Source organism: Virgibacillus sp. JSM 102003, assembly GCF_041949995.1.
GTDB lineage: Bacteria > Bacillota > Bacilli > Bacillales > Amphibacillaceae > Lentibacillus.
In genome coordinates this window covers 1-42,082 of the sequence record NZ_JBHFQH010000024.1, presented here as the reverse complement: position 1 = coordinate 42,082, position 42,082 = coordinate 1, and the positions used below count along the sequence as shown (strand labels likewise).

At 37.5% G+C, this 42,082-nt stretch carries 41 protein-coding genes and 1 rRNA gene; 17 read left to right on the top strand and 25 right to left on the bottom strand.

Annotation, left to right across the window (positions count from 1 at the left end):
* Together ACE1TG_RS18890 and ACE1TG_RS18885 are read right to left on the bottom strand one after the other, a co-directional pair.
* Positions 1-229 (bottom strand): 16S ribosomal RNA (locus ACE1TG_RS18890); the annotation flags it as partial.
* Between the two features lie 493 nt (positions 230-722).
* On the bottom strand, positions 723-1,592 hold the full coding sequence (locus tag ACE1TG_RS18885) for a nucleotidyltransferase-like protein (RefSeq protein WP_375053963.1): 870 nt from the start codon (positions 1,590-1,592) through the stop codon (positions 723-725).
* A 126-nt stretch (positions 1,593-1,718) separates the two neighbouring features.
* Between ACE1TG_RS18885 and ACE1TG_RS18880 the strand changes: the two genes are divergently transcribed.
* Positions 1,719-2,111 carry a YgzB family protein gene (locus ACE1TG_RS18880; protein WP_375053962.1) on the top strand — a complete coding sequence of 131 codons (393 nt, stop codon included), beginning with the start codon at positions 1,719-1,721 and terminating at the stop codon, positions 2,109-2,111.
* A 181-nt stretch (positions 2,112-2,292) separates the two neighbouring features.
* Here the strand turns inward: ACE1TG_RS18880 and perR are convergent, their stop codons facing one another.
* From perR to ACE1TG_RS18850, 6 genes are all read right to left on the bottom strand, one after another.
* Positions 2,293-2,742, bottom strand: a complete 450-nt coding sequence (perR, locus tag ACE1TG_RS18875; protein WP_375053964.1) for a peroxide-responsive transcriptional repressor PerR — start codon at positions 2,740-2,742, stop codon at positions 2,293-2,295.
* Positions 2,743-2,925: 183 nt separating this feature from the next.
* Positions 2,926-3,483 (bottom strand): cob(I)yrinic acid a,c-diamide adenosyltransferase, encoded by a 558-nt coding sequence (locus ACE1TG_RS18870; RefSeq protein WP_375053961.1) that lies wholly within the window; start codon positions 3,481-3,483, stop codon positions 2,926-2,928.
* Between the two features lies 1 nt (position 3,484).
* A complete protein-coding gene (locus ACE1TG_RS18865) occupies positions 3,485-4,432 on the bottom strand; it encodes a D-2-hydroxyacid dehydrogenase (RefSeq protein WP_375053960.1) in 948 nt (315 codons plus the stop codon).
* 31 nt (positions 4,433-4,463) lie between these two features.
* Positions 4,464-5,153 carry a sugar transferase gene (locus tag ACE1TG_RS18860; protein ID WP_375053959.1) on the bottom strand — a complete coding sequence of 230 codons (690 nt, stop codon included), beginning with the start codon at positions 5,151-5,153 and terminating at the stop codon, positions 4,464-4,466.
* Between the two features lie 176 nt (positions 5,154-5,329).
* Positions 5,330-5,797: a thioredoxin-dependent thiol peroxidase gene (gene bcp, locus ACE1TG_RS18855; RefSeq protein WP_375053958.1), complete on the bottom strand. Its 468-nt coding sequence runs from the start codon at positions 5,795-5,797 to the stop codon at positions 5,330-5,332.
* A 51-nt stretch (positions 5,798-5,848) separates the two neighbouring features.
* Positions 5,849-6,286, bottom strand: a complete 438-nt coding sequence (locus tag ACE1TG_RS18850; protein WP_375053957.1) for a potassium channel family protein — start codon at positions 6,284-6,286, stop codon at positions 5,849-5,851.
* A 112-nt stretch (positions 6,287-6,398) separates the two neighbouring features.
* Between ACE1TG_RS18850 and ACE1TG_RS18845 the strand changes: the two genes are divergently transcribed.
* The 5 genes from ACE1TG_RS18845 (at position 6,399) to ACE1TG_RS18825 (ending at position 12,168) form a co-directional block, all read left to right on the top strand.
* The gene (locus tag ACE1TG_RS18845; RefSeq protein ID WP_375053956.1) at positions 6,399-7,097 is read left to right on the top strand and encodes a response regulator transcription factor; all 699 of its coding nucleotides are present in this window, start codon (positions 6,399-6,401) and stop codon (positions 7,095-7,097) included.
* The gene (locus ACE1TG_RS18840; RefSeq protein ID WP_375053955.1) at positions 7,097-8,095 is read left to right on the top strand and encodes a sensor histidine kinase; all 999 of its coding nucleotides are present in this window, start codon (positions 7,097-7,099) and stop codon (positions 8,093-8,095) included. Before ACE1TG_RS18845 ends, ACE1TG_RS18840 begins: the two co-directional genes overlap by 1 nt.
* Before the next feature lie 94 nt (positions 8,096-8,189).
* Positions 8,190-8,966, top strand: coding sequence for an ABC transporter ATP-binding protein (locus ACE1TG_RS18835; protein WP_375053954.1), 777 nt, complete (start codon positions 8,190-8,192; stop codon positions 8,964-8,966).
* Entirely contained in the window at positions 8,941-10,857 is a 1,917-nt protein-coding gene (locus tag ACE1TG_RS18830) for an FtsX-like permease family protein (protein WP_375053953.1), read from the top strand. Before ACE1TG_RS18835 ends, ACE1TG_RS18830 begins: the two co-directional genes overlap by 26 nt.
* 18 nt (positions 10,858-10,875) lie before the next feature.
* Positions 10,876-12,168: a glutamate-1-semialdehyde 2,1-aminomutase gene (locus ACE1TG_RS18825; protein WP_375053952.1), complete on the top strand. Its 1,293-nt coding sequence runs from the start codon at positions 10,876-10,878 to the stop codon at positions 12,166-12,168.
* Between the two features lie 224 nt (positions 12,169-12,392).
* Here the strand turns inward: ACE1TG_RS18825 and ACE1TG_RS18820 are convergent, their stop codons facing one another.
* The 3 genes from ACE1TG_RS18820 to ACE1TG_RS18810 all read right to left on the bottom strand — a co-directional run bounded on the left by ACE1TG_RS18820 (position 12,393) and on the right by ACE1TG_RS18810 (position 15,181).
* Positions 12,393-14,159, bottom strand: coding sequence for an ABC transporter ATP-binding protein (locus ACE1TG_RS18820; protein WP_375053951.1), 1,767 nt, complete (start codon positions 14,157-14,159; stop codon positions 12,393-12,395).
* Between the two features lie 127 nt (positions 14,160-14,286).
* Positions 14,287-14,814, bottom strand: a complete 528-nt coding sequence (gene ntdP / locus ACE1TG_RS18815) for a nucleoside tri-diphosphate phosphatase (RefSeq protein WP_375053950.1) — start codon at positions 14,812-14,814, stop codon at positions 14,287-14,289.
* A 190-nt stretch (positions 14,815-15,004) separates the two neighbouring features.
* Positions 15,005-15,181 carry a gamma-type small acid-soluble spore protein gene (locus tag ACE1TG_RS18810; RefSeq protein ID WP_209479695.1) on the bottom strand — a complete coding sequence of 59 codons (177 nt, stop codon included), beginning with the start codon at positions 15,179-15,181 and terminating at the stop codon, positions 15,005-15,007.
* Positions 15,182-15,345: 164 nt separating this feature from the next.
* On the opposite strand from ACE1TG_RS18810, the gene ACE1TG_RS18805 reads away from it, so the two are divergent.
* The gene (locus tag ACE1TG_RS18805) at positions 15,346-15,516 is read left to right on the top strand and encodes a hypothetical protein (RefSeq protein ID WP_375053949.1); all 171 of its coding nucleotides are present in this window, start codon (positions 15,346-15,348) and stop codon (positions 15,514-15,516) included.
* A 131-nt stretch (positions 15,517-15,647) separates the two neighbouring features.
* Here ACE1TG_RS18805 and mutY read toward each other — a convergent pair whose 3' ends face one another.
* The gene (mutY, locus tag ACE1TG_RS18800; protein ID WP_375053948.1) at positions 15,648-16,724 is read right to left on the bottom strand and encodes an A/G-specific adenine glycosylase; all 1,077 of its coding nucleotides are present in this window, start codon (positions 16,722-16,724) and stop codon (positions 15,648-15,650) included.
* 108 nt (positions 16,725-16,832) lie between these two features.
* Between mutY and ACE1TG_RS18795 the strand changes: the two genes are divergently transcribed.
* A complete protein-coding gene (locus ACE1TG_RS18795) occupies positions 16,833-17,819 on the top strand; it encodes a metal-dependent hydrolase (RefSeq protein WP_375053947.1) in 987 nt (328 codons plus the stop codon).
* Between the two features lie 40 nt (positions 17,820-17,859).
* Here ACE1TG_RS18795 and ACE1TG_RS18790 read toward each other — a convergent pair whose 3' ends face one another.
* On the bottom strand, positions 17,860-18,192 hold the full coding sequence (locus ACE1TG_RS18790; RefSeq protein ID WP_092494268.1) for a YfhH family protein: 333 nt from the start codon (positions 18,190-18,192) through the stop codon (positions 17,860-17,862).
* 91 nt (positions 18,193-18,283) lie between these two features.
* On the opposite strand from ACE1TG_RS18790, the gene ACE1TG_RS18785 reads away from it, so the two are divergent.
* A complete protein-coding gene (locus ACE1TG_RS18785; protein WP_375053946.1) occupies positions 18,284-18,943 on the top strand; it encodes an SDR family NAD(P)-dependent oxidoreductase in 660 nt (219 codons plus the stop codon).
* Positions 18,944-18,993: 50 nt separating this feature from the next.
* Here the strand turns inward: ACE1TG_RS18785 and recX are convergent, their stop codons facing one another.
* The gene (gene recX, locus ACE1TG_RS18780; RefSeq protein ID WP_375053945.1) at positions 18,994-19,806 is read right to left on the bottom strand and encodes a recombination regulator RecX; all 813 of its coding nucleotides are present in this window, start codon (positions 19,804-19,806) and stop codon (positions 18,994-18,996) included.
* Positions 19,807-19,934: 128 nt separating this feature from the next.
* Here recX and ACE1TG_RS18775 point away from each other — a divergent pair, with 128 nt between their 5' ends.
* From ACE1TG_RS18775 to ACE1TG_RS18755, 5 genes are all read left to right on the top strand, one after another.
* On the top strand, positions 19,935-20,825 hold the full coding sequence (locus ACE1TG_RS18775; RefSeq protein WP_375053944.1) for a TIGR01777 family oxidoreductase: 891 nt from the start codon (positions 19,935-19,937) through the stop codon (positions 20,823-20,825).
* A gap of 67 nt (positions 20,826-20,892) precedes the next feature.
* Positions 20,893-21,021, top strand: a complete 129-nt coding sequence (locus tag ACE1TG_RS18770) for a YfhE family protein (protein WP_375053943.1) — start codon at positions 20,893-20,895, stop codon at positions 21,019-21,021.
* 559 nt (positions 21,022-21,580) lie between these two features.
* Positions 21,581-21,799 (top strand): PLDc N-terminal domain-containing protein, encoded by a 219-nt coding sequence (locus tag ACE1TG_RS18765; protein ID WP_375053942.1) that lies wholly within the window; start codon positions 21,581-21,583, stop codon positions 21,797-21,799.
* Positions 21,800-22,708: an ABC transporter ATP-binding protein gene (locus ACE1TG_RS18760; RefSeq protein ID WP_375053941.1), complete on the top strand. Its 909-nt coding sequence runs from the start codon at positions 21,800-21,802 to the stop codon at positions 22,706-22,708.
* The gene (locus ACE1TG_RS18755; RefSeq protein ID WP_375053940.1) at positions 22,708-23,484 is read left to right on the top strand and encodes an ABC transporter permease; all 777 of its coding nucleotides are present in this window, start codon (positions 22,708-22,710) and stop codon (positions 23,482-23,484) included. Before ACE1TG_RS18760 ends, ACE1TG_RS18755 begins: the two co-directional genes overlap by 1 nt.
* A gap of 759 nt (positions 23,485-24,243) precedes the next feature.
* On the opposite strand, the gene ACE1TG_RS18750 is transcribed toward ACE1TG_RS18755, so the two are convergent.
* The 7 genes from ACE1TG_RS18750 to ACE1TG_RS18720 form a co-directional block, all read right to left on the bottom strand.
* Positions 24,244-24,945 carry a hypothetical protein gene (locus ACE1TG_RS18750; protein ID WP_375053939.1) on the bottom strand — a complete coding sequence of 234 codons (702 nt, stop codon included), beginning with the start codon at positions 24,943-24,945 and terminating at the stop codon, positions 24,244-24,246.
* Positions 24,946-24,947: 2 nt separating this feature from the next.
* Complete coding sequence (locus ACE1TG_RS18745) at positions 24,948-25,802, bottom strand: ABC transporter ATP-binding protein (protein ID WP_375053938.1); 855 nt, start codon at positions 25,800-25,802, stop codon at positions 24,948-24,950.
* Positions 25,792-26,172: a GntR family transcriptional regulator gene (locus tag ACE1TG_RS18740; protein WP_375053937.1), complete on the bottom strand. Its 381-nt coding sequence runs from the start codon at positions 26,170-26,172 to the stop codon at positions 25,792-25,794. The genes ACE1TG_RS18745 and ACE1TG_RS18740 overlap by 11 nt, the downstream gene beginning before the upstream one ends.
* 174 nt (positions 26,173-26,346) lie before the next feature.
* Positions 26,347-26,526, bottom strand: coding sequence for a type II toxin-antitoxin system antitoxin (locus tag ACE1TG_RS18735; protein ID WP_375053936.1), 180 nt, complete (start codon positions 26,524-26,526; stop codon positions 26,347-26,349).
* A gap of 14 nt (positions 26,527-26,540) precedes the next feature.
* A complete protein-coding gene (locus ACE1TG_RS18730; protein ID WP_375053935.1) occupies positions 26,541-27,389 on the bottom strand; it encodes an SPFH domain-containing protein in 849 nt (282 codons plus the stop codon).
* Between the two features lie 76 nt (positions 27,390-27,465).
* Positions 27,466-28,338, bottom strand: coding sequence for a ComEC/Rec2 family competence protein (locus ACE1TG_RS18725; RefSeq protein ID WP_375053934.1), 873 nt, complete (start codon positions 28,336-28,338; stop codon positions 27,466-27,468).
* Between the two features lie 217 nt (positions 28,339-28,555).
* Positions 28,556-30,685 (bottom strand): ATP-dependent Clp protease ATP-binding subunit, encoded by a 2,130-nt coding sequence (locus tag ACE1TG_RS18720; protein WP_375053933.1) that lies wholly within the window; start codon positions 30,683-30,685, stop codon positions 28,556-28,558.
* Positions 30,686-31,461: 776 nt separating this feature from the next.
* Here ACE1TG_RS18720 and ACE1TG_RS18715 point away from each other — a divergent pair.
* Positions 31,462-32,490, top strand: a complete 1,029-nt coding sequence (locus ACE1TG_RS18715) for an LCP family protein (RefSeq protein WP_375053932.1) — start codon at positions 31,462-31,464, stop codon at positions 32,488-32,490.
* Positions 32,491-32,591: 101 nt separating this feature from the next.
* On the opposite strand, the gene mbcS is transcribed toward ACE1TG_RS18715, so the two are convergent.
* Complete coding sequence (gene mbcS, locus ACE1TG_RS18710) at positions 32,592-34,169, bottom strand: acyl-CoA synthetase MbcS (RefSeq protein ID WP_375053931.1); 1,578 nt, start codon at positions 34,167-34,169, stop codon at positions 32,592-32,594.
* 198 nt (positions 34,170-34,367) lie between these two features.
* On the opposite strand from mbcS, the gene ACE1TG_RS18705 reads away from it, so the two are divergent.
* Both ACE1TG_RS18705 and ACE1TG_RS18700 read left to right on the top strand, forming a co-directional pair.
* Positions 34,368-37,346, top strand: coding sequence for an EAL domain-containing protein (locus ACE1TG_RS18705; RefSeq protein ID WP_375053930.1), 2,979 nt, complete (start codon positions 34,368-34,370; stop codon positions 37,344-37,346).
* 92 nt (positions 37,347-37,438) lie between these two features.
* Positions 37,439-39,484 carry an ABC transporter permease subunit gene (locus tag ACE1TG_RS18700; protein WP_375053929.1) on the top strand — a complete coding sequence of 682 codons (2,046 nt, stop codon included), beginning with the start codon at positions 37,439-37,441 and terminating at the stop codon, positions 39,482-39,484.
* A 21-nt stretch (positions 39,485-39,505) separates the two neighbouring features.
* On the opposite strand, the gene pdaA is transcribed toward ACE1TG_RS18700, so the two are convergent.
* The 3 genes from pdaA to ACE1TG_RS18685 all read right to left on the bottom strand — a co-directional run bounded on the left by pdaA (position 39,506) and on the right by ACE1TG_RS18685 (position 42,058).
* Positions 39,506-40,306, bottom strand: a complete 801-nt coding sequence (gene pdaA / locus ACE1TG_RS18695) for a delta-lactam-biosynthetic de-N-acetylase (protein ID WP_375053928.1) — start codon at positions 40,304-40,306, stop codon at positions 39,506-39,508.
* Between the two features lie 55 nt (positions 40,307-40,361).
* Complete coding sequence (locus ACE1TG_RS18690; RefSeq protein WP_375053927.1) at positions 40,362-41,672, bottom strand: Na+/H+ antiporter family protein; 1,311 nt, start codon at positions 41,670-41,672, stop codon at positions 40,362-40,364.
* A 74-nt stretch (positions 41,673-41,746) separates the two neighbouring features.
* Complete coding sequence (locus tag ACE1TG_RS18685; protein WP_375053926.1) at positions 41,747-42,058, bottom strand: hypothetical protein; 312 nt, start codon at positions 42,056-42,058, stop codon at positions 41,747-41,749.
* Positions 42,059-42,082: the final 24 nt, after the last annotated feature.

Sequence of the window (42,082 nt, the reverse complement as noted above, 5' to 3'; positions counted from 1 at the left end):
CGCCTTTCAATTTCTCAACATGTGCTGAAAAATATTATCCGGTATTAGCCCCGGTTTCCCGGGGTTATCCCAGTCTTACAGGCAGGTTGCCCACGTGTTACTCACCCGTCCGCCGCTCGTTCCACAAGCTTCACCCCAGAAGAGGATCCGTCTGCTTCCCGCGCTCGACTTGCATGTATTAGGCACGCCGCCAGCGTTCGTCCTGAGCCAAGATCAAACTCTCCATAAAAGTTCGTTTGATTATGATTGACACCAATCAATCATCTGTTCTTAGCTTAAAAATTGAAATCAGGGTTTAAAAGTTTAACTTTTATCCTGTTTTCTTGACATACTGGTTGTTTTGTTCAGTTTTCAAGGAGCAAATTTCGTTGCCGCCTCTCAAAATGGCGACTTTTTAAATATACCATCCTTTAAAGATAATGTCAATAATGTTATTGATTAATTTTTAAAAGATGTTTGCGTTGCCGAATGCTTTTAAATGAGCAACGTTGTTTAATTTACCACGATTTGTTTTCTTAATCAAGGATAAATTTTAAAGAAATTTTGCCGGTCAAATTCGTCATGAATTTTTGCGACAGAATTAACTTTATCATGGCTAATTTTTAAAGTCAACAATTATCTTAGTGGGAAATACATCAATAAAGGGCTACAGTTCAAACCATGAACTATAGCCTGTATACCAATTATTAATTAAAAAATGTAAAGATTCATCCTATCCGTAGCTAATGATTAATTCGATATTTCCGTTGATATACGCCTGCACCTTTTGTTTGGATTCTATCTGCAATAAGAATTCCTTTTTCGGTCAAATAGCCAAGCATTGCAGTTAGGTCTAACTGATACGGGGAAACTTTACCGTTCTGTTTCAATTCACCATATGACCAGCCTTCATCTTTAGATTCCATAATACTCAATAAATGTTTCGCAGATACTTCTGCTCTCGTACTAATCACAAAGTCCGAAGCAATTATCATCAGTTGCAGCCGTTTAGAAATAGCTTCATCGCTCTGTATTAATTCCTCATATAACTTATACACTTCAGGATCTATTTGTCTTACTTGGTTCCACAATGTTACTTCTGGATGGTATCCTTTTTCAATTACTGCAAGCCTAGCTAAATAATGTAGTGAGTGTACCATTCTGCTATATGCATCTTTAAATTGTTCCGATGCGTAAAGATCCTTTACTTCACTGTAACTTTTAACTAGCTTACCGAATTCCATCGCTTTACGTAAGTCTCTTTTTTCATGCGGAAAGTTTCTCAGTTGTTCCTTTAACTGCGAAAGGTATTCATTCCGATCAAAGATAACCTTTCCATTTATCACCCATTCGACTGCTTTTCGATAACCACTTGTGTCTATCCAATCCATTAACAAATTTTTCGTTACCGTATGCATCGCTGCAATTTTTCCATCGAATTCGTAGTGTTTTTCCTGCCACTTATTTTCAGCTTCTTCCACTATAATCAGTAATATAACATCGAAATTATCTGTAATTGGGCTGTTCGGTTTTGTTCTTTCTATTATAACGATCCCTAATGTACTTCTGTCCCCAGCACGTTCTTGATAAATCGGTCTTAATAAATCCTCCATGTCTCGAATCCTCCATTTACCTGAATACTATCTATTTCGTTATATTTTTGTGAAATCCTTTTTTTAAAAAGAAAAAATGCATTAAAATATGCTATACTACCCATGTAACATATAAGGAGGACAAACATGGCGCAACAATTAGTCTATTCAAGTAAAATTAATAAAATCCGGTCTTTTGCTCTAATTCAGATATTCATCGGGTTTGCTTTCATGTATGGAGGAATCTTAACGAAGAAAATCGAATGGTTAATGGTAACATTCTTTCTAATAGGTGTATTATTTGTGATTTTCAGCTGTGTCGTTTATTTCTGGATTGGTATGTTATCAACCAGGGCGGTCCCAATTATTTGTCCAAATTGCGAAAATCCAACAAAAATGCTTGGCCGCGTTGATGCTTGTATGCACTGTAAAGAACCGTTAACACTTGATAAGGACCTGGAAGGCAAAGAGTTCGATGAAAAGTACAATACAAGAAAATATCGAAAAGAAGCAAAAGATAATGCAAAGAATAATGAATAATCCGTCACTATGGCGGATTATTTTAATAGATCTTTCCAATAAAAACGGGTTTAAGTCAGATCAGAGCGAACAAAAGAATCGCAGACACAAAAATCCAGTTGCCATCATATTTAGGCATCTGGATTTTAATATAAGGAAGTTCGACTTAAAACGCCCGAGACTTTCCGTTTTTAAATTTTTATTAATGCTTTTGTGTTTGTACTTGCTGGCAGTCTTCACATTTGCCGTATATTTCCATTCGGTGGTGACTAACATCAAAACCTGTTACCTGCTCAGCCAACGACTCCACTTCATCCAAAGTTGGATAATGAAAATCAACAATCTTGCCACATGCGTCACAAATAATATGGTAGTGTTCGGTAGTATTGCAGTCAAATCGGCTTGAGGAATCTCCATAAGTAAGTTCACGAACAAGTCCTATCTCACGCAATACACGTAAGTTATTGTAGACTGTAGCAACACTCATATTTGGAAATTTTCCTTCTAAAGCCTTATAAATATCATCGGCCGTCGGGTGAATCGCCGAGTTAAGAAGATAGTCAAGAACGGCATGACGTTGTGGTGTAATTCGAACGCCAGAGTCTTTCAACGTATTAATGGCTTCATTTAGTTTATTTTCAGACACCGTCATGCACCTCACTTTCAATTGTATGGTAGAAACTAATAATATTCTTAGATTATAATCTTTATAATTAGTTTACCTGCTCATGCAGTATTCTGTCAATATAAGTATATTGGAACTTTAAAGTTATTATAACCTGAAAAGAAAAAACGAACGATTCCAATATTTGAAAAGCGCTCGTTTTTATATAGATTAGATATCTGCTTTTAATGGTATTTCTTTTCCATTCAGGCTTTGATTAACATACCTGGCGGCGACAAATAAAAAGTCAGATAAACGGTTTAAATACGATACAACCAGTGGATTAACAGCTTCATCGCCCATTCCAACAGCTGTACGCTCCGCCCTTCTTGCCACAGTTCTAGCTGTGTGTAATGCACTGGATGCACTATGTCCCGACGGTAAAATAAAGTTTCGTAACGGCTCAAGGGTTTTATCCCATTCATCAATCTGATCTTCAAGCTCCTGAATGTGCTCTTTTTTCAATTTCCAGGTTACTTCCTTATCCTTAGGTGTCGCAAGCTCTGCCCCAACATGAAATAAAATTGTTTGGATCCGATGCATTTTATCCAAAAACATGTCTTTTTCTGACCAATCCTCTTTATCAAGAAAGCTCAATGCCAACCCAATCATCGAGTTCGTCTCATCACATGTTCCGTATGCCTCGACGCGTAAATCATCTTTTGGTACACGCTGGCCATAAATTAACGATGTTGTTCCCTTATCGCCTGATCTAGTATAAATTCGCATATTAATACCCCCTGGTTACATCAATTTTATTAACATAATCATTGCGATTACCCAGATATGTTTGAAGGTTTGTTTCAAAAATATCCAATGCACGAGTCTGGTAATGTGGTGATATGCCTGATAGATGCGGTGTCACTGTTACGTTTTCTTCTTCCCAAAACGGATGATTTTCTTGAAGTGGTTCTATTTCAAATACATCCAGCACAGCGTGAGCTATTTCCTCTTCTCGTACTGCTTTTAAAATGTCGTCACCACGAACAGCATCTCCCCGACCCATGTTTAAAAACACTGCATGGTTAGGCATCATTTGAAAATGTTCAAATGTAAAAAAGTCCTTCGTCTCCGATGTGCTCGGCAAAACAGATATTATAAAATCTGCTTCCGGCAATATTTCTTCCATTGATTCATTTGTAAAATTATAATCAAAATACTCTACTGGACTGCCGCTTCTGGAGATTCCATATGTTTTCATTTGAAATGCTTTCGCAAGTCGTGCTACTTCCTGTCCAATCGCACCTGTTCCGGCAATCATCATCGTTTTGCCGGTGATTTCCTTCATCCGGACTGATCTGTCCCATTTATTCTCTGCCTCGTTTTGTGTTAGCTGTTTACCTTGGCGGTACACTTGAAGCAACGAGAAAATGGCGTACTCTGCCATTGGTTTCTTGTGTATTCCTCTAGCGTTTGTAACAAGAATACCTTTTTCATGAATTGCTTTAAATGGCATTTCGTCCATTCCAGCAGAAATCACCATAATCCATTTCAACTGTGTTGCCTGGCTGATTAAATCCGTTGTAAGGTCTTCACCATACGTTAGTAAAATTTCTGCTTTGTCTAAATGTTGCTTAGCCTCATCCATATTCTTACAGAAAATGAACGTTTCATCTGGATATTTTTCGTTAAGTTTTGTTTTATGTTTGTCTGATAGTTTTGCTGAAGATAAAATCACCCAGCCCAATACCTCCTATGTCAGTCTACTTCTATAGTAAACGTTTTCTTTTAAAATTTCCATTTATGAAAATTTGTTTACTTGTACGGTATAGTATAATCATATCAAACTTAAGGGAACAATTTTTGATATAAAACAAATCATCCCTGATTTTCTGGTCATGACTTTGATTTGAATTGCCATTTACTTGAGCAAAACCGGTGATTCCAGGTTTGACGTGCAGCCGTTGTGCCTGATATCTATTATAGTATTCGACAATTTCTATAATTTCGGGACTTGGTCCAACAAGACTCATATCTCCCTTAATTACATTATATAGTAGAGGGAGCCGATCAATATGATACTTTTTCAGCCACCTGCCAGTGTGAGTCACGTTTTGATATGGATCACGTATAAATTCAAACTGATCCGGAACACCACTATTCCATGATTTCGGAAATGGATGCGGTGGTAAGGAACGAATTACCTTGGATGGGTTTGTCAGCGTACGGAACTTTCTTATCAGAAAAGGACGATTGTCTTTTCCCATACGAACCTGTCGAAAAAATACTGGCCGACCATCTTTTTTTATAATCCGGTAACTTATTAGTAATAGCCATGGCCACAAAATAAGTATCAGTATGAGACTTCCCATTATATCAACAATACGTTTTACGATAAAAAACATATTAATATGCGTATAAGACACTGATTCAGATCGTACATTTTGATGTACCTCCATGGTAATACACCCCACTTTTATTTGTCGTCTCTACATTTTATTCTGCTAAGCGGGCTTGTATAACTATAGATGGAAAATGTAATATTAACTTTGGCTCATTACTAAATGGATTCTAGAGAAAAGTAAAACATTTAAATAAGAAAGCAGCCCATTCGGTATGGACTGCCTCTTCTGAATTATTTGTTTTCCCTGATAAACTCCAATGCTTTTTCAACATGGCCTTCAACTTTTACTTTACGATATTCCTTAAGAAGATTGCCTTCTTTATCAATGATGAACGTTGACCGTTCAATACCATAATTTTCTTTGCCAAAGTTTTTCTTCAGCTTCCAAACATCATAATCTTCAGCTACCTTATGATCTTCATCTGCCAATAATAAAAATGGAAGATTATGCTTATCGATAAATTTCTGGTGTTGTTCAACTGGATCAGGACTAACTCCTATGATAACTGCATCAAGCTCGCTAAAGCTCTCTTGTGCATCCCGAAAATCGCATGCTTCTGTTGTGCATCCTGGCGTCATATCTTTCGGATAAAAATAAAGCACAACATGTTTCCCTTTAAAGTCGGATAAGCTAACTTCTTTCCCGTCCTGGTTTGGTAATGTGAAATCTGGCGCTTGTTTGCCTATTTCTACACTCATTATTATATCCCTCCATAAATTTTCCGATTATCTCCACTATAGCATATCAGCCTAATCCTCTCTATTTTCCTGATTTGACTGTACCAGGCGCAGTACAAATGCAGTTGGAAGAATATAGCCAATAAGTGCCTGGATTAAAGCAATAAAACGTCCTATGCCAATTGGAGTAATATCACCATACCCGATAGTAAGTAATGTTACTCCACTAAAATAAATCGAATGAATGGCAGAACCGATGATACTTACTTTTCTTAGCTCTCCATTCTCAACTAGCAAAATATTGTTAATAGATAAAATAAAATAGATAAGGCCAAACCCGATTATCACGATAAGATAAATAATTAACAACGTGTAAAAAATCTCAGCAGAAAATCGACTTTCCCGCATCTGCATGTTCACCCGCAGCTTTCCTCCACGAATAAAGTCCACAAGACTAGCCAGTAAAATGATACATATACCTATTATAATAATCCATAGAAACAACCCCATAATATCCCCCGCTCTACGATATACATATGCTTATCCATCTGTTCAATTGTCATTTATTTTTCGGGATTAGTACGGTAGGATATAAATAGGTTGGTGAAGGGGGTTGTTTTCTATGGAAAAAATATATTTAGTTGAGGATGATCCAAAAATAGCTAGTTTATTAAAAGATTATCTGGAAAAATACGAGTATGCTGTTACGATTGCACAATCATTTGATAAAATTACAGATGAATTTAAAGCCGTGGATCCACACCTTATACTACTGGATATCAACTTGCCTCGCTATGACGGCTTTTACTGGTGCAGACAAATTCGCAGTATCTCTAATTGCCCCATTATATTTGTTTCTGCACGGGACAGTGGAATGGATCAGGTAATGGCAATTGAAAATGGCGGCGATGATTACATAACCAAACCATTTAATTTTGATGTCGTTCAGGCAAAAGTTAAAGGAATAATCCGGCGAATATACGGTGAATATGCGGTTACAAGAAAATCAGAATTAATTGACTTGAAGGGTCTTCACATCCATTTGACTGCAATGGAAGTCAAATTCAAAGGGGAAACTGCATTCCTCACAAAAAATGAATTTATGTTACTAAAAATGTTTGCCGAGCACCTGAATGACGTGCTGTCACGAATCAATCTGCTGGAAATACTTTGGGATAACGAAAACTTCGTTGATGATAACACATTGTCGGTAAACATAACGCGCTTACGTAAAAAGTTAGAAGATATCGGCGTGTATAATAGTATTCAAACAGTAAGAGGTGCAGGTTATAAAATGGTGGATACGTGGAGTGAGCAATAATGAAGGATTTTTTAAAAGACAGTCAGTCAGGCATATTATTTTTTTACTCGCAAGTCTTGCTCATCATAGTTACTGCACAATTAGCAGCAAATAACGCAGGTTCTCCTATGGATTTTGGGGTATTGTTCTATTTGTTTCTGTTACCAACATGTTTCCTGATTATTTTTTTACTATTTCGTTACTACAAACTGCGAGCATTTTATACGAATCAAAATAATTCTTGGTTACCAGATCCACCAAACCGTCTACTTGAACAAGTTAAGAAACAGCAGGAAAATCAGCACACAGAGTTCCAGCAGCAAATCAATGAACTCGAGCAGCAGAAACAACTGGAATTCACCTTCGTGCAGCAATGGGTTCATCAAATGAAGACACCCGTTTCTGTAATGCATTTAACGATGCAAAAGGAGCGTATAGAGTTGCCAGAGGATTTCTCTCACAGTATGCAGGAGGAAATTGAACGGCTGCAACAGGGGCTGGACCTTGCATTACATCAATCAAGACTGCAGAAATTTGACAGAGATTTTCATGTACAGAAAGTATCGCTTAAAAGCCTTGTAAAAGACTCGATTCAGGAGTTTAAATCAAGCTTTATCCGTAATCAGGTTTTCCCTTCATTGGACATCGATGAGAATATCATCATTGCAACAGATCCAAAGTGGTTACGCTTCGTTCTTAATCAAATAATTGCTAATGCTATTAAGTATTCAAGACCTGAATCTGATAAAATATATTTTACAACAAAGCAGTCTTATAAATCAGTTGCTATCCAGATAACAGATACGGGTTACGGAATACCATCTCAGGATCTCACACGTGTTTTCGAACCTTTTTTTACGGGAGTAAACGGCCGCACATTCCGCGAATCAACGGGAATGGGACTGTATTTGTCAAAAGAAATCTGTAAAGAGCTTGGACACGAAATTGACATTCAAGCTGAACAAGACAAAGGAACAACCATTACGATAGTGTTTGAAATGAATCTTACAAAAATGTAAGGTTCTTTTTTCTAATGAAAGAAAAAAAGATATGAAACAAACACATCCTACTATAGACTATAAGGGGAACACGAATCAGGGAGGCAGTTTGACTATGTCTGTTTTAAATACTAATAACCTATCAAAAATATATGGCAATAAACGCGGTATACAATATGAGGCACTAAAGCAATTTCAACTCACCGTGAAAAGAGGAGAATTCCTAGGAATAATGGGTCCATCCGGAAGCGGTAAGACCACATTACTGAATCTTCTATCAACAATTGACAAACCAACTTTCGGAAAAATTGAAATAAATGGTAAAAACGTAACCTCTTTGCCAAAAAACAAACTAGCTGAATTCCGTCGAAATGAAATAGGTTTCATTTTTCAGGACTATAATCTATTGGACACCCTTACTATTGGTGAAAATATTTTACTACCACTGACTTTACAAGGAAGAAAAGTGAAAGAAATGGAGAGAAGGCTTGTTATCGTAACTAAACAATTAGGAATTGATACTTTAATAAATAAGCGGACATTCGAGGTTTCTGGTGGTCAGATGCAAAGAGCAGCTATAGCCCGGGCAATTGTTCATGAGCCAACGATAATTTTCGCTGATGAACCTACGGGAAACCTGGACTCTAAATCATCAGCAACAGTCATGGAGTCGATGAGTACATTGCAGCAAAGGAACAATACAACAACTGTAATGGTCACCCATGATCCTTATGCAGCAAGCTTCTGTGAGCGGGTTATTTTTATTAAAGATGGGAAATTGTATAACGAAATTCACAGGGGTGATAACCGGCAAACTTTTTTCCAGGATATTCTGAATGTGCAATCCTTGTTAGGGGGAAACAACGATGACTTTCAAACAATTCGCCCTTAATAACGTGAAACGTAATACACGGCAATACTTGAGTTATTTCCTTAGTTGCATGTTTGCCGTTACTGTTTTTTTCATGTATGCGGTAGTAATGTTCCACCCTGATATCTCCAATTATGAATTTCGTGATACGATGCAACGGGGAATCATAGTAAACGAAATTATTATATATGTATTTTCGTTTTTATTCGTGCTATATTCAACAGCGTCGTTTATTAAATCACGCAAGAAAGAATATGGTTTATTAACAACGCTTGGTATCAGTAAATCACAATTAAACCGGATGCTCGTATTGGAAAATACCATAATTGGCATTGCTTCAATTGTTGCAGGTTTGTTACTTGGCGCTTTATTAACAAAACTGTTTCTTATGGTCTTTTCTACTGTTCTAGGAATCGATCAAATCCTGCCATTCCATTTGTCATTAAAGGCGATAGGATTAACCGCACTTTCATTCTTCTTCATGTTTGAAGTAAACTCGTTTGCTGTAGTCTGGACATTACGGACAAATTCAGTAATGGAAGTATTTCGTGGTGCCAAGTCACCAAAAAAAGCACTCAAATTCTCGTGGATACTAAGTACGTTGTCTATTGCTGCTATCGGAGTGGCTTATTATTTGGCATTTACGGCTGATTTCATGTCTGTTTTTTACCGGATGGTTCCTATATTGGTACTTATTATTCCGGGAACTTATTTTCTTTTCACCCAGTTCAGCATTGCCTTTACCAATCAATTAAAGCGCAGAAAGGGCTTTTATTACAAAGGGTTGAATTTACTGACCGTATCAGATTTAACATTTAAGCTTCGGGATAATGCCAGGTTATTATTTCTTGTTACCATATTGAGTGCCATTGCCTTTACATCATCCGGAGTACTGTATGGGTTGTTTCAGAGTGCTGAAGTTGAGTCAGAGCGTTTTTTACCACAGGATGTTTCACTAATTGGTAAAGGGAAAAACAATGCCAATGCATTTCAAGAGGAAGTTAATAATGTTAAGAATGAGTTCGATGCTAAAAATATTTCATATAAAACATTAATGGTAAAGTCAACACAGGTACAAGTATCTTCTAATGAAGAGAACTGGAATGAAACATGGTTAATGCTTTACTCGTATTCTGATTATAAAGAAGCAATGAGTTTACAGGGAAAAGATGTGCCTTTTTCAATTAACAATAATGAAGTATTTATACTGTTACCAGATATAATAGCACCGGATTACGCAGACATTCCTGACAGTTTTTCACTTAGATCTGAAAATGAACAAGCTGACTTTTCGGTTAAAACAACAGAATCTCAAGTAAATGGAAATATCTATACAACATATTCTGCTGTCGTTTCAGATTCAGTATTTAATCAGTTTTTGGAAGTAGCCAGCAGTAATGAAATTTATTATAATTCTATGATGAACATCCCAAACTGGACGAGCCACACAGAAACAATCACTCAAACACTCGGATATGTTGATAGAGAAATTGTTTATCCTGACTCGCAGGCAGATTTCTATCTTACAATGAAAGAGGGTATGTCCTACCTGTTCTTTTTTGGTATATTTATAAGTGTTCTGTTCTTTTTAGCAGCTGGGTCTATTCTGTATTTTCGCATGTATCAGGATATTGATAACGACTTGCATCACTTTCACTCCTTATACCGCATTGGACTTACTGACCAGGAAATGAAGAAGATTGCAACGAAGCAGCTTGGGCTTTTATTTTTCATCCCGTTTTTAGTTGCGGCAATACATGCTGGTTTTGCTTTTAAAATCTTGCAGAACATATTGACATCATCCGTATTTTTGCCAAGTGGCATTATCATATCTATCTTTTTTGTTATTCATTTAATCAATTTTATTTTCATTCGAAATATTTACACTGCAAAGCTTAAAAAAGTAATGTAATTTAGGAGGCATCATATTATGGATAACTCAAAATCAAAAGAATTACACAATGAAGCGCTTGAACATATTGTTGGTGGTGTAAACTCACCATCCCGTGCTTACAAAGGTGTTGGCGGCGGCACTCCAGTTTACATGGAACATGCCAAAGGTGCACATTTCTGGGATGTGGATGACAACAGCTACATCGACTACTTAGCAGCGTATGGTCCTATTATTACCGGACATGCCCATCCGCATATTGCCGAAGCTATTTCTTGTGCTGCAACAAATGGTGTTCTATACGGTACGCCCACAAGACTTGAAAATCAATTTGCCAAAATGCTAAAATCTGCTATTCCATCACTAGAAAAAGTCCGTTTTGTCAATTCGGGAACTGAAGCAGTAATGACTACAATCCGTGTCGCCCGTGCGTATACAAATAGAAATAAGGTTATTAAATTCGCCGGCTGCTATCATGGTCACTTTGACTCAGTACTGGTTGAAGCAGGGTCTGGACCAGCGACATTAGGCACCCCTGATTCAGCAGGCATTCCAAAGGCTGTAGCTGAAGATGTCATTACTGTCCCCTTTAACAATCTTGATGCTTTCAAAGAAGCGATAGACCGTTGGGGTGACCAGATTGCTGCCGTATTAGTAGAACCAATAGTTGGTAACTTTGGAATTGTTGAGCCACACACAGGCTTCCTGCAGGCTATCAATGATATGACACATGATGCCGGTGCATTAGTAATTTACGATGAAGTAATTACAGCATTTCGATTTACCTACGGAAGTGCGCAACAGGTTTATGGAATTGAGCCTGATATGACTGCAATGGGTAAAATTATTGGCGGTGGATTGCCAATCGGTGCATATGGCGGCCGCCAGGATATAATGGAACAAGTTGCACCACTTGGTCCAGCATACCAAGCCGGTACAATGGCTGGTAATCCTGCATCCATGGCAGCAGGAATCGCTTGTCTGGAAATATTGCAGGAAGACGGTGTTTATGAAAAATTGGACCAACTAGGAGCACGACTGGAAACTGGAATATTGCAAAAGGCTTCGGAAGTAAATATCCCAATTTCTGTAAACAGATTATGTGGTGCATTAACCGTCTATTTTGGTGACGGTGAAATAACTAATTATGATCAGGCAAAAGCAAGTGATGGCGAGGCATTTGCTCAGTTCTTCAAGCTGATGCTTGATCAGGGTATTAATTTAGCCCCATCAAAATTCGAAGCATGGTTTCTAACTACCGAACACACTGAAGAAGATATCGACAAAACAATTGATGCTGTTGGACGTGCATTTCGTGTTATGGCTGGCTAGTAACTTAGATTTAATGAGACTGGGACATAACTAAAAATCTCTCCTTTAAACAAAAAAATTTAAATAGAGCCCTTCTTTTTAAGACAATCGAAACTCACAAAGAAAAAGTGGCATCAAGTAAATATTCTATTCAAGTGCCACTTTTTTCAGCTGGCGTTCGATTGTAGTTATAGATAATAGAAAAAGCTCCTCCACAATCAGATGTGAAGGAGCTTCTCTCTAAATTACGTTCCCATATATTCATGATCATCCAAGTTTTGAACCTGATACAAATTATAATAATTTCCTTTTCGCTTCATTAATTCAGCGTGCGATCCACTCTCCTGAATTTCACCGTTTTCGATAACGACAATTCGGTCAGCGTGGGTTATTGTTGCTAATCGGTGCGCCACAATAAATGTCGTACGATCGGATGCCAGTTTTTCGACAGCTTCCTGAATAGTGTGTTCACTTTCTAAATCAAGTGCGGAGGTCGCCTCATCAAAAATTAAGATAGGAGGGTTCTTTAAAAATACACGCGCAATTGCGATACGTTGTTTTTGGCCGCCAGAAAGTTTAACACCTCGTTCGCCGACAAGTGTTTCATAGCCATGAACTAATCCTTCAATAAAATCATGAGCGTTGGCAGCCTTTGCTGCTGCAATAACCTCTTCATCAGTGGCATCAGGATTTCCCATCCGAATATTCATTGAAATAGATTCACTAAACAATGTATTATCTTGTAGAACCATTCCGATGTTATCACGTAATGACCTTGCCTTAACATCTCTGATATCAATACCATCAACTTTTATCGATCCATTTGTCACATCATAAAACCGTGGAATAAGGCTAATGAGGGTTGACTTACCTCCACCACTCATCCCTACAAATGCTATCGTCTCACCTTGTCTAACATTTAGTGAAACATTTCGTAATACTTCCTCTTCCTCTTCTTCATACTGGAACGAGGCATTCTCGATATCAATTTTTCCATCAACACGACCAAGTTGCTTAGCATTTTCCTTATCGACAATATCATATTTTTCATTCATCAGCTCGAAAACACGGTCAATGGAAGCAATCGACTGCGTCAGAACAGTTGAGGAACTAACAAGTCGGCGTAATGGGCTATACACTCTTTCCATATATCCAACAAACGCAACCATTGTCCCCAGTGTCAGACTGCCGCTAATCACCTGATAACCGGCGAATGCAATTACTAATAATGGTGCAAGATCAGTTATCGTGTTCATTACTGCAAAAGTTTTTGCATTCCAGTCTGTATGATTTAATGCTTTTTGTAAGAAGTTATCATTTCTGGAATCAAACTGATCTTGTTCATATTCTTCTAGTGCAAAACTTCGCGTAACTGGAATACCTTGTACGCGCTCATGTAAATGACCCTGGACTTCAGCAAGCGACTGTGAACGATCACGTGTTAGACGCCTTAGTTTTCCATAAAAGTACTTAACGGAGAATCCATATAATGGGAATAACATAATCGATACAAGTGTTAGCCAAACATTCATCGTTAACATAATTATAATTGCAATTAAAATTGTAATCATATCCAGCCAAATATTCATTAAGCCAGTAATCACGAAAGTTTTTGTTTGTTCGACATCATGTATTACCCGGGAAATGATTTCCCCGGTTTTTGTCTTAGAATAGAACCGAAGACTTAGCTTTTGAATGTGGTCAAACAGCTTATCCCTTATGTCATAAAGGATTGTATTCCCTATCCATTGAGCCAAATATTGTCGAATGTATTCAATTGGGGGACGTAAAACGAGAAATATTACAAAAGCTCCACCCATTAACCAGAAAAGATCATTGAGTTTAGCAGCATCTGTCATATCTTCTGCATTAATAATATCATCAATGACATATTTTAAAATTAATGGCATTAACAATGGAATACCGAATTTAACGATACCTATAAGTACCGTCCAAAGTATTTTCCATTTATAGGGTTTAACAAACTGTAAATATTCTTTAGTACTACTCATATCCTTCGCTTCCTTATTTGTTTAAGACTTGAATTTGGAAGGCCCTGCTATCTTATTATAACAAAGGCATTCTTAACACATCCTGCATTATAAGACTTTACTGATACGAATTCAATTAATCGGTTTATCACCGATATGTCAAATACCGTTCATACCACTGATCGATAAAATCTGGAGAAAAAGGACCTTTCCGCTGTCTGACCCAGTGCAGTAAATATTCGAGGTTATTGTGTAAAATGCGGTCCAGAACAACAGAATAATTCATTTCTTGCCTATGTTCTTCGTACTCATCTTCATCGAGCAAATTATAAGTCATATCAGGGTAAACTTTCACATCTAAATCATAATCAATGTACTTTAAAGCCTCATTATCATACACAAAAGGAGAACTAATATTACAATAATAGTGTATCCCGTCATTCCGGAGCATACCTATAATATTAAACCAATATTTTGAATGAAAATAAGATATAGCTGGTTCACGTGTTATCCAAGTCCTGCCGTCGCTTTCTTGAACCAACGTTTTATCATTTGCTCCGATTACAATCAACTCTGTACCCTTTAAAACAAGACTGTTTTCCCACACACGATGAAGTTGTCCATTATGTTTGTAGCTTTGTATCTCTATCGTAGACCCTGCTCTTGGACCGGACATTCTATCTCTCCTTCTAGTCACATCTCATTATCCTTTTATTATAATGCCAAGAAAAGTATAGATAAAGCGATAGAGCATACGCATATCAGATAAATAATTGCACTTATGCAGTACTTTCTTAACTGTCAAAGAAAAAAGAGCTCCCTGAGGCAGGAAGCTCTTTTGTGTCTAAAAATCGGGGGTTGGTACGTTATTTTTTCTTTTGCTTAGATTGTTGGTTCTGCTTTCTAACTTCTTGAGCATTTGTTTCAGATGCAAATTCAGTACCGTACTGACCTTGCCCTTGTGCTGCTTGTTGGTTTTGTTGTTTTACTTTTTGAACGTTTGTTCCAGCAGCTGATTTGTTAGGTTGTTGTTGCTTAGCCATCAGTATCACCTCCGCATCAATTAATTTCTCCATTATATAAATTGTTATCCATAATAACAGGAGTTAAAATTAACTTTTACTGGGATAAAATGCCAATATGGTATAAGGAATGATTTTTTACATATATTAATTAGGACAAGTATTGGTTAACGGAGGTTTTACAGATGGACACACCAAGAGACTTCGCTGAATTATCAATGATAAGCAAATCACAGTGGAATAATAATGAATTGGATTATTTTCAGCATGCTCTCTCACAGCTTTTACCATATGTGAATTCAGAGGGACTGTCTATATTACAGGAAATAAATGACGAAATGCATAGAAGAGGTTAATTGTTTTACTATGTGACGATTTCGCCCGGTCTGATGATGGCGGAGTGCCTTAATCGTTCCAGCAGAATACCTCGCTAGGTTTGTTAAAATGCTCCAATTTCATAAGTAAAGCTGCCACATACGATGGCAGCTCATTCTTCTCGCATATACTTCATCATCTTTTGATGAGAAACCGGGAATGGATAGTCATTTAACTCGTCAGAATCAACCAATTTAATCCTACTGTCAGTAACCTGAACACTATCTGTTGTTGCCTCGTAAACATCGAGTTGCCATATAAGATGAGAAAAAACGTGTCTTAATTTCCCTTTTTTAGTTCCTAAAGTAACCTGAACACCATATTCCATATCTATCCAGCTTTCAATATGATCCATCCCAATTTCCTCTATAGGCGCCATTGGAAATTGCCACATATTAGCAAGGAGACCTGTTTCAGAACGTTTTTCAATCAGATATTGATTCTTTTCATTCCGAATTAATAATGCCACATACGGAATAGTCTTTTGCTTTTTAGCCTTTGATTTTATTGGTAAATCCTGTTCAATACCTTCGTCAAATGCCCTGCATTGATCTTGGACGGGACATAGCATGCACATAGGTGATTTTGGTGTACACACTAAGGCACCAAGTTCCATTATACCTTGGTTAAATGACGAAGGATCTTCATTTGAAATCAATTCCCTTGTTAAATTCTCAAATCCCTTTTTCACTTTAGGCTGTGCAATATCATCTTCTACTTTTAAAACTCGTGATAATACACGCATCACATTTCCGTCAACAGCCGGCTCTGGCTGGTTGAATGCAATTGATAAAATAGCCCCTTTGGTATATGGGCCAATTCCTTTTAAAGCACCCAATTCTTTTGGATTAGCTGGGACTGTACTTTCGTATTCGGAAACAACTTCGCGAACAGCGTTTTGTAAATTACGTGCACGGGAATAATATCCGAGACCTTCCCATGTTTTTAAAACATCTTGTTGGTCAGCATCTGCTAAATCTTGTAAAGTTGGATACTTTGTAATAAATCGTTGAAAATAAGGGATAACTGTATCAACTTTAGTTTGCTGCAGCATTATTTCAGAGACCCACACTTTATATGGATCCTGATCTTTGCGCCATGGGAGATCACGTTTGTTGGCTTGATACCAATCAATTAAATTATCCTGAAATTTATAAATGTCGAAATTCTGTAATTTCTTATCAATCATACCTTTGCATCCTTTATGTTATAATTATTTAGTGAAAAGTTTTTTCGACAAGTGACAGGCACGACCCGAAATTTGTCGAATTATTTTGTCTTAGGAGGGCCTGGTATTATGGATACTGGTACCCATATTGCAATGGGCGTTGCACTTGGCGGTCTAGCGACGTTAGATCCTGCCGTGCAAAATGATCCTGCATTGTTTAATGCCATACTTGTCGGCACTATTGTAGGTTCCCATGCCCCAGATTTTGATACTGTCTTAAAATTAAAAAATAACGCCGTTTATATCCGTCACCATCGTGGCGCAACTCACTCTATCCCAGCTGTATTAATGTGGGGAGTGTTAATTGCTGGTATTATCCATGCAGTTGTTCCAAGTGTTAACTTCGTACATTTATGGGCATGGACTGCTCTAGCAGTTGTCATTCACGTCCTTGTCGATATTCCGAACGCCTACGGGACACAAGCATATCGTCCATTCACTGATAAGTGGGTTGCAAAAGGCTTTATTAACACATTTGACCCTTATATTTTCTTACTTCACATAGGAGGAATTGTCGCTTGGCTGCTTGGTGCCAATCCCGCGTTCACCATGTCAGTCATTTATGCGGTAATTTTACTATACTATATTAAACGTTATATAGATAAAAAAGATATTGTTAAAAAAATCCATGATCATTTTCCGGATACAGAAGAAATCGCAACATCGCCTACCATAAAACAAAATGAGTGGCGTGTTGCAATTACAACAACAAACAAATTTTATGTAGGTTCCGTAGTACACGGACATATTGAAATTCTGGAAGAGTTTGAGAAAGTTCAATTACCAAATAATAAAATAATGAATTTAGCTAAAAAAGATAAAAACATCTCAGCCTTTTTATCATTCTCACCTGTTTACCGGTGGGAAATTAATGACTACGATGATTTTACTGAAGTTCGGTTTATAGATTTGAGATATCGTTCCAATGAGCATTATCCGTTCGTGGCTGTCGTACAAATAGACGACAATATGCGAATAATGACCTCCTATACAGGATGGATTTTCTCCGAACAGAAATTGCAGAGTAAATTAGATGTAGAAAATAATCCAATTTAAACAACAGCACGGATGGTTACCTCCGCGCTGTTGTTTTCTTTTACTCCACTTTATCGCCTAAAAGTGAAATTGGAATGGCTTCTTCTTTCTCATACGTTTCATTTAATAAATTTACTCGATGTCCCCATGCAAACACACCATTTATATAATTAATTTTAAATTTATGACCAGGATCACCATTCAACTGATGTATATCTGTAGCTTTAAAGTCTTCTGGGTTAAGCATATAAGCCATCGCAACCTGTAACTTTCGCTCATAGATTGCCACTTCACTTATATTACCAAGCTGTTCAGCCTTTTGTGCTTTTTCCTTAAACTTTCCTATTTCCTCCCGCAATTGTTCAAGCGAGTAATCACTATATCGCACATCCATTTTTGTATACTCCTTTCCTATCAGTTTACATTTTACCAACAGTTTAGGAAAATGGAAATAATGATACTCACTTTTACTAGGAGGATACGATATGCCAACTGTTGCAATTACAGGAGCAGGAAGTGGTCTAGGACGTGCTCTTGCATTAAAATATGCCAGCAATAATTATAAAGTATTTTTATTGGGAAGGACCGATACAAAACTACATATGGTTCAAAATAACATCCTGAAAAATGGCGGACAAGCTGAGGTTATACTTTGTGATGTACAGGAACCAGCATCAGTGAGTATAGCTTTTCAACAAATAGGTGAACTAAATGTCTTTATCAATAATGCAGGGATTGGAATTTTTGGTCAGGTTGAGGATTATTCAATCGATGATATCGAAACGACATTAGACACAAATGTTAAAGGAACAATTTTGACAGTACAATCTGCTCTTCCGCAAATTCGTGCTAGTAACGGTCGGATACTAACGATTATTTCTACCGCTGGTCTCCGAGGAAAAGTTAATGAGTCAATTTATTGTGCGAGTAAGTTTGCCGTTAAAGGTTTTACAGAAAGCCTGCAAAAAGAATGGGAAAATACCTCCATTTCTATTACAGCGGTGTACATGGGAGGTATGAATACTCCATTTTGGGATAATTCAACACACGTTGCCGATGCAAAAGGGTTAAAAGGACCTGAAGAAGTTGCTGCCCAAATTTTCAGGGAAGATGATGGCAGGAAAGAAATATTAATTGATGAATAACACCATCATTTACTTGGACTGGGGGGAATTAATGGAAAAACCCCCTTCCTTTACTCATCAAGCGAATCATCTAAGAAGGTATCAATCAAATCGATAGTAAAACCTTTTCGGTATAATGCTTCTTTCATTTTATTACGTAACTCATATCCGTCAAACTTTTGTTTGTGTTTACGAAGAAGCTTTTCACCTTGTTTCACTATTGCATCCCATTCAGCATCGTCATTTTTTTCTTCTTGCACCTCTGCCAGGACATCCTTAATCACATCCTGTGTGAACCCTTTTTGCATTAATGTTGCTTGCAGTTGCTGCACTTGTTGCTTAAATGAATTGCTTTTGTTTGTATTCAGTTTTTTCTCAACCCATTTGGATGCTTTGGCATACTGCTGCTCATAGGTAAACAATTCAACAGCTTCACTGGCAAGTAATTTTGAGACACCTTTATCCAGTAATTCTTTTTTTACAAGCATCGGTCCCTTGCTTGCTGTTTGAATTCTTGTGCGGACAAATGCATCAGCAAACTGCTTATCGTCTATTAAGCCCTCATCCAGAAGCTTATCCATAATCTTGGTAATATGCTCTTCATCAACTTCTTTTTTAACTAGATAATCATAAATTTCTTTTTTTGTCCGCATTCGGTAGCTTAAAAAGTTTATTGCAAGGGTATATGATTTATGTAATGTATCTTTTTGGATAAGTGTAGTGATCGTCGCATTGTCTAATTCAAGGTCTTTGCGAAGATTATGTTCGATTAATACTGCTTCATCTACACTAAAGCCGTACTTTTCTCCATGACCCTCATCCAGAAAGATATTAAACCGATTCTTACGTTTCTTTTGTGTAGTGATCCGGGTTATTTTTGTCAATGTTTCTCACCCCCTTTCCCTATAATAACATGATTTATTTGCCTGGACACTACTGTAAGAATCGGAATACTAAAAGCTTTAAAATAGAATAAACTATAGTGAAAGTGATTATTTAATGGAGTGATAAAATGAATATATTAATTACTGGTGGAACCGGTTTTGTTGGCAGCAAACTTACAAACTCATTGAACGAGAAAGATCACTACGTCTACATACTCACGCGCTCTCCTGAAAAACACACAAACAGCGAAAAAACTTCTTTTATTGGTTATGATTATCCGGTTGAAAAGCTTCCTGCAATTCATGGTGTTATTAATCTTGCCGGTGATTCCTTATTTGGTTACTGGACCAAAAAGAAAAAGGATACTATTATTACCAGTCGCATTAAAACGACACAGAAACTGATTAATATGATAAAGAAAATGGATAAAAAGCCTGACGTATTTATAACCGGTTCTGCGATCGGGTATTATGGAACATCAGGAGATTTAATTTTCACAGAAAATACGACAGAGCCGGGAAATGATTTTTTAGCAAGAGTGGCAGTTGACTGGGAAAAAACTGCAAAACAGGCTGAACTACTGGACATTCGAACGGTATACGCACGATTTGGCGTCGTTTTAGGTAAGGAAGGTGCTCTCCCTTATATGAAGCTTCCAATTAAAATGTTTGCTGGCGGAAAAATAGGTGATGGAGAGCAATGGGTATCATGGGTTCATATCGAGGATGCTGTAAAGCTAATTCAATTTTGCTTATTTAATACGCATATAAGTGGAGCTGTCAACATCACTGCTCCTTATCCGAAACGAAATAAAGATTTCACTAAAGTATTGGCAAAAGTTCTTAAACGTCCATATTGGTTCACTACTCCATCTCCCTTAATGCGGACAGTCATTGGGGAAATGAGCCACTTGATTACAAAAGGACAATTTGTTTTACCTCAGCAAGCAAAAGATAATAATTATCAATTTTCGTATCCCTACCTAGAGGAAGCATTACGAGAGACAGAACGTGAATAGGTTGATATGTATATATTTGTTTATTGTGGATAATCCTAAAACCAAAGCGTAAGCGAGGGGGTTGTCTATGAAAGGTAAGCCAAGAGACCAGCGTGAAAAGTTTTTGTCCAAAACACAGGAAGTATTGTATCAGAAGGAGTTTAAGCAGGCTGACAAAGTACATAGTCAGTTAACTCAGAGAAGAAACCAAAGATGATCCTTTGGTTTCTTTTTTATTTGGTTCCTTGCGTATGTGATATTCACAATTTATATAAGATGCTGCGATTATAATAGTTAGTGTGGGTCTCAAACCATGAAACTTGAATATACTTAATTTTCGTGGACTAACCACGAACCTCCTATGGAACACTGGCTGAGATGATCATATCCTGTGACTAACGCCGATACTAGAACGTCCTGTTTGTCTAAAGTACAGCATGAAGATTCCACGTACTGAGCGCCTTATGCTCGCAAGGTACAGTGATTCTCACACAATAATACTGTTTTGCTAGATAAAACCTATTACTATTTATCCACAAATTTAATAACAGTGTTAATAACTCTGTAAAACCCCTCCACAAATATACCACTTATTCACAATATAGTTGTGCATAAGATATTATCCTCCTGTTTATATTGTGGATATTCTGCTGAGACGTTGTGTGTAAGTTCACTTTCATGTTAATAACCTTGTGTATAATTATTTTCTTTTAATATGAACCTTTTCACGTCATAATTCGTATAAGGACTATTAACAATGAATGGAGTGAAATTAAATGGAAGAAGTAGCATTAATAGATATATTTAGCGAAATCAATTGGGCCATTATTGCACCAATAATTGTTATTCAGGGAATTTTACTTATTATTTCTGTAATTGATTTAATAAGAATCGAAAAAACAAACGGGCCAAAATGGCTGTGGTTCATTATTGTTATTTTCATTAACATAATTGGACCAATTATCTATTTTATTTTCGGGAGGAGACAGGATTAAATGGCGTTGCTTACGGTTAATAATTTAACCAAGAATTATGGCGGCAAATCTGCAGTTAAAAAGATAAATTTTCAATTTCAGCCTGGTAAATGTATTGCATTAATTGGACCAAATGGTGCAGGAAAAACAACTACATTACGCGTGTTATCGGGATTAATCAAACCTACCAGTGGATCGGTTACGTTTTCTGATATGAAACAAAATGATGACATTAGAAAATACATTGGCTACCTCCCACAATATCCAGTATTTTATGCATGGATGACCGGGAAAGAATTTCTCATCTATGTAGGTCGCCTTGCACATTTATCCAAAGAGGAAGCGAACAAGCGCACAGAAAAGCTTTTGGAACGTGTTGGTCTGACTGAAGCTAAGAATAGGCGAATCGGCAAATATTCTGGTGGAATGAAGCAACGCCTTGGCATAGCCCAAGCTATGATTCATCACCCAAAGCTTCTGATACTTGATGAGCCGGTATCATCATTGGACCCGATTGGGCGCAGGGAAGTTCTAATCCTAATGGAAGAGCTGAAAGAAGACATGACGATTTTATTTTCTACCCACATTCTCGGAGATGCGGATGAGGTTAGTGATGATCTTTTGCTTTTACATGAAGGACAAATTGTTGAATCTGGTTCCATGGAAGAACTTCGTCATAAGTATCAGACAGCTAAGATAGAACTGGGATTTGAGGACGATCTAGTAAACTATCAAACCAAAATAAATAACCTGCCATCCGTTGCAACCTGTTATATGGATCGGAACACAATTCACGTGACGGCATCAGATATTATAAATGCACGCAAAGAAATTCTCGCAGCTGCCTCGTTAGAAGAATGGCCAATAACATCTTTTGCCATTAACCGCGCGTCACTGGAAGACATGTTTATGAAGGCGGTGAACAACTAATGCAATGGATAACACTTTTCAAAAAAGAGCTTATCGAAAATATCCGGAATTTTAAATGGATATGGGTACCTTTAGTCATGATTTTAATCGCCACTATGGATCCGGTATCGAGCTATTACTTACCACAGATTATTGATGCTGTAGGCGGGATGCCTGAGGGAACTGAATTCCAGCTGCCCGACTTTTCCCCAAGTGACGTCATTATGATGAGTTTATCGCAAATAAGCAGTATTGGTGTACTTGTTATTGTACTTATGTCAATGGGGACAATAGCAGGTGAACGTAAAAGTGGGGTTTCTGAACTTGTTTTGGTTAAACCAGTATCTTATACAAATTATATTACGGCTAAGTGGGCTGCAGTATTATTATTAACGCTGACTGCTCTTTCATTAGGAATGCTTTCCAGCTGGTATTATGTGAATCTTCTGTTTGGTGAATTATCTTTTAGTGCACTTCTGCAAATTATTTTCTTTTATGGATTATGGCTTGCATTAGTTGTGTCCTTATCCATTTTTTACAACACACTATTAAAAATACCTGGTCTTGTAGCATTTCTTACAATTGCAACCATCCTGGTAATGAAACTGATAACAACTATCTTTTCACATCTTCTAGAATGGAGCCCTAATAATATCTCAGGATATATTAATAAAATGCTCGTATCTGGCAGTGTCCCATCTGAATTAACAGGTGCAGCAATTGTAACAATAGCAATGATTATCTTGTTAATAGCAGGGTCTATTTACACATTCAAGTCAAAGGAAATGGCAAATTAAAAATGAGACAGGGATATAACTAAAACATCCCACTTTAAAGCTGAATAATAGGATTTTTATATTCAATGGTTAGATTTAGTACGTAGTTGATATAAACTGCGAACTACTTTTTAAAAAGTTTGAGTTTTACTATACCGCTCCGGAAATACACTTCGCGCACCAAGGGCGGCTGATGAGCCTCCTTGCTCCTACGTCACTGCGTAGTCTCATCTAGACGCAAGCTCGACGAACACGACGTTCTAGTGTCGGCGTTGGCCACAGGACGTGGCCGTCTTTAGCCGACCCACAGGAGTCTACGTGTATTTCCTCCGCTGGTTTTTGTTCACTTTACCTGTTAATAAATCAATGTTTACTACGACATTGCATCTTAGTCACAGGGCATACTCCAACCTTTAACCAGAAATCTCTATCAGTGGAGGCAGAATACGCAGACTCCTCGAAAATAAAAACCAATTTTCTTCGTGCGATGTAATGCTGCCGAAGCTTTCCTTGTCCTATGGGAACAGCACGTTCCGAAGACCCCGGAAGAAGCGTTCTGTGCTTCTGAGGAGGCTGAGGTCGTGCCCATGGAAAGCGAAGTATTCTGCCGGAACGAATTCAAGCACTCAGCCATCATTAGAACAAATGAAAATTTTCACTAGTTCGCATTTTATATCTAATCTGCAACAAATAAATCCGAACTAATTCGAATCCTATTTCAAGACTTTCGAATCATAGTTCGGGTTTTACTTTGACTAAAACACCTTTGTCCCAGCCTCTCTATCTTACTTTTACAGTTGTAATCCTCCTTAAGAATAAAAAGGAAACACAATAAACTACGAATCCTAAGCCTAACATTTGATAAAAGAAAGCTAGATCAATATCTGAAAATAAGTTAATAAAGAAATCGACAATCCAGCCTTTAGCGATACTTATAAGCAATAAAACTACTAATACTCCTAAAAAGCTGCCGCCTCCTGCAAAGCCATATTTAAAGAATAATAGCCCCACCACAAACATGAGTGCAAGAAAGAAGAACATGACTGATGTATCAATGAGGATTCTTGTATACCATGTGTTATCCACAAAATACGCCAGATGAAGAAATGAAAATGTATCAATACCAGTTATTTCTGCAAATACTTTAACAATCTCCTGAAGAATACTAGCTGCTGTACCCATAAATAATGAGATAGACAGAAAAAATATCCCTAAGCTGACAAAAACGTTTTTACGAGTAGCCCCCATCTTTATGGAGAATGGCACTGATTCTTTCACCGTTAGGAACCCTAATATTCCACAATATATATACATCGGGCCTGTTAGACTAAGCGTCATCATTCCATCCTCTACATCCGTTAAAAAATAAGCGAATGCAAGTGATACTACCAAAATACTTAGTAAAATTGTCCAGAATATGAGAATTGAATAGCGAATATCAGTAATAAAGAAATAAAGTAAGCCTTTTAATTGTCTGCTCATTGTTAAGCTCCCTTCCTTTCCGTTAAATAAATCATAAGCTCCTGAATAGGAATGCCCTCTGCAGATAAGCCTGCTGTTTTTGCCTGTTCGATACTTCCATACACATAAGCTGTCATCATCCCGGCAAGATTCTTACTCTGAATTACTTCCTTATCTTTTACAAAGTCCTCAACATCCTGAATCGTTCCGGAAACAGCACATGTATTGTTACGCAATTCTTCTGCTTCTTCTTTTAATACTAAATTTCCATCCTGCAGAATAAGAACTTCCTCAAACATGAGGCTAACTTCATCAATAAGGTGTGTCGAAAATATTACTGTCCGTTTTTCAGTTTCATATTCTTCCAGTAAAATCTCATAAAACTTTTTGCGCGCCGCAGCATCGAGTCCAATGTATGGCTCATCGAAAATCGTAATCGGTGCTTTACTGGCCAGCCCAACTATTATCCCTAGAGATGATTCCATACCTTTTGATAAGGTTTTTACTTTGGCATTCAGATTTAGGTTATATTCAGCTATTAATTCATCAGCCAGCTCCTGATCCCATGTTGGATAAAAATAGGAGTAAATACGGAGTACATTTTTTACTTTTAAATCTTTTTTAAAGTTGTTTCCTTCTTTAATTAAACAAATCGATTCTGTTATGCGCTGGTTATCAAAGGGATGCTCACCATCTATTAGAATCTTTCCTTCAGATGCTAAGATCTGTCCTGATAGTATTTCCATGAAAGTTGTTTTTCCTGCCCCATTCCTTCCAAGTAATCCATAAATTTTAGGTTGATTAAGCTCGAATGAAATATTATCAAGCGCATTTGTATCCTTATATTTTTTAGATACATTTTTCACTTCAATCTTCATAACTATTATTCCCCTCTCTATTTACCATTTCCAATAACTCTTCCTTACTGATGTGCAATTTTCTTGCTTCATTTTTAAGAGGCAGCATGTAATTGTCGTAAAAAGTTTTCTTCCGTTTCTTAATTAAAATTGTCTTAGCATGTTCTGTTACAAACATCCCAACACCCCTTCGCTTAACTAAAATACCATCATGAACAAGTTCGTTTATACCTTTTGCAGCTGTTGCTGGATTGATTTGATAGTAGTTTGCAAATTCATTTGTGGAAGGCACCCGTTCACCTGGTTTAACTGATTCGTTGATGACTGAGTCTTCCAGCTGCTCTTTAATCTGAAGGAAAATAGGTTTACTTTCATCTAACTGATTTTTCATAAACAAGCCCCTTAGTTAATTGGTTAATTAGTTATGTAACTAACCATATAACTATACTGACCATTTGTCAATATTATTTTAGAAAATTTTTAGGAAACTAAGAGTGAATTGTGATTAAATCAGGGTTATTATACAAAAAAATAGGCCCTGCACATGTTAAATTGCAGAGCCTTATCAATCTTCTCCTATTTTTTTATCTTCTGTTTTTGGCAACCTACCAGCTTTATTAGCTGATTCCCTTAGTAAGTATTCCACATGACTATTAACGCTGCGAAATTCATCCTTCGCCCAGGATTGCAAAATATCATATAACTTCGGGTCTATTCGTAGTGGGAAATTCTTTTTTTTAGCCATAGAACCCCTCTTTTTTATTGATAAAGTGAACCTGTATTGATAACGGGCTGTGTACCATTATCTGCAACAATCGATACGAGCAGATTATTAATCATCGCCGCACGACGCTCCTCATCCAGTTCCACATTCCCTTCTCTCTCAATTCGTCCTATCGCATCCTGTACCATTCCGACTGCACCCTCTACGATTTGTTTTCGGGCTGCAATAATTGCACTTGCCTGCTGGCGCTGCAGCATTGCTTGCGCTATTTCAGTGGAGTATGCAAGGTGTGTTAAGCGTGTTTCAATGACTTCAACTCCTGCTACTGTCAAGCGTTCCTGAAGTTCTTTTGCCAGATGGCTTGATACTTCTTCCGCATTTCCACGTAATGTCGTTTCTTCATCGGTAAATGTATCGTATGGATACTTTGTTGCAACTGCCCTAATAGCGGTCTCGCTCTGAATTTCAACAAATTTTTCGTACCTGTCTACCTCAAATACTGCTTTTGCAGCGTCAACAACTTTAAATACAATAACTGCCGCAATTTCTATCGGGTTACCATTTACATCATTTACCTTCAACCGGGAACTATTAAAGTTTCGTACACGAAGCGAAATTGTTCGTCTGATTGAAAACGGGACCGTGATCACAATTCCCTCTTTTCGAATACTTCCCATGTATTTTCCGAGAAAAATTACTACTACTGACTGATTTGGCTGGATTAAGGTTAGGCCACTACCTAATACAACAGCAACAACTAGACAAATTGCGCCAATAACAAACAGTTCTTGAAAAAAACTGAGTACAGTGACGGCCAGTAGGACTGCGATAGTTAGAATACCAACATAACCATTCATCATCCATGCATCTTTTTCACGTAACATGTTAACACACCTTCCCCAAGATACTTGATCTTAATATAATATAATAATGATATCATAATTGTTTAATTTTGTAAATTTAACCAACCTTTAAGTTATCTGTTGGATTTTTTTCGGTGATAATAAGGTAGCTTTCACCATCAGAACTAATCGTAATATCGCCGAATACTGCGGTTGAATATATCGCAGCATTAACCTTTATCAAATTTTCTATTACACGTTCAACGGGATGACCATAGTCATTTTTCTCGCTGTACGTGAGAATTGCCAGTTCCGGGTTAACCTCTTCCAGAAAAGCCGTTGTGGTACTTGTGCCTGATCCATGATGTGCTACTTTAATTATTTCGGATTGCAGATTATACCTTTTAAGCAGTTTTTTCTCTTGTTCTTTTTCGACATCACCCATAAGTAAAAAGTCTGTTTCCTTAAAGCTGATTTTTAATGCAATTGATGATCCGTTATTATCTTTATTTCCAGTGTGAGTATTTAAGATTCTTACTTTGAATCGTGGATCAATTTGAATCAATGCGTTCTGCTTAGCAATTTCAACAGGAATACGTTGTTTCAATATCTGACTGATATACGTTGCATATGTCTTAGTAGAATGGATCTTTCCAGAATCAATAATCCTTTCTACTTCAAATGACTTCATGACGCGCGTCAAACCGCCAATATGATCGATATCAGGATGTGTAGCAATTAACAAATCAATTTTTTCAACATTATGTTCTTCAAGGAAGGCAACTACCTCTTTTCCTGACTCTGGTGGACCACCATCAATTAGAATATTTTTATCGGAAGGCGTTTGTACCAAAATACTATCTCCTTGGCCAACATCAATGAAGTGGACATCCAATTCGGTCTGTTCCCCGTGAACATTTTGATCAGAACCGGCTAAAACCAAGAACACCAACAACATGGTCAAAAAACTCACTCGTAAGTATCTCTGCATGATAGACATCCTTTATCAAATTTGGAATTTCTTTATAGTTTTCCACCGAATCAGTTGAAAAATACAAAGTCAGTGGGTCCAATTTTTGAGGTGACTATTTTGGTGCGGTGACTGCCATTTCCCAACTGGTTGAAGCTCTTCATATCTGGTTGAACATCCATGCCAATACGTAAAAAGCCGCTGACACCTAATGTCAGCGGCTTCCCATTGATAGTTGTTATTCACTTTTTACAACAACGATGTCACCATCTGTTACATCTACTTGAACAGCATTAACTGTTTCATCTTCTAAAATCAGATCTGTTAACTGATCTTCAATTTTATCTTGGATAACACGGCGTAATGGTCTTGCACCAAAGCGGCGATCATAGCCAAGTCGTGCTAATTCTCTTTTTGCATCATCAGTTACTGTGATCCTAATATCGTTCTCTTCAATTCTTTCTTCTAGTTCTGCAAGCATTAGATCAACAATTTCAATTAAATGATCCTCAGCTAATTCATTGAAGGTAACAATACCATCGAAACGGTTCAAGAATTCAGGTTTAAAGTAATCACTTAAGTTTTCAAGTGTTGAAACTGATTCATGTTCGTCTTTATTAAATCCGACATTAACTTCCTTCACACCAGTTCCAGCGTTACTTGTCATGATGATCACGGTGTCTTTAAAACTTACTGTTCGACCATGTGAATCCGTCAAATGACCATCTTCCATGATTTGCAGGAACATATTCTGTACATCAGGGTGTGCTTTCTCAACTTCATCCAGCAAGATGATTGAATATGGGTTGCGTCGAACACGTTCTGTTAGCTGCCCCGCTTCTTCATGACCTACATAACCTGGTGGTGATCCAATAATTTTAGACACTGCATGTTTCTCCATATACTCACTCATGTCAAGACGAATTAAGCTTTCACGGGAACCGAATAATTCTTCGGCGAGTGCTTTAGTCAACTCGGTTTTACCTACACCAGTTGGACCAACAAATAAGAATGATCCAATTGGACGATATTTAGATTTTAAACCTGCACGACTGCGACGAACTGCTTTAGCTACTTTATTAACTGCTTCCGGTTGTCCAATAACTTTTGTTCCGATATTTTCTGCGATATTTTTCATTTTTTCTTGCTCATCTGTTTGCAGTTTTGTTACAGGTATACCCGTTTTTTCTTCAATAATTAGTTGAATATCAGCAACATCAACATCAACAACCTGTTCGTCGTTTTTTGCTGTTTCCAGTTGCTTTTGCAATTGAATTTCCTGGTAGCGCAGGTTCGCTGCTCGTTCATAGTCTTCTTTTTCTGCAGCTTGTTCTTTTTCACTGACAACCTCGTCTATTTTTTGCTGAATGGAGTTGGAATCTTTCTCTGCATTTGAAAGATTTAAGCGTGAACCAACTTCATCCATAAGGTCGATAGCTTTATCTGGTAAGAAGCGGTCCTGGATATAGCGCTGTGATAATGTCACAAATGCCTTAACTGCCTCTTCAGAGTATTGAACTTCATGAAAGCTTTCGTAACGAGATTTTATTCCGTTTAGAATTTGAATTGCCTCATCTGCTGAAGGCTCTTTCACGATGATTGGCTGGAAACGACGTTCTAGTGCCGCATCCTTCTCAATTTTACGATATTCCTTTAATGTTGTAGCACCTATCAATTGCATTTCGCCTCTGGCTAATGCAGGCTTCAGAATATTTCCTGCATCCATCTGCGAGCTTTCTGCAGTGCCAGCTCCTACTAGTAAGTGAATCTCATCAACAAATAAGATTACATTTTTACGTGATTGCAACTCTTGAACCAGTTGCTTCATCCGTTCTTCAAATTGGCCACGAACGCCCGTATTCGCTACAAGTGAAGCTACATCCAACAGATAAATTTCTTTGTTCATAAGCTTAGCTGATACCTTTCCCTCAGCAATTTTAAGGGCTAGTCCTTCAGCAATAGCTGTTTTACCTACGCCAGGTTCCCCTATTAAAACAGGATTGTTCTTATTTCGACGATTTAACGTTTCAACAACTCGCTTCACTTCGTTGTCACGGCCAATAACAGGGTCGATTAAGCCAGCACGTGCTGCATCTGTTACATTCTTTCCAAGCTGATCTAATAATCCATCGCCATTACCTGCTTGCTGCTGTGTTTTGGTTCCGGTATAGCTTTGACCATTCCCTTGGAAAAATTTATCCGCAAAACTATCTTGATTATTTTGAGCTGATCCATAACCACCGCTCATTAATTGACCTTGTATTTCCTGAAAACATTCATTACAAACGTGCATATGCATTTTCTCATTGTTGATTTGCATGGCTACATTAATTGATGCTGGGTGAATACCACATTGTTGACACTTCATATGTCACTCCTCCTTGTGATTTCCATTTATTATAAAAAGGTTTGACTTTGACTATATTTGACCTTTAACTTCATTATACTCTGACCAATTTTGACTTTCAAGTGTTTGAGATTATTTTTTTTTTAAAACTTGGCATTTCGCCTAAAGGGATTAGTTTGGTTAGCATTAGAAATCATATAATAATTAGCCCCTGTTGTTGAAGAACCCATTTTAGTGGAATGAGTATCCGGTTTACTATTTTGGCGGATCCTCATTCCGCTATTTGTTATTTTTACCTCAAATTTGGCTGATTTTCTACTAATAACGGAACGAGGATCCGACTCATCCTTCTGAGAGCATCTTTTCTGCTGTTTAGCGGAATGAGGATTCACTCCGACTGATTATCGGACTTTCATCCCAGATTTCAATACTTCATTACCTCATTGTATTAAACCAATAATATTGTTATATCAATAAAACATAATCACGAAACGTTATGCATTTCCTACTCCTAACAAATGTGTTTTCTCCCCTAAAACAAAACTCGTTACCTTTCGCCAAGCTTTTATATAAATAAGCCTTGGCGGAACTCATGAAATAGGAAAGCAGTTAACCTTCTTATCCGTCTAACAAATTTCTATCATTATTTGGGTTTATCCAATAACCAATACTTTTAAACCCTCAAACTGTTATTAATCCTTTAAATTACATATAATAATCTTTACAATAAATATTAGTGCACTTATGCAGTAAGAAATACTCTTTATATGCTGATGTTTAGAAGTGGAGGATTTATAGTGCAGGACTTAAGATTAGAACGCAGAAAACAGAAAAAATCAAAAAAGCGGAAGAAACGAGTACTCTATTCACTTCTCTTCCTTATATTAATTATTATTGGGGTTTGTGGTTACTTGTTTCTTCAAACCTACAATGCTGCTAATAATGCCTATAATGGATTAGATCGTCCTGGGGGGAAATCCGAACTGCGAAACGATAAAGTTACAATCGGGGAGGATCCTATTTCAATTTTGTTGATGGGTATTGAAAACTATTCTTCTGGCGGGAAAAACGGACGTGCCGATACGCAGATAGTTGTTACACTCAATCCAGACACGAACAAGATGACAATGACATCGATCCCAAGAGATACCAGAGTTGAATTACCAGCAGAAGCTGTGGGACAGGAAAATGCAGGATTTCATAAAATTAATTCGGCATATACTTATGCCTCCCTTTCCGGGTACGGCGCACCAAAATTAACGGTCGAAACAGTGGAAAATCTGCTTGATATACCAATTGATGAGTATGCTGCAGTCGACTTCGAAGGTTTTCGTGATATTGTTAATGCACTTGGCGGTGTAACAGTAGACATTAAAAAAGGTTTTTGGGAGAAAAATATCTATAATAATGATAAGAGAATTTATTTTACGGAAGGTACCACAAAGCTAAGTGGCGAAGAGGCACTGGCTTTCGTCCGGATGCGAAAAAGGGCGGTTAATCGTACTTATTCTCGTGATGAAAGACAGCGCCAGTTTATAAAAGCAGCCATTAGCGAAGCAATATCAGTTGGAACTATTTTTAAAGTTGGAGAAATAACAGATATTCTAGGTGAGCATGTTAAAACCAGCTTAAAACCAGCTGAAATCTATGCTTTACAAAAGGAATATTCCTCAATGGATACCTCATCTATTGAAACATTTAAAATAGCGGGATCCAATCAAAGGATAAATGGGTTATCTTATTTCATTCCTTCTGATCAAGGCCTTGCCGACATATCCAGAAAATTAAAGAAGGAATTAGATCTATCTGGGAGTTCTGAAGAATAGTAAGCAGATTTTAAATACCTGAGCTCCTTAAAGCATTTATGCTTTTTAAACAACTAACTAAAAAACCCAACTGCTCTACCTTGAGCAATTGGGTTTTTTAGTTATTTTTTAATACTTTCCTTCTTACGTAACTCTATTCTTCTAATTTTTCCAGAGGTAGTTTTCGGTAATTCTTCAATAAAGTCTATTTGTCTTGGATATTTATATGGTGCTGTTAATTTTTTTACATGATCCTGAAGTTCCTTTACCAGACCGGGACTGTTTGGATCAACACCTTCTTGGAGTACAATAAACGCTTTAACCACATTGCCGCGAATTTCATCTGGGCTTGCTACAACTGCACATTCCTGTACAGATGGGTGTTTAACCAGAGCATCTTCTACTTCGAAAGGTCCAATCGTGTAGCCGGAACTGATAATGATATCATCACTTCGACCTTCAAACCAAAAGTACCCTTCTCCATCTTTTGATGCCTGATCACCTGTCACATAGTAATTACCACGCTGTGACATTTTTGTTCGTTCCGAATCCTTATAATATTCACGGAACAGCGCAGGACAATCAAGCTTAACTGCGATATCACCAATTTCATTAGCCGGTAACGGTTCCCCATTTTCATCCACAATGTCTACATCATTGCCAGGGGTCGGCTTACCCATCGATCCTGGTTTTACTTTCATATCCTTCATAAAACCTAATAATAATGTATTTTCTGTTTGACCATAGCCATCACGAACGGTCACATTAAAATATTTTTGGAACGTATCGATAACTTCCCTGTTTAAAGGTTCTCCTGCTGAAACCGCACTGTGCATCGAAGGCAATTGGTAGTCTGTTAGATTATCCACTTTCGCCATCAGGCGATATTCAGTTGGCGTACAGCACAATACATTAATGTCATTATCCTGCAGGAGACTTAAGTATGTTTTTGGATCAAATTTACCATTATAAACAAACCCGGTTGCACCTGTACCTAATACAGATAAGAATGGACTCCATATCCATTTCTGCCAGCCTGGACCTGCTGTTGCCCACACTTTATCACCTTCGTTAATACACAACCAATTTTCGGCAGCTGTTTTCAGGTGAGCATATCCCCATCCGTGTGTATGTACAACTCCCTTTGGATTCCCGGTCGTACCTGATGTATATGGCAAAAATGCGATATCATTACTTTTGGTGTCAGCCATTTTCAAATGATCCAAAGCCTTTTCCTTCAATGAATCCAAGTCATGCCAGCCCTCAACTTGTTTCCCAACTGAAAACAATGCTAATTGATCATATTCTTTAATGTCTTTGTACTGATCAACAAATGGATAATAACTTACTACACCACTTACCTCACCGTGACTGACTCGGTATTGCAGATCTTTTGTTTTCAGCATCTCTGAACTCGGGATAATGATAATACCTGTTTTTAATGCTGCCAAGTATGTTTCATATGCTTCTATCATTCTAGGAATCATGATCAGGATTTTATCCCCTTTTTTCAAACCGTTTTCCAGGAAAGCGTTGCCAATTTTATTCACATTTTTTATTAATTGTTTATACGTAATCTCTTTTGAGTCACCCTTATCATCTTTCCAAATCAATGCCTTTTTAGACGGGTCTGTTGCAAAACGCTCCATTTCCATTACAATATTATAATCTTTCGGAGCTATTAAATCATCTCTGTTCATCTTATCAACTCCAATGCTTAGGATATTATTTTATTATAGCAAAGGTTTGGAATATTTTAAATTAAAACAAAGGTCGACACTTATCGACAAATTTTTCAAAAAACTATTCCAATATGGGGACTTTTGTATTACACTTACATCACATTTACATTATTACGTTAGTGGAGACTTATTCCATTAATTGCAAAGGGTGATACTATGGGGAATCAAAAAAGACCAAGTGTCTTATCGTCGTTATTTAACAAAAATATAAATCATACTGAGGAAAGCAATACAGACAAAAATCTGCAACAGCATTACTTTGCCTCTTTGGCGATGTATCACCCTGATCTAATTGTTGTCCTTTCGCCGAACGGTCAAATACTTTCCCAGAATCGGGGCAGTATAAATGAATTCTTAGGGTATTCTCCTGATGAATCAATAGACCATTCACTATCCTTAACTAAAAAATACTACCATCAATTACAAACAGCATTTTATCAATCATTAAAAGGTGAAACAAGCAGACACGACATTACGTTGTTAAATAAATACAAAAAAACCTTACATACTATGCTAACGTTTATTCCTATTAAACAACTAAATGGTAATGTTGAAGGTGTATATATAATTGTGCAGGATAACACGACACATCAGCAAACACTGGAGGCATTAGAATTAAATAAAAGCCATCTGGAACACGCCCAGCAGATTGCTGAAATTGGGAGCTGGGAATATGTGATTGACGAGGATAGAATCTTTTGTTCCGACTACACCTATGACATTTTTGGACTGGATAAGAGTCAAACTAATGTATCAATGGATACCCCATTTGAGTTTATGCACCCGGATGATTACGATGAGGCGAGTACCACGGTACAACAAGCAATTGAAAAAGGTACAAGTTATGTTTCTAAATTTCGAATTATTCACGGGGAGACCAAAGAAACACGGTACTTAAGAGTACAGGCTGAAGCAATGTGGAAAAATAACAAACCTTATAAACTTGTAGGGGTAGTAAGAGACTATACAACCCAAAAACGCTTGGAAACTCAGATGGATGAGTCCAAACGAAACACAAGAGAACTACTGGACCATTTATCAGTTGGCTTTTGGATGAAGGAATATAGTACAGGTAAAGTAGAGTATATTTCTAAGGGAGCAGAAGAAATTCTGGACTATCCTTTAGAAAAATTATACAATGATCCAAAGATCTGGCAAAATATGGTCCATACGTCTGACAAAGAAGAAGTAATGGAAAAACAAAACTTACTTACCAAAGGCAATTCACTTTCGTATAAGTATCGGATAAATTGTGGCGATGGAACTACTAAATGGGTTTATGACCAAACCTTACCCTGGTTTAATGACCAAGGGCAATTAACCCATTTATTTGGAATGCTTGCAGATGCTACGGGAGAAGTTGAGATGCAGGAACAGCTCAAACATTTTGCAACACATGACACGTTAACCGCTCTCCCTAATCAGCGCAGCTTGTATGAAAAGGTAGATAACTTATGTAAGGATGACCCTTCAAAAGAATTTGCCTTATTTTATCTTGACTTGGATCGCTTCCAGCTGATCAACGATTCGCTTGGTTATCAAATTGGTGATGAAGTCCTTAAGAAGGTTGCCAGCAGATTGTTATCGGCATTACCAGATGGAGGGTATCTTGCTCGTATCAGCAGTAATGACTTTATCGTTCTCTTTGAAAACTATCCGTCGAAGGAGTTTATTTTCAACCTGGCTGAACGAATTATCGAGTCGATTGAAGAACCAGTCACTGTTGATGAGTATGAAATGCATGTGACTACAAGTATTGGCATTAGCTTTTTTCCCGAGGATGGCGATAACAAGCTTAGTTTAATTGAAAGTGCTCATGCAGCCTTATTTCACGCTAAACAACTAGGTAAAAATAATTACCAGTTGTACTCATTCACACGGGATATTACGTCATATAAGAAATTTGTACTAGAAAAAGATATGCGTAAAGCCATTGAAAAAGGAGAATTTGAAATATATTATCAACCCCAAGTGGCGACGGAAACGGGTGTGATTCAAGGTGCAGAGGCATTAATCCGCTGGAATCACGAAGAATGGGGAATGGTGTCACCCGGAGAATTTATTCCATTAGCCGAAGAAAATCACCTTATCCATCAAATTGGTGATTGGGTAATTGAAAGTGTATGCAAGCAAATACGAATATGGAAAGATAAAGGCTATACTGTTCGTCCCATTTCAATCAATGTATCGCCAATCCGTTTCTTGAAAAAGGGATTGGTTGAATTTGTAGCGAAGCAGCTCTCCAAATATGATGTACCAGCTAAATACCTTGAACTTGAAATTACCGAAGGGTCCTTATTGAAGAGTGAAAAAAATGTAATAACTACTCTTGATGGTTTAAAAGAATTAGGAGTCAAAATCGCAATTGACGACTTTGGAACCGGTTTTGCATCACTGACGTATTTAAGAGAATTTAATGCAGATACAATTAAGATTGACCAGGTATTTGTCCAGAATATTACTGAAGAAAATAAAAAAGACACAGCCATTATTTCTTCCGTTTTACACTTGGCAAAAGGCATGGATATGAAGGTTATAGCTGAAGGTGTGGAGGAATATGAACAGCTTAATTTCCTGAAACAAAAAGAATGCGACGAAATACAGGGTTACTTATTTTCTAAACCCGTTGCATTGGATACATTTGAACAAATGCTTGAAACCGGTTATATTAAACCTACAAAACCAAAAGTAAATAAAAAGCCTGAGGATGAACGGAGAAGTTTTTACCGGTTGGAATTCCCTACACCGGCACTCGGAGAAATGACAATTATTGAAGTGAATGAGAAAAAGGTCAACCTTGGTTCCGCCCAGGTATTAGTTGAGGATATTGGCCTTGGTGGATTAAAAATACTTTCATCACTTAAGCTGCCTGTTAATTCGACAATCAAACTTACCTTCAATATTGAACTAATGGGTGAGGATTTCCAACTAAGTGGGTTATTAGTCTGGAAGGACGAAGCTAAACGGGATACATTCCATTATGGTATAGAGTTTAACATAAGCGAACATGAAGAAGATCGTTTGGCAGGTGTGATTAATAAAATGAGTGTTCTGCTCCGGCTGAATCACACAATACCTGACACAAACTTTATTAACCAAAACCCCTATACGTATATTCAAAAGAACAATACTTAATTTCATAGAGCTGTGAATGACAGCTCTATGCACTTTCTTTTATTTCCTATATACTGGACTCTACAAAACTATTGAAAAGGTGCCCTGGAACAATGATAAAATTAGCTAAACTACTACTTTTTTATACACTTGGAGTTTTCGGAATTATTTGTATAAGTATCTTCCCACAATTTTTCCAGTCATCAGGTTTGTCTGATCCACTAAGTTACTTCAGGGATCTTGGTACATTCCTCATTTACTTCGTTCAGCCGGAATCCTGGGTTTATAATATACCAAACTCACCAAGTGAATTCCCGCTGATTGGAACATTGTGGGAGCCTTTTGTATATTCGATGCAAATACTTGCTGGTGCTCTGCTGCTTGGTTTTGTGCTTGCCTTCGGATTTGCCCTTTTTACAAATTTCTTACCTAAAAGAATACTACATATTGTTAAGAGGCTGCTTGATTTCCTTGAATCTATTCCTGACATCGTCATAGCAGCTGTTCTGCAGATGATTGTTATCTATGTTAAACAAACATATGAAATTGAACTATTCCAGGTTGCGACCTATCTGGATGATAAAGCATATGCTGGACCCATTGTGACATTAGCTATTTTACCAATGGTCTCCTTATTCAAGATTCTGCTGTTGATGATTGAAGAGGAATTCACGAAGGATTACGTTATATTCCTAAAAAGCAAAGGGATCAAGAAATTCAGTGTGCTTGTCCGGCACATATTAAAGAATATTCTTCCAACAACGTTCTATCACACAAAAATAATACTTTGGGCAACACTTTCAAGTCAGTTTATTATCGAGCGCATTTTTAATGTACACGGATTCAGCTTCTTCATAATTGAAAGTTTCACACCGATGACAATTGCTGTATCACTAATATTGCTATTTACGCCTTTCTTTTTAATCTTCCAGCTGGTCGATTTATGGACAGGGCGGGATATATCTATTACTGGGGACGAGGCACCTCCCAGAAGGGGATTATCTTTATTCTCTGTCAAAGAATTGCTTGTGCGATTCCGTAATATCAAATGGAGAGGATTTGGATTCCGGCCATGGAAACCAGTGCTTGCTCCATTCATGGTATTTTTCAGGCACATGAAGAACTGGAAATTTGCGATAGGGAGCCTATTTTTCATTGTCATAATCAGTTACAGTGCATTTTATTCTATAACGACCGATAATCACATTGATAAAGCCAGAATAGTATACGAAGCAGATGGTGCTACAATAAAAAGTACGCCACCGCACCCACCACCAGATCCTTTTTTACTGGGATCTGATAGCTTGGGATTCAGTATCTCGGATATGCTGGTTATCGGAGCCAAATATACATTAATCTTCGCCCTAATCATTGCCTTTCTCCGAGTAGTTATCGGAATGGCCGGTGGAGTACTATTTTCATTTGGGCTGGGACCAAAGCAGCAAAATTGGGTTGAAAAGACGGTCGATTCTATTCACTTTCTTCCATTAAGTCTGATTGCCTATTTACTGCTGAGGCCAATCCTGATGGAGCAGTTCAATGGTTTTGCTTACACGTTTACTGAGCGTATAATATTTGAAATCATTATTTTGACTATACTGGTTGTACCTCTGACGTCAGTGCTTTCGGGGAACGAAATGAAGCGGGTGTTGAACGCAGAATTTATCAAGAGTGCGCGAGTTCTCGGGGGAAGTAACTTCCATATTTTCTGGAGGCATGTGCTGCCGCATATCGGACCACGCATGACAATTTTGCTTGGTCAGCAATTCATTCAGGTGCTGCTGATTTTTATGCACTTAGGAATTTTCAACTTCTTCTTTGGTGGAACCAACCTGACATTCGGAGCTGTCGGTGATCCACCGAGATCAATCACATATGAATGGTCAGGCATGCTTGGCTCAACAAATAATGCTCTTTCTTCAGGAAAGTATTGGATTGTTGCCTGGGTACTTCTCGCATTTATCCTTAGTATTTTTGCAATGCAGTTTATTATTCAAGGTGTAAAAGAAATCCAGCAGACTAAAGTTGGTGTTATTTATAACTTGCGTAAGATGAAGAAAAAACGTGATAAACGCGATACAGCAAACAAGCCTGACTACAACATTAATTCGGATAGCTTCCGAATGATTAATGGCGAAAAAATTAACGGTGCTCCGTAATTGGAACACCGTTATTTTTTGTTAATAGCCATAAATAGCCTTTGGCAGCATATTTTTTAATACTAAATGATCTAAGCTTTTAAACGTATAGCCTTGCTGTTTTAATTCCGTAATTAATTTATCCAAGGCTTGTGCATTATCTGAAGAAACAGTATGGAGAAGTATTACTGCACCGGGATGAATTTGTTTCATTATATTTTCATATGCGTATTTCCAGCCTTTTTGCTCACTGGTTTTCCAATCTGTAAACGCCAGCGACCAGAATATATGGATGTATCCCAGCTCATTTGCCCACTTAAGTGTCTTTTCGCTAAATATACCTTTTGGCGGACGCAAATATTTAAGGGTTGTCTGATTCGACACATCGGATACAGCCTGTTCTAAGGTTTCCAGTTCCTTTTTCATTGTTTCCTTTGATACGATAGTAAAATCCGGATGATGATACGAGTGATTTCCAATAATATGCCCTTCATCGACCATTCGTTGAACAAGATCTGGCTGACTTGTTACATAATGTCCTGTCAGAAAAAATGCAGCTGGAACGTTTTCTTTTTGAAGGACATCCAGAACTTCACTGGTATAGCCTTGCTCGTAACCGTTATCAAACGTTATATAAAGAACTTTTTCTCCAGAATCATCGGCGTAATAAGATCCGTATTTTTCCAGTATCTCCTTGTACTTGCCTATTTCCGGAATCTTGTGTTCGGTATTCTTTTTAAATCCCCATCCATAGCCATTACTCGCAAGAATCGTCTCACTAAACATAAAAAAAGTAAGGATAGACAAGATGAAAATTAATACTGAAAAAGTCCATTTTCGCATAACAACCCACCCATTTTTTCCTTACTTTTTCCATATTAATCGTTAATTATTCATTTTAAAGAATGATTGCGCCAATCCAGCCGAATATAAACAACGGAATGTTATAGTGCATAAACGTTGGAACACAAGTATCCCAAATGTGGTGGTGCTTACCATCCGCATTTAACCCGGAGGTTGGTCCAAGTGTACTGTCTGAAGCAGGCGATCCAGCATCACCTAATGCTCCAGCGGTTCCGATTAGTGCAGCTGTCGCCATCGGTGAGAATCCTGCTGCAATACAAATTGGTACGTAAAGTGCTGCTAAAATTGGAATAGTACCAAACGATGATCCGATACCGATTGTAACAACTAACCCAACAAGTAAAAGAATAAATGCTATTAATGGTTTATTGTTCCCAAGAAATCCAGAAGATACTTCAACTAATGCATTTACGGCACCAGTTTCGGTTAAAACTTTTCCAAATCCAGAAGCAACAAGCATAACAAAGGCAACTGTTCCCATCATGGAAATTCCATCCGAAACAACTTTATCTCCATTATTAAATGGTACAACAAGCAGTATGAACATGAGTACAAGACCAGTTAATGCACCGGCAATTAAATTCCCGGTTATTAATTGAACTGCTAACGCTGCTACAATGGCAATCAATGTTAGGAAATGACTTTTATTAAATTTAACTTGTTCCAAACTTGGTGCGGAAAAATTCACTTCACCGCCGCCTGCACCCGGAATCGATTCCCGATCTTTACGATAAGTTATAAACACAGCTATAAATAAACCAACTATCATACCGGAACCAGGTATTAGCATCGATAACGCTGACTCTGTAATCGTTATGTCAACTCCGCTTTGCTCCATCCCTTTAACGATTGCTTCGTGAAAAAGGAGGCCGAACCCTGCTGGAATCATAACATAAGGTGCTTTTAATCCAAATGTCAGGGCAGTTGCAACACCACGCCTGTCCATTCGCATGTCATCAAAAAGCTTTAATAACGGTGGAATTAAAATTGGTATAAATGCAATATGAACTGGTACAAGATTTTGAGATAATGATGCGACACCAGCAATTACCAGTAATGTTATTGTTTTCTTTCCAGTTAAAACTCGAATTAAGTAATTTACTAGAATCATCGTTATTCCTGTATAACTAATGGCAACGGCAAATGCTCCAAGCAGGACATAACTTAATGCTGTACTTGCTTGACCACCCATGCCGCTCACCAACATTTCAATTGATTCAATAATATTGAGTCCAGACATCAAGCCTGCAGTAATGGCTGCTGCAATAATTGCAATAATAACATTTACCCGCAGCAAACTTAGAATGGTCATGACTAGCACTGATACAACTACAACCCATTCCATTTTCGATTCCCCTCTCTATATCTATTACGTTATCTTTTATCATCATAAATTTAACACTTCATTATGATAAAGTATTAAAGTGATAAAATCAACCCCCTTTTTAAAAAAAGTCGCAGTTTGTGTCGGTTCTTCTGATGACTGTTTCCTGTACCAGTTCCGGTTAATGTTTTCGTTTTCCAGTTGAAAAAACGAGGCTGGGACATAACTAGAATTTCTACCTTAAAGACGAATAATAACAGGATAAGTTGTTTGGAACGTTCATTTTCAATGGCTAAATCTAATACGTAATTGATATAAACCTCGACATAGTGAAGATATTTTATTATTCTAATGATAGTTGAGTGCTTAAATTCGTTCCGGCAGAATACTTCGCTTTCCATGGGCACGACTCAGCCTCCTTGCCCCGGCAA

Bases quoted from the DNA above. Each gene is read 5' to 3' on its own strand.
- ACE1TG_RS18860 (WP_375053959.1), bottom strand. From the start codon at position 5,153: ATGGAGGTACATCAAAATGTACGATCTGAATCAGTGTCTTATACGCAT.
- bcp (WP_375053958.1), bottom strand. From the start codon at position 5,797: ATGAGTGTAGAAATAGGCAAACAAGCGCCAGATTTCACATTACCAAAC.
- ACE1TG_RS18700 (WP_375053929.1), top strand. From the start codon at position 37,439: ATGATAAAATTAGCTAAACTACTACTTTTTTATACACTTGGAGTTTTC.
- ACE1TG_RS18745 (WP_375053938.1), bottom strand. From the start codon at position 25,802: ATGAAGATTGAAGTGAAAAATGTATCTAAAAAATATAAGGATACAAAT.
- ACE1TG_RS18770 (WP_375053943.1), top strand. From the start codon at position 20,893: ATGAAAGGTAAGCCAAGAGACCAGCGTGAAAAGTTTTTGTCCAAAACA.
- ACE1TG_RS18830 (WP_375053953.1), top strand. From the start codon at position 8,941: ATGACTTTCAAACAATTCGCCCTTAATAACGTGAAACGTAATACACGG.
- ACE1TG_RS18795 (WP_375053947.1), top strand. From the start codon at position 16,833: ATGGATACTGGTACCCATATTGCAATGGGCGTTGCACTTGGCGGTCTA.
- ACE1TG_RS18725 (WP_375053934.1), bottom strand. From the start codon at position 28,338: ATGCAGAGATACTTACGAGTGAGTTTTTTGACCATGTTGTTGGTGTTC.
- ACE1TG_RS18845 (WP_375053956.1), top strand. From the start codon at position 6,399: ATGGAAAAAATATATTTAGTTGAGGATGATCCAAAAATAGCTAGTTTA.
- ACE1TG_RS18805 (WP_375053949.1), top strand. From the start codon at position 15,346: ATGGACACACCAAGAGACTTCGCTGAATTATCAATGATAAGCAAATCA.
- ACE1TG_RS18850 (WP_375053957.1), bottom strand. From the start codon at position 6,286: ATGGGGTTGTTTCTATGGATTATTATAATAGGTATATGTATCATTTTA.
- ACE1TG_RS18885 (WP_375053963.1), bottom strand. From the start codon at position 1,592: ATGGAGGATTTATTAAGACCGATTTATCAAGAACGTGCTGGGGACAGA.
- ACE1TG_RS18755 (WP_375053940.1), top strand. From the start codon at position 22,708: ATGCAATGGATAACACTTTTCAAAAAAGAGCTTATCGAAAATATCCGG.
- ACE1TG_RS18760 (WP_375053941.1), top strand. From the start codon at position 21,800: ATGGCGTTGCTTACGGTTAATAATTTAACCAAGAATTATGGCGGCAAA.
- ACE1TG_RS18690 (WP_375053927.1), bottom strand. From the start codon at position 41,672: ATGGAATGGGTTGTAGTTGTATCAGTGCTAGTCATGACCATTCTAAGT.
- ACE1TG_RS18740 (WP_375053937.1), bottom strand. From the start codon at position 26,172: ATGAAAAATCAGTTAGATGAAAGTAAACCTATTTTCCTTCAGATTAAA.
- ACE1TG_RS18825 (WP_375053952.1), top strand. From the start codon at position 10,876: ATGGATAACTCAAAATCAAAAGAATTACACAATGAAGCGCTTGAACAT.
- pdaA (WP_375053928.1), bottom strand. From the start codon at position 40,306: ATGCGAAAATGGACTTTTTCAGTATTAATTTTCATCTTGTCTATCCTT.
- mutY (WP_375053948.1), bottom strand. From the start codon at position 16,724: ATGATTGATAAGAAATTACAGAATTTCGACATTTATAAATTTCAGGAT.
- ACE1TG_RS18790 (WP_092494268.1), bottom strand. From the start codon at position 18,192: ATGGATGTGCGATATAGTGATTACTCGCTTGAACAATTGCGGGAGGAA.
- ntdP (WP_375053950.1), bottom strand. From the start codon at position 14,814: ATGTCCGGTCCAAGAGCAGGGTCTACGATAGAGATACAAAGCTACAAA.
- ACE1TG_RS18810 (WP_209479695.1), bottom strand. From the start codon at position 15,181: ATGGCTAAGCAACAACAACCTAACAAATCAGCTGCTGGAACAAACGTT.
- ACE1TG_RS18785 (WP_375053946.1), top strand. From the start codon at position 18,284: ATGCCAACTGTTGCAATTACAGGAGCAGGAAGTGGTCTAGGACGTGCT.
- ACE1TG_RS18705 (WP_375053930.1), top strand. From the start codon at position 34,368: ATGGGGAATCAAAAAAGACCAAGTGTCTTATCGTCGTTATTTAACAAA.
- ACE1TG_RS18835 (WP_375053954.1), top strand. From the start codon at position 8,190: ATGTCTGTTTTAAATACTAATAACCTATCAAAAATATATGGCAATAAA.
- ACE1TG_RS18775 (WP_375053944.1), top strand. From the start codon at position 19,935: ATGAATATATTAATTACTGGTGGAACCGGTTTTGTTGGCAGCAAACTT.
- ACE1TG_RS18735 (WP_375053936.1), bottom strand. From the start codon at position 26,526: ATGGCTAAAAAAAAGAATTTCCCACTACGAATAGACCCGAAGTTATAT.
- ACE1TG_RS18840 (WP_375053955.1), top strand. From the start codon at position 7,097: ATGAAGGATTTTTTAAAAGACAGTCAGTCAGGCATATTATTTTTTTAC.
- ACE1TG_RS18880 (WP_375053962.1), top strand. From the start codon at position 1,719: ATGGCGCAACAATTAGTCTATTCAAGTAAAATTAATAAAATCCGGTCT.
- ACE1TG_RS18870 (WP_375053961.1), bottom strand. From the start codon at position 3,483: ATGCGAATTTATACTAGATCAGGCGATAAGGGAACAACATCGTTAATT.
- mbcS (WP_375053931.1), bottom strand. From the start codon at position 34,169: ATGAACAGAGATGATTTAATAGCTCCGAAAGATTATAATATTGTAATG.
- ACE1TG_RS18720 (WP_375053933.1), bottom strand. From the start codon at position 30,685: ATGAAGTGTCAACAATGTGGTATTCACCCAGCATCAATTAATGTAGCC.
- ACE1TG_RS18750 (WP_375053939.1), bottom strand. From the start codon at position 24,945: ATGAGCAGACAATTAAAAGGCTTACTTTATTTCTTTATTACTGATATT.
- ACE1TG_RS18730 (WP_375053935.1), bottom strand. From the start codon at position 27,389: ATGTTACGTGAAAAAGATGCATGGATGATGAATGGTTATGTTGGTATT.
- ACE1TG_RS18820 (WP_375053951.1), bottom strand. From the start codon at position 14,159: ATGAGTAGTACTAAAGAATATTTACAGTTTGTTAAACCCTATAAATGG.
- ACE1TG_RS18765 (WP_375053942.1), top strand. From the start codon at position 21,581: ATGGAAGAAGTAGCATTAATAGATATATTTAGCGAAATCAATTGGGCC.
- perR (WP_375053964.1), bottom strand. From the start codon at position 2,742: ATGACGGTGTCTGAAAATAAACTAAATGAAGCCATTAATACGTTGAAA.